The 57,671-nt window shown below is 66.3% G+C and carries 45 protein-coding genes, 2 tRNA genes and 4 pseudogenes (1 of these 51 running past the window's edge); 29 read left to right on the top strand and 22 right to left on the bottom strand.

All coding sequences use genetic code 11. The annotated features are described in order from the left end of the window. The 9 genes from O2L01_RS21995 to O2L01_RS25790 form a co-directional block, all read left to right on the top strand. A protein-coding gene (locus O2L01_RS21995) for a DEAD/DEAH box helicase (RefSeq protein ID WP_270124186.1) crosses the window boundary here: on the top strand, nt 1–914 show its 3' portion. The gene continues 3,925 nt to the left of window position 1, outside the view; the window shows 914 of its 4,839 coding nt (coding positions 3,926–4,839); the start codon falls outside the window, past its left edge; it ends in the stop codon at nt 912–914. Between the two features lie 182 nt (nt 915–1,096). After that, nucleotides 1,097–4,291 carry a HelD family protein gene (locus tag O2L01_RS21990; protein WP_270124185.1) on the top strand — a complete coding sequence of 1,065 codons (3,195 nt, stop codon included), beginning with the start codon at nt 1,097–1,099 and terminating at the stop codon, nt 4,289–4,291. Beyond that, nucleotides 4,288–6,162 (top strand): DUF262 domain-containing protein, encoded by a 1,875-nt coding sequence (locus O2L01_RS21985; RefSeq protein ID WP_270124184.1) that lies wholly within the window; start codon nt 4,288–4,290, stop codon nt 6,160–6,162. Before O2L01_RS21990 ends, O2L01_RS21985 begins: the two co-directional genes overlap by 4 nt. A gap of 772 nt (nt 6,163–6,934) precedes the next feature. Beyond that, complete coding sequence (locus O2L01_RS21980) at nt 6,935–9,019, top strand: AIPR family protein (RefSeq protein ID WP_270124183.1); 2,085 nt, start codon at nt 6,935–6,937, stop codon at nt 9,017–9,019. A 395-nt stretch (nt 9,020–9,414) separates the two neighbouring features. After that, nucleotides 9,415–11,844, top strand: a complete 2,430-nt coding sequence (locus O2L01_RS21975; RefSeq protein ID WP_270124182.1) for an N-6 DNA methylase — start codon at nt 9,415–9,417, stop codon at nt 11,842–11,844. Between the two features lie 100 nt (nt 11,845–11,944). After that, a complete protein-coding gene (locus O2L01_RS21970) occupies nt 11,945–13,387 on the top strand; it encodes a restriction endonuclease subunit S (RefSeq protein ID WP_270124181.1) in 1,443 nt (480 codons plus the stop codon). Between the two features lie 46 nt (nt 13,388–13,433). Further along, nucleotides 13,434–14,198, top strand: a complete 765-nt coding sequence (locus O2L01_RS21965; protein ID WP_270124180.1) for a transposase — start codon at nt 13,434–13,436, stop codon at nt 14,196–14,198. 698 nt (nt 14,199–14,896) lie between these two features. After that, nucleotides 14,897–16,009 (top strand): DUF262 domain-containing protein, encoded by a 1,113-nt coding sequence (locus O2L01_RS21960; protein ID WP_270124179.1) that lies wholly within the window; start codon nt 14,897–14,899, stop codon nt 16,007–16,009. Continuing rightward, a complete protein-coding gene (locus O2L01_RS25790) occupies nt 16,006–16,512 on the top strand; it encodes an MAE_28990/MAE_18760 family HEPN-like nuclease (protein WP_374727629.1) in 507 nt (168 codons plus the stop codon). The genes O2L01_RS21960 and O2L01_RS25790 overlap by 4 nt, the downstream gene beginning before the upstream one ends. A gap of 98 nt (nt 16,513–16,610) precedes the next feature. Here O2L01_RS25790 and O2L01_RS21955 read toward each other — a convergent pair whose 3' ends face one another. Next, on the bottom strand, nt 16,611–17,258 hold the full coding sequence (locus O2L01_RS21955; RefSeq protein WP_270124178.1) for a hypothetical protein: 648 nt from the start codon (nt 17,256–17,258) through the stop codon (nt 16,611–16,613). Nucleotides 17,259–17,357: 99 nt separating this feature from the next. Between O2L01_RS21955 and O2L01_RS21950 the strand changes: the two are divergent. After that, nucleotides 17,358–18,124: pseudogene (locus O2L01_RS21950) on the top strand (helix-turn-helix domain-containing protein). After that, entirely contained in the window at nt 18,121–18,591 is a 471-nt protein-coding gene (locus O2L01_RS21945; protein WP_270124176.1) for an NUDIX hydrolase, read from the top strand. The pseudogene O2L01_RS21950 and the gene O2L01_RS21945 overlap by 4 nt, the downstream one beginning before the upstream one ends. Here the strand turns inward: O2L01_RS21945 and O2L01_RS21940 are convergent. Together O2L01_RS21940 and O2L01_RS21935 are read right to left on the bottom strand one after the other, a co-directional pair. Further along, nucleotides 18,579–19,145, bottom strand: a complete 567-nt coding sequence (locus O2L01_RS21940; protein WP_270124175.1) for an HD domain-containing protein — start codon at nt 19,143–19,145, stop codon at nt 18,579–18,581. The genes O2L01_RS21945 and O2L01_RS21940 overlap by 13 nt on opposite strands. Before the next feature lie 246 nt (nt 19,146–19,391). After that, nucleotides 19,392–20,192 (bottom strand): replication-relaxation family protein, encoded by an 801-nt coding sequence (locus tag O2L01_RS21935; protein WP_270124174.1) that lies wholly within the window; start codon nt 20,190–20,192, stop codon nt 19,392–19,394. 633 nt (nt 20,193–20,825) lie between these two features. Between O2L01_RS21935 and O2L01_RS21930 the strand changes: the two genes are divergently transcribed. Together O2L01_RS21930 and O2L01_RS25785 are read left to right on the top strand one after the other, a co-directional pair. Beyond that, nucleotides 20,826–21,002: a hypothetical protein gene (locus tag O2L01_RS21930; RefSeq protein WP_270124173.1), complete on the top strand. Its 177-nt coding sequence runs from the start codon at nt 20,826–20,828 to the stop codon at nt 21,000–21,002. Beyond that, a pseudogene (locus tag O2L01_RS25785) lies at nt 20,999–22,003 on the top strand (recombinase family protein); the annotation flags it as partial. The gene O2L01_RS21930 and the pseudogene O2L01_RS25785, both read left to right, overlap by 4 nt. Nucleotides 22,004–22,616: 613 nt before the next feature. Here the strand turns inward: O2L01_RS25785 and O2L01_RS21920 are convergent. The 4 genes and pseudogenes from O2L01_RS21920 to O2L01_RS21905 form a co-directional block, all read right to left on the bottom strand. Then, a tRNA-Trp gene (locus O2L01_RS21920) sits at nt 22,617–22,689 on the bottom strand. Between the two features lie 90 nt (nt 22,690–22,779). Further along, on the bottom strand, nt 22,780–23,613 hold the full coding sequence (locus O2L01_RS21915) for a MetQ/NlpA family ABC transporter substrate-binding protein (protein WP_270124171.1): 834 nt from the start codon (nt 23,611–23,613) through the stop codon (nt 22,780–22,782). Between the two features lie 34 nt (nt 23,614–23,647). Then, nucleotides 23,648–24,301 (bottom strand): methionine ABC transporter permease, encoded by a 654-nt coding sequence (locus O2L01_RS21910; RefSeq protein ID WP_270124170.1) that lies wholly within the window; start codon nt 24,299–24,301, stop codon nt 23,648–23,650. Between the two features lie 53 nt (nt 24,302–24,354). Continuing rightward, a pseudogene (locus tag O2L01_RS21905) lies at nt 24,355–25,065 on the bottom strand (methionine ABC transporter ATP-binding protein); the annotation flags it as partial. Between the two features lie 238 nt (nt 25,066–25,303). On the opposite strand from O2L01_RS21905, the gene O2L01_RS21900 reads away from it, so the two are divergent. The 3 genes from O2L01_RS21900 to nudC are packed head-to-tail and all read left to right on the top strand — an operon-like array spanning nt 25,304 to nt 28,790. Further along, the gene (locus tag O2L01_RS21900) at nt 25,304–26,605 is read left to right on the top strand and encodes a M16 family metallopeptidase (RefSeq protein WP_270124168.1); all 1,302 of its coding nucleotides are present in this window, start codon (nt 25,304–25,306) and stop codon (nt 26,603–26,605) included. Then, nucleotides 26,602–27,912, top strand: coding sequence for a M16 family metallopeptidase (locus O2L01_RS21895; protein WP_270124167.1), 1,311 nt, complete (start codon nt 26,602–26,604; stop codon nt 27,910–27,912). The genes O2L01_RS21900 and O2L01_RS21895 overlap by 4 nt, the downstream gene beginning before the upstream one ends. Then, nucleotides 27,909–28,790: an NAD(+) diphosphatase gene (nudC, locus tag O2L01_RS21890; protein ID WP_270124166.1), complete on the top strand. Its 882-nt coding sequence runs from the start codon at nt 27,909–27,911 to the stop codon at nt 28,788–28,790. Before O2L01_RS21895 ends, nudC begins: the two co-directional genes overlap by 4 nt. 28 nt (nt 28,791–28,818) lie before the next feature. Here the strand turns inward: nudC and O2L01_RS21885 are convergent, their stop codons facing one another. Further along, complete coding sequence (locus tag O2L01_RS21885; protein WP_270124165.1) at nt 28,819–29,772, bottom strand: EamA family transporter; 954 nt, start codon at nt 29,770–29,772, stop codon at nt 28,819–28,821. Between the two features lie 221 nt (nt 29,773–29,993). Beyond that, on the bottom strand, nt 29,994–30,227 hold the full coding sequence (locus O2L01_RS21880) for a mycoredoxin (protein WP_270124164.1): 234 nt from the start codon (nt 30,225–30,227) through the stop codon (nt 29,994–29,996). A gap of 267 nt (nt 30,228–30,494) precedes the next feature. On the opposite strand from O2L01_RS21880, the gene O2L01_RS21875 reads away from it, so the two are divergent. The 4 genes from O2L01_RS21875 (at nt 30,495) to O2L01_RS21860 (ending at nt 33,948) form a co-directional block, all read left to right on the top strand. After that, a complete protein-coding gene (locus tag O2L01_RS21875) occupies nt 30,495–32,642 on the top strand; it encodes an ATP-dependent DNA helicase UvrD2 (RefSeq protein WP_270124163.1) in 2,148 nt (715 codons plus the stop codon). 213 nt (nt 32,643–32,855) lie between these two features. Then, nucleotides 32,856–33,161: a hypothetical protein gene (locus O2L01_RS21870; protein WP_270124162.1), complete on the top strand. Its 306-nt coding sequence runs from the start codon at nt 32,856–32,858 to the stop codon at nt 33,159–33,161. A gap of 227 nt (nt 33,162–33,388) precedes the next feature. Then, a complete protein-coding gene (locus O2L01_RS21865; protein ID WP_310286611.1) occupies nt 33,389–33,748 on the top strand; it encodes a WhiB family transcriptional regulator in 360 nt (119 codons plus the stop codon). Then, nucleotides 33,745–33,948 carry a hypothetical protein gene (locus O2L01_RS21860; protein ID WP_270124160.1) on the top strand — a complete coding sequence of 68 codons (204 nt, stop codon included), beginning with the start codon at nt 33,745–33,747 and terminating at the stop codon, nt 33,946–33,948. Before O2L01_RS21865 ends, O2L01_RS21860 begins: the two co-directional genes overlap by 4 nt. 242 nt (nt 33,949–34,190) lie before the next feature. Here the strand turns inward: O2L01_RS21860 and O2L01_RS21855 are convergent, their stop codons facing one another. After that, a complete protein-coding gene (locus O2L01_RS21855) occupies nt 34,191–35,489 on the bottom strand; it encodes an ABC1 kinase family protein (protein WP_344469387.1) in 1,299 nt (432 codons plus the stop codon). Between the two features lie 360 nt (nt 35,490–35,849). Here O2L01_RS21855 and O2L01_RS21850 point away from each other — a divergent pair, with 360 nt between their 5' ends. After that, the gene (locus O2L01_RS21850; RefSeq protein ID WP_270124158.1) at nt 35,850–36,014 is read left to right on the top strand and encodes a DUF5679 domain-containing protein; all 165 of its coding nucleotides are present in this window, start codon (nt 35,850–35,852) and stop codon (nt 36,012–36,014) included. 145 nt (nt 36,015–36,159) lie between these two features. After that, nucleotides 36,160–36,693: a M48 metallopeptidase family protein gene (locus O2L01_RS21845; protein ID WP_344469375.1), complete on the top strand. Its 534-nt coding sequence runs from the start codon at nt 36,160–36,162 to the stop codon at nt 36,691–36,693. Nucleotides 36,694–36,714: 21 nt separating this feature from the next. On the opposite strand, the gene O2L01_RS21840 is transcribed toward O2L01_RS21845, so the two are convergent. Beyond that, nucleotides 36,715–38,001, bottom strand: coding sequence for a zinc-dependent metalloprotease (locus O2L01_RS21840; RefSeq protein WP_270124157.1), 1,287 nt, complete (start codon nt 37,999–38,001; stop codon nt 36,715–36,717). Nucleotides 38,002–38,114: 113 nt separating this feature from the next. On the opposite strand from O2L01_RS21840, the gene O2L01_RS21835 reads away from it, so the two are divergent. Together O2L01_RS21835 and O2L01_RS21830 are read left to right on the top strand one after the other, a co-directional pair. Then, complete coding sequence (locus O2L01_RS21835) at nt 38,115–39,086, top strand: YlbL family protein (RefSeq protein ID WP_270124156.1); 972 nt, start codon at nt 38,115–38,117, stop codon at nt 39,084–39,086. Nucleotides 39,087–39,149: 63 nt separating this feature from the next. After that, nucleotides 39,150–42,122, top strand: a complete 2,973-nt coding sequence (locus O2L01_RS21830; protein WP_270124155.1) for a UPF0182 family membrane protein — start codon at nt 39,150–39,152, stop codon at nt 42,120–42,122. 71 nt (nt 42,123–42,193) lie between these two features. On the opposite strand, the gene O2L01_RS21825 is transcribed toward O2L01_RS21830, so the two are convergent. The 3 genes from O2L01_RS21825 to O2L01_RS21815 form a co-directional block, all read right to left on the bottom strand. After that, a complete protein-coding gene (locus O2L01_RS21825) occupies nt 42,194–43,030 on the bottom strand; it encodes an NAD(P)H-binding protein (protein ID WP_270124154.1) in 837 nt (278 codons plus the stop codon). A gap of 305 nt (nt 43,031–43,335) precedes the next feature. Beyond that, complete coding sequence (locus tag O2L01_RS21820) at nt 43,336–45,126, bottom strand: serine/threonine-protein kinase (protein ID WP_270124153.1); 1,791 nt, start codon at nt 45,124–45,126, stop codon at nt 43,336–43,338. A gap of 203 nt (nt 45,127–45,329) precedes the next feature. After that, a complete protein-coding gene (locus O2L01_RS21815; RefSeq protein ID WP_270124152.1) occupies nt 45,330–45,632 on the bottom strand; it encodes a hypothetical protein in 303 nt (100 codons plus the stop codon). 364 nt (nt 45,633–45,996) lie between these two features. Here O2L01_RS21815 and O2L01_RS21810 point away from each other — a divergent pair, with 364 nt between their 5' ends. Then, nucleotides 45,997–46,938 (top strand): helix-turn-helix domain-containing protein, encoded by a 942-nt coding sequence (locus O2L01_RS21810; protein ID WP_270124151.1) that lies wholly within the window; start codon nt 45,997–45,999, stop codon nt 46,936–46,938. Nucleotides 46,939–46,999: 61 nt separating this feature from the next. Here O2L01_RS21810 and O2L01_RS21805 read toward each other — a convergent pair whose 3' ends face one another. Both O2L01_RS21805 and O2L01_RS21800 read right to left on the bottom strand, forming a co-directional pair. Further along, on the bottom strand, nt 47,000–47,173 hold the full coding sequence (locus O2L01_RS21805) for a DUF397 domain-containing protein (RefSeq protein WP_270124150.1): 174 nt from the start codon (nt 47,171–47,173) through the stop codon (nt 47,000–47,002). Nucleotides 47,174–47,295: 122 nt separating this feature from the next. After that, nucleotides 47,296–48,207 carry a cation diffusion facilitator family transporter gene (locus O2L01_RS21800; RefSeq protein ID WP_270124149.1) on the bottom strand — a complete coding sequence of 304 codons (912 nt, stop codon included), beginning with the start codon at nt 48,205–48,207 and terminating at the stop codon, nt 47,296–47,298. Between the two features lie 328 nt (nt 48,208–48,535). Between O2L01_RS21800 and O2L01_RS21795 the strand changes: the two genes are divergently transcribed. Then, nucleotides 48,536–49,009, top strand: a complete 474-nt coding sequence (locus O2L01_RS21795) for a hypothetical protein (RefSeq protein ID WP_270124148.1) — start codon at nt 48,536–48,538, stop codon at nt 49,007–49,009. A gap of 55 nt (nt 49,010–49,064) precedes the next feature. Here the strand turns inward: O2L01_RS21795 and O2L01_RS21790 are convergent, their stop codons facing one another. Further along, nucleotides 49,065–49,451 carry a phage holin family protein gene (locus O2L01_RS21790; protein ID WP_270124147.1) on the bottom strand — a complete coding sequence of 129 codons (387 nt, stop codon included), beginning with the start codon at nt 49,449–49,451 and terminating at the stop codon, nt 49,065–49,067. A gap of 216 nt (nt 49,452–49,667) precedes the next feature. Between O2L01_RS21790 and pstB the strand changes: the two are divergent. Beyond that, nucleotides 49,668–50,546: pseudogene (gene pstB, locus O2L01_RS21785) on the top strand (phosphate ABC transporter ATP-binding protein PstB); the annotation flags it as partial. 116 nt (nt 50,547–50,662) lie between these two features. On the opposite strand, the gene pstA reads toward pstB, so the two are convergent. The 4 genes from pstA to phoU all read right to left on the bottom strand — a co-directional run bounded on the left by pstA (nt 50,663) and on the right by phoU (nt 54,546). Next, nucleotides 50,663–51,553, bottom strand: a complete 891-nt coding sequence (pstA, locus tag O2L01_RS21780; protein WP_270124146.1) for a phosphate ABC transporter permease PstA — start codon at nt 51,551–51,553, stop codon at nt 50,663–50,665. Next, a complete protein-coding gene (pstC, locus tag O2L01_RS21775; protein ID WP_270124145.1) occupies nt 51,550–52,536 on the bottom strand; it encodes a phosphate ABC transporter permease subunit PstC in 987 nt (328 codons plus the stop codon). Before pstC ends, pstA begins: the two co-directional genes overlap by 4 nt. Nucleotides 52,537–52,618: 82 nt before the next feature. Then, complete coding sequence (pstS, locus tag O2L01_RS21770) at nt 52,619–53,680, bottom strand: phosphate ABC transporter substrate-binding protein PstS (RefSeq protein WP_270124219.1); 1,062 nt, start codon at nt 53,678–53,680, stop codon at nt 52,619–52,621. A 218-nt stretch (nt 53,681–53,898) separates the two neighbouring features. Next, complete coding sequence (gene phoU, locus O2L01_RS21765; RefSeq protein ID WP_270124144.1) at nt 53,899–54,546, bottom strand: phosphate signaling complex protein PhoU; 648 nt, start codon at nt 54,544–54,546, stop codon at nt 53,899–53,901. Between the two features lie 159 nt (nt 54,547–54,705). On the opposite strand from phoU, the gene O2L01_RS21760 reads away from it, so the two are divergent. Then, nucleotides 54,706–55,455 carry a hypothetical protein gene (locus tag O2L01_RS21760; RefSeq protein WP_270124143.1) on the top strand — a complete coding sequence of 250 codons (750 nt, stop codon included), beginning with the start codon at nt 54,706–54,708 and terminating at the stop codon, nt 55,453–55,455. A 102-nt stretch (nt 55,456–55,557) separates the two neighbouring features. On the opposite strand, the gene O2L01_RS21755 is transcribed toward O2L01_RS21760, so the two are convergent. Next, nucleotides 55,558–55,633, bottom strand: a tRNA-Lys gene (locus O2L01_RS21755). Nucleotides 55,634–55,748: 115 nt separating this feature from the next. Here O2L01_RS21755 and obgE point away from each other — a divergent pair. Continuing rightward, nucleotides 55,749–57,212: a GTPase ObgE gene (obgE, locus tag O2L01_RS21750; protein WP_270124142.1), complete on the top strand. Its 1,464-nt coding sequence runs from the start codon at nt 55,749–55,751 to the stop codon at nt 57,210–57,212. Nucleotides 57,213–57,671 lie beyond the last annotated feature (459 nt).

Genomic DNA, 57,671 nt, shown 5'->3' with positions numbered 1-57,671 from the left:
CCGCGGGAGTCTACCGTCCATTCAACCGCCAGGCTGTCTATTTCGACCGCGACCTGAACCATCGAATCGGTCAGCTGGCACAGATGTTCACCGACGTCTCCCGGGAGAACTACGGCTTCTACATCACGGGCACCAGCTCCGAGGAGCCATTTTCGACGCTTGCTGTCGATGCGATCCCCGACCTTCATGCGGTGGGTACCAAAAGCATTGGCCCTTTTTTCGCCCGCTATACCTATCACCGTCTGGAGTCAGACACGCTGGCCGTCGGCGACACCTGTGAGGGGTACGTTCGGGCGGACAACATCACCGACGCCGCTCTGAGGGACTACCAGGAGACCTACCGCGACAGCTCGATCTCGAAGGACGACATCTTCCACTACGTTTACGGCATCCTGCACTCTTCGGAGTACCGCTCGGAGTTCGAAGCGGACCTGAAGAAGTCCCTGCCTCGGATCCCCAAGGTCGCGCAGTTCCACGAATTTGCCCGTTCGGGCAGCCGGCTCATGCAGCTGCACCTCGCATACGAGACGGTCGAGCCGTACCTCGGCATCCGAGAGATCATTGACGAAGCCGCCCCGACCGACCGGGCCGACCTCTACCGCGTCGACCGCAAGATGCGATTCGCGTCCAGGCAAGATCGCACGCGGATCGTCTACAACTCCCACGTCACGCTCGCTGGCATCCCGGAGGCCGTCGACCGCTACCAGATCGGCTCACGCTCGGCCGTCGAGTGGATCATGGACCGCTACTACGTCCGCACCGACAAGGCCAGCGGTATCGTCAACGATCCGAACGACTGGTCCGACGATCCGCGCTACATCATCGACCTGCTCAAACGCGTTGTGACGGTGAGTCTGGAGACCATGGCGATCGTGGACAGCCTGCCGCCGCTGGAGATCTTGACAGATCAATGACGCTGGGAATCGAAATCACACGTACTGCACTGCTTCGATTACACTCTCGGTGGACCCACTTGTAGCCCGTTGTTTCAAGTGGTCTGTTCGGAGGAGTCGGTGAACCCCTCCCGGAGCCGCCCCTTCTCCGAATCGCGACTTGGAAGGCCCCTCCTCGTATGCCAGCACGTCAGAACTCTCCGGTGGCACCGGATTCCAATCCTGTGATAGTCGCCGAGCAGGCGGGCGTCGAGCACGTCTACGCGTGCTGGGACGACATGCGCAGAACGACACCGTCGGCCGGCGAGTTCGCAGCGTCCGCGGGCGCGCCGAAAGCCAGCGCTGCGCTTTTCAGCGCCGGGGCCGCGAAGAACGCCATGTACGACTCGCCCGAGGACAGTCTGGTGCTCTTCCGCGTCGTCTCCGAAGCAGCCGAAGACGAGGATGCGGACGAGAACCAGGAGTTCTATGTCGGTCGTCAGGCTGTTCGCAATCCCGATCTCGATCTCCTGGTGGTCGGTTGGGATTCCGACCAGGGGATGAAGTGGTTCCGTGCGAGCGAACGCGAACGAAACGGCCTGCTGTTCAAGCGCGAGATCACCTGCCGAGACCGCAGGGTCACGCAGTTTCGCGATATGTTCGGCAGCGACCCGGGCGCCGCTGGATTCGACACTGCGGCGGAGAGTGGAACCGAGTGGATCGATCCGCTGCTGATCGAGCTGGCCCGTGGACGCGACAGTTCGATGCGCGACATCATCGCGACGATCCAGCGGGAGCAGCTCGAGATCGTCGATGATCCGCATGAGGGGGTGCTCGTCGTCCAAGGAGGACCGGGCAGCGGCAAGACAGCGGTCGGGATCCCCCGGATCGCGCGAATGCTCCGCAGAACCGGTTCGCCCCTGCGCCGTGACCGGATCCTGGTGCTCGGCCCCAGCCAGCGTTTCGTCCAGTACCTCGCCGGCGCGTTCGCGTCTTTGGGCGTCGATGACGTACGCCGGGACGACCTCCCCAACTTGTGGAACGCACGGGATGCCGACCATGACACCGGATTGGTCGGGAAGTTCAAGTCGGGGCCGCGCATGGCGGCAGTGCTGCGTCGTGCCCTCGAAGACTGCATCGCGAACCCCGAGGTGCGCGTTGCGCGCTTCTGTAGGAATTCCGACGTCTTCTCACTCGCGTTCAGGGGGACCTGGATCGAGGTGCCCGTTGCGAGCATCCTCAAGATCTTCACGGAGGAAATGGACGCTGACGCCCCTTACAACGACCGGGCGGCTCGGTGGCGCAGCCGCTTCGTGGCACTGCTGAACGATGTGTTCCGACGTGACCATCCGAAGATCGAGGAGGACTACTCGGAGAAGATCCGGGAGAAATGCGAACGGGACGAGCTGTTCGACGTGATGACGCCGAAGCTCAATCCAGGCGACGTGCTGCAGCGCCTGCTGCGCAGTGAAGTCGTGCTGAGACGAGTGTGCTCCGGTATCGCCACGGAGGAGGAACTGCATCAGCTCCGCGATCGCGTAGACCGCTATAAGCGGCGACGATGGACCTATGAGGACCGCGTCTGCTTGCAGGAACTTCGATACCTGCTGCAAGGGGCCGAGCCGAAGTCGGCCTGGGATCATCTTGTCATCGACGAGGCCCAGAACGTGACACCGATGGAGGCCCGGGAGCTGGCGCGGCGGTGCTCGAGTGGGTCGATGACCGTCATGGGCGACCTGGCGCAGCGTCTCGCCCCGTATCCGTACCTTGACTGGGAAGAACTCGCCCGGACCCTTGCCCCGCGATCGCGGTCAAAGGTTGTCGAACTTCAGGCCGGTTTCCGCCTGCCGCCTCAGATCATGGACCTCGCGGCCCTGTTGGGGAGGCGGCTGTCACCGGGGACCGCCATTCCGGTCGCCGTACTGCCGCGTGACGGTGATTCGGTGACGACCGTGAGAACGGAAGACCCGGTTGCCGCCGCAGCTGATCGTGCCGCGGTGCTGCTCCGAAACGAAGGCGCGGAGCGGAGCGTGGCGATCATCGTGCCCGGCAGGACCGAGAACCCACGGGCACGTGACTGGGAGACCGAGATCCGAGCAGCGTTGGAGGTGCGGTCATCGCCGGAACTGCCCGTCTCGCCGATCTTGGTACTGACCGGACGGGAGGCACGCGGGCTTGAGTTCGATCATGTGCTGATCGCTGAACCGCGGGCGTTCATCTCAGCATCGGACGCGGGCGAGCAGGAACTCTACATCGCCCTTACCCGTGCGACGCGGACACTGACCATCCTCCATCACGATGACCTGCCCGGTGTACTGCGGCCCGATGCCCCGGAGCCGCCCTCGTTCCGGTTGGAACGGGCCCGTTCGGAGGGCCGGTGCACTCGGTTCCGGAGGACCGGCGAGCAATGCGAGCATCCGAGCGCCGGCGCCGACGGCTGGTGTCGGCACGAGGACTGCGACGGATTTCCAGCTCCGACCCCGCCGCACACGGGGCGAAAACTCGGACGAATCGCGAAGGACGGTCCTTTCGCCGAATTCACGCTGCCCGAGCTCCTGTCCACTGAATGGGTGCGGGTCTCCGGCGACGCGTGTGAACAGTTCATCCAGCACCACGGCGGCTTGCGGGCCACAGCAGCGGCGGAACTTCGTGCGATGGTTCCGGTCTTCCTGAAACAGGGCAGCATCTTCAAGTTTCCCGGAATGCGCTGCGTTATCCGGCACCGAGGCGTCGGCCTCGTCCTGAGTGCCGACCGCTGGGAGGTCATCGGATACGACACCGGGCAGCCCGACCTCACCTACTCCCAGATCGAAGCCGGTGTTCGTCCGCGTCAGCAGGCAGCACCGATGCGACAGAACCCCGACCCCGTGACGGTAGAGGAAGCGAAGAATATGGCGATGGCTGATGCGGAGCAGATCGTCGAATGGTCGGCGATGACTGCCGATGACTTCGAGTCGATGCACATCACCGAGCGGATCCAAACGGAGCGTGAGGATCCCGACCACGAGATCCTGCGTTCGCAGATCTACTCGGATCTGCAACGTCGCCGGAAAGTCGACGGCGGGAAGGCCGGGCAGGAGGACGGTGTGGACGCCTGGTATGAGCTTGATGGTGTGACCACCGTGTTCGAGGTCCTCGAAGTGAGCGGCTTCGACTATGGGCGTTTCCGCCGGGGGGCAGTAGACCTGCTCGAAGTCTCGTACATGCGCTGCCGCGGAGGCAAGGCCGTCATGGTGCTCGTCTCCCAGCAACCTCCAGAGGAGCCCTGGACGATCAAAGCACTGAAGAACATATTTGATGTACTCGTCGCGTGGCCCGAGGGCGGTTCGTGGGCGGGCCCGGGAGCGCCGCACCTCCTGCCCCGGCAACGCCGATCAGAACCACACGAACCCGACCATCCGGAGAGGCGCCGAGCGTGAGCAGCATTTCCCCGCACTACCGCACCATCAAGGAGCTGCTGCAGACTCGGTCGTTCGCGATCGACGAGTACCAGCGTGAATACAAATGGGACCGCGAGAACATCGAGGAACTCGTCTCCGACCTGCATGCAAAGTTCACGACCTTCTATCGGGACGGCGACGCGCCGAAAGCGGCGAGCGAATACGGCGACTACTTCCTCGGCTCCATCATCGTCACCAAGCGCAGCAACAAGAGCTACCTGGTCGACGGCCAGCAGCGCGTCACCTCACTGACGCTGCTGCTGATCTATCTATACCGCGAGGCACAGCGGCGAGGACTCGACGTGACCTCCACTATCGAGCCCTTGATCTACTCGGACGACTACGGCGAGAAGAAGTTCAACCTCGACATCGCCGAACGCGTTCCGGTGCTCCGGGCCCTGTTCAACGGCGAGGACTACACCGCCGACGGCAAGGACGAGTCCATCCGGACCATCCTCGCCCGGTACCGCGACCTGGAAAGCCTCGATCTGGCCGAGGATCTCGGCGAAGGCCTTGCGACGTTCGTCTACTGGTTGATCGCCAACGTGGGATTGATCGAGATCGCCACCGAGACGGACGCCCACGCGTACTCGATCTTCGAGACCATGAACGACCGCGGCAAACCACTCAGTCCAGTCGACATGCTCAAGGCATACCTCTTGGCTCCCATCGAAGCCGACGAGGACCGCTCGAACGCGAACCGGGCCTGGAAACGGACGGTTCTCGACCTCATCTCCTGGGAACCCGACCCGAACTCCGACAGGGACGCCGCCTGTGTCAAGGCGTGGCTGCGCGCGAAGTACGCCGATTCGACCCGAGAGCGCAAGGCCGGCGCGGTCGACCGCGACTGGGAGCTGATCGGCTCGACCTTCCACCGATGGCTCCGCGACAACGCTGACCGCATTGGTGCCGGTGAGTCTGCGGGCAACCTACGGCTGATGACGGCGGAGTTCCCGTTCTTTGCCCGCGCCTACCGGCGAATCCTCGAGGCAAGCCGGATCTACACGCCCGGCCTTGAGGCTGTCTACTACAACGAGCACAACGAGTTCACCTGGCAGAGCACGGTGCTACTGGCATCGTTGTCCACTGAAGACGACGACGAGACAGTGCGCAGAAAGCTCGCAGCGACCGCGACCTTCCTCGACATCTGGTTGATGCGCCGCGTCGTCAACTACATCCGAGTCAGCTACTCGAACGTGAGCTACGCGATGTGGTTGCTGTGTCGCGAGATCCGCGGTCGATCACTGCCTGACTTGATCGACTTGCTGCGGGAGCGACTTGAACAGGACGAAACCGAAGTCTCGCTCACAGGCAGCTCGCGCCGGAATCGATCCGGCATCCGCGACCTCCGGCTGAACCAGTTCAGCAAGCGGTACATCTATCACCTGCTCGCAAGGTTGACTGCGCATACCGAGGTGCAGTCGGGGCTTCCCGACCTGTTCGACAGGTACGTCGACCGCAAATCTAAGAACGCTTGCGATATCGAGCATGTCTGGGCGAACGAGCATGAACGGTATGCCGAAGAGTGCCCGAGCCGTGAAGAGTTCGACCAGTGGCGCAACCACGTTGCCGGGCTGGTTTTGCTTCCAGCGGATGTGAATCGCAGCTTCCAGGACAAGCCCTTCGAGGAGAAAGCACCCCACTACGCGAAGCAGAACCTCTACGCGGCCAGCCTCACTACCGCAGCGTACGAGCACCAACCGCGATTCCGGGCCTTCGCGCAGAGCGGCGATCTCCCGTTCCGACCCTACGAGCAGTTCGGTACCGGCGAACAGCTTGAGCGGAGAGAGCTGGTGCTCGCCCTTGCCAAGCGCGTATGGGACCCGGCAAGACTGGAGCAGTTCCGCTAGCGAAGAAATTCGACAGGGCGGCGAAGAACTGAGTAACCACCGGAGCCGCTATCGACCGGGCTAAGCAGACTTGCGAGGCCGGCGTCTGGGACTACCTGCACCGAATATTGCTCTCGGACTCCACGCACTTGGAGAGACCGACTGGTCCGCGGTCTGCCTTGACAGCTCCCACATCAAGACAACTCGGCCCGCACCTTGTTCGAGTGTTCTTCCGCTCAGCCCAAGACCTGGGTGATCCTCCTCTGCTTCGCCGCTGCCCGACCCTCACCAGTTCCGCCGTCGGCGCGGTCCGCGCCCTCGAGATCAACGAGCGAAAGTATGCAGACCATCACTTCGAACAGTCTCGATCGATAACCGAGTTGAAAGGCTTCAGTCATTTGGGGCCCGAAACGCCGAACACCGGGCCGCGAATCGCGGCCCGGTGTTCGGATAATGCTGGTCTTGCAGGAGTGACAGGACTCGAACCTGCAACCCTCGGTTTTGGAGACCGAAGACCAAACAGCCTCTCAACAGCCAGAACATGGCTGCGACCTCAAACTTTGGCACGCATTTGGCACGGCCACATTAACGGCGCCTGTGCGTGGCCCGCACCTGTCCGGCTGTCGCCAACCACGTCCGCTCCCCGCGCACGAAGCGAACACGTCAAGCAGCTTCAAACTGACCGATCTCGTTGCACGTCATCAGATCGAATGAATCAGCACAGCGAGGCAGGGGCCGGTCACGATACGATGTCGAGTGTTCCCACCCTCTCCGCACCCCTGGAGGAACACAGGTGCAAGACCGCTTCGCGAAGAACCTCTCGGACGCGCTGCTCAACGAGTTCAAGGACAAGATCTACCTTAAGGATGTACCAAGCGCCGAGCGCGACCAGCAGTTCCACACCAGGGCCCTCTCCGCCATGGTCGTCCGGTATCTCACTGATTGCCCAGCGAAGCGTGCGGCTGATTTCGTCACCGATGGGGCCGACGACCACGACATCGACGCCGTTGCCTACGACGAGCGCCAGAACAAGATCTGGTTCATCCAGACGAAGTGGAGCAGGGACGGGAAGGCGAACCTCAGGGAGAAGGACGTCAAGACCTTCACTGTCGGGATCAAGTACATGCTCAAGAATGAGCTCCAGCGGTTCAACCACAGGTTCCAGCCCCACTACGTGGCGATCGAATCGATCCTGGACAACGATCCACAGGTGGGTTTCGTCTTTGCCGTCGCTCGGTCGAACGAGATCCACGCTGATCACCAGGCAATCCTCACCGAATGCGCTGCCGAGGTCGGTCGGTGGTACTCCGCGCCCGCGACCATCGAGATCCTCACCCTGGACAAGCTCGTGCGTATCGCCCGCGCTGGCATGGGCGAGCCCCCCATCAACCTTGACGTGCACTTCGCCAGCGTCGAAACCGACGACGTGCCGCACCGAATCTACTTCGGCACAGTCACCACCGATGAAGTCGCCCGCTGGTACCGCGAGCACGGCGAGCGACTGTTCCGCCGCAACATCCGAGGCGCGCTCGGCCGAACCAGCGTCAACGAGGCCATCCGAACCACCCTCATCGAACGGCCCGAACACTTCTGGGACTTCAACAACGGCATCACGATCGTCGCCCGATCAGGCTCGGTGGGTATGGGTGGCACCGGTAACCTCAACGATGTCGCCATCGTCAACGGCGCGCAAACCGTCTCCTCTATCGCTGACACCGTCAAGGAACACCCTGAGGCCGGCCGCGCCAAGGTCCTCGTCAAGATCTCCATCACCGGAGAGAACGGTGATGACCTCATCCGAGAGATCACAGGCGCGGCGAATACGCAGAACCGCGTGGAGATTCGCGACCTCGCCTCCCTCTATGAGCAGCAGGACGACCTCAAGTTGGAATTCCGGGCCCGCCTCGGCCTGGAATACACCACCCGCCACACCGAAGCCGCACCGGATGAGAACGATGGCTGCACGAGTGAGGAGGCGCTCATCGCACTTGCGTGTGGCCACGCCGATCACCGATACACCGTGCAGGCTAAGGCCCTTCCGGACGTTCTCTGGGACCGCAGCGCGAGCGGCGCATATAGGAACCTCTTCCGTGCAGGAATTACCGCTGAGGAGATCTGGCGACACGTGCAGTTGATGCGAGCCGTCATGAGCGGCATCGCTACAGCGCAGAAGAAGCTTCAGGGGCGGGCGGCCCAGATCGCCGACCACGGCGACTTGTTCACCGTGCACCTCGTCGCTCGTCAGTTCACTGACCGACTCTACGACGACAACTGGGAATCTTCCGTGCTCCCCGCCGCTGCGGCTTCTGCGGGAGGCACGCTTAAACGGCTCATCGCCGCAGTCGATGAGCATTTCCGGACGCACCCTTCATCTCTGTTCAAGGACGAACAGAAGAGCCGCGAGATCGAGGCCTTCGTAGCCGCCCAGATCGACGCTGCCGCCCCCGTACCACAGCTCCCCGACGACTACGTCAAGGGCCGGTCTGCCCGCCGCAACCGCACCCCGAACCTGGTGCCGCTCATCGCTAAGCACCGTGCGATCGAAGATGGCACGCTACTGGAGTTCCGACCCGTCACCAGAGAACAGCGACAGCTGTTCCAACGGTGGAATACCGAAGACCCCAGCCGATCGCGCGCCACGTGGGTCAACGACGGCGGCGGGCAACTGCTCTGGGAAGTCGACGGCAAGACTTACGCGGCAAGCCGCCTCGCTCTAGACATCATCAACAGCCTCGGCGACAAGCGGTACAAGTCTGTCCGAGGACCTGAGTGCTGGCACATCCCAGGGCGGGGCTCTCTCAAGGACATCGGCCTGCGCCTTCGAGAAGAACTCGAAGGCCCGGAAACGGATGAAGAGGCTGAGGATGGACTATTTTGAATGTAACGGGCAGATGCTCCGCAAATCCAGAAGGGTGGCACCCTGGCCGCGGCATGGAAGCGCACATCAAACTCCGTAACCGCCGAGGCAACGCCGACGCCACCGTTGGATCCAGCAGCTACTCGCGGTAGCCGACAGTGAGTGAGGTTGATTGCTGGCTGCTACTCGTTCGGCGTGTCGTCTGAGGCGATGGTCACCCGCTAACACATGATTCCTGGATGAGAAGTCTGTTTCGTTCGGTTAATAGTGTTTTGCACACTGACTCGTCTGTTGATCATGAAGGGCCGTCTACGCCGGATCCCGAGAGAGGTAAGGGATACGAGATCAGTGGCGTGCAGACTATCCCGGCCGAGCGGCACCAGACCGACGAGAGCGGCTCCCGTAGCATCTTGCTCATGTCCCAGCCTCCCACCGCCATCCCCTCATCGCCGTTCCCCGAAGAAGGAATTCACCGCCAAGGTGACTGGGTCTACGCGCCGCTTCGCGGTTGGATCGACATCAAGCACAAGCCTGAGGAGATAGTCCGGCAGCACTGGGTACGGCGCCTGCATCTCGAAGGCGGTTACTCGCTGGGGCAAATGGACCAGGAGCGCCGAACACACTCAGGTCGTCGCTCGCCACGAGCGGACATCATCGTGTGGCGCAGCGCCGACGACAAGGAGGAAGGCCGCGAGCCGATCCTGGTGGTCGAAACCAAACCCGACGAGGGTGCCGCCCGGTCTGCGGACTTCTGGCAGGGCGAGTCATACGCGCGTGCGGCCGGTGCCCGATTCCTCGTGATCGCCAATGCCAGCAGCCATCTCGTCTACGAGCTCACGAAGGGGCTCCCGGGCAAGGCTCGGCAGATCAACGACTGGCCCACCGCCGCGGACATCGCTGATGAGCGCCGACTCAATGCGCTGGTGAACCGGCTCGAAGTGTTCGACCGCGAGCAGTTCCAGAGGGTGCTTTCCGAATGCCATGACCTGCTTCGCGACAACCACGCGATGACACCGGACCGGGCGTTCGACACCATCTCGAAGGTGCTGTTCATCAAGCTGCACGTCGAGCGCAACGAAACCCACGAGACGTTCACGACCAAGTTCCTCGACGAGGCGAAGCGGTACCAGCTGCGGGGCGCCAAGCTCGCTCAGCACGAGCAAATGTTCAAGACTACGAAGGAAGCGTACGAGACCGACGATCTCTTCACAGAAGATGACCGCCTCGATATCTCGCCCCACACCTTCCGCGAACTCGTCGGCAAACTGGAGCGCTTCAACCTCTCCAAGACCAGCGACGACGTCAAAGGCATCGCGTTCGAAAGGTTCCTCGGGCGAACTTTCCGAGGTGAACTCGGACAGTTCTTCACACCGCGTCCTGTGGTCGAGTTCATGGTCGACATGCTCGACCCCAAAGAAGGCGAGCTCATCTGCGACCCGGCCGCCGGTTCGGGAGGCTTCCTGATCAGCGTGTTTGACCACATCCGCAATCAGATCACTGAAACCGTTCGCGCCGAACGCGACAGGATCATTGAAGCGATCTTCGCCGAGTATGCCGACGATGCTGCGGAGGCCGCCCTCGACGAGCGCGACCGCCGTATCGAAGCGGAGGTCGCGAAACTCAACGAGCAGCTTGCCCCGAGCGACCCCGACGGAGGTCCGATCGATACCCGAGTAGGACGCCTCGCCTGGCAGTGCATCTACGGCACCGACAAGGAACCCCGCGCGGCCCGCACCGCCAAGATGAACATGATCATGCACGGCGACGGGCACGGTGGCATCCACTGGCACGACGGGCTGGTCAACGTCAACGGAATCTTCGAGGACCGCTTCGACGTGGTCATTACCAACCCGCCCTTCGGAGCGACAGTCACCTCCTCCCAGCTCATCGGCGCCACTCCGGAGACGAACGTGTCCGACGATGCGGCTTCCCTGCGGCGGCAGAAGGGCCGGTACGGGGAGGCTGGCCTGGCTGGTCTGCAACAGGTAGCGGACACTCGCAACCAGAAGATCCTGGACCAGTTCGAGATCGGCTTGGGCAACAGCACCCGCAAGACCGAGCAGATGTTCCTCGAACGCTGCCTGCGGCTCCTCAAACCTGGCGGGCGACTTGCCATCGTCCTGCCCAACGGCAACCTCAACGCCGCCTCGCAAGCGTGGCTCCGGCGCTGGGCCGAAGGCAAAGCGTTCCTGAAAGCCGTGGTGGCCCTGCCCTCCGAGACGTTCAAGTTTTCCGGGGCGTCGGTGACGGCATCAATCGTGTTCATGCAGAAGTTCACCGAAGCCGAAGCCGCGCGTTGGGAGCAGTGCTGGAAGGACGCGCACTCGGCAACCGAGGAGAAATTCGACCCCAGACGCGCCGCACTCATCGAGGAGGCGCTGCCAGGCCTCCTGCACGGCGAGGACGAGGAACTCCGCAAACTGCTCGCCGACCTGGAAGCCATCGGTGTCACGCGGGTGCTGCCGGATCTGAGATGGGTTCGCAAGACCGGACTCGTCCGCGGCGCTCCTGTCACAACTGTCCGCGGACCGGTCTGGGCCGGCGACGGCGGAGTGGACGCGCGGAAGCTGAAGCAGGCGTACACGGCGCGAGCAGCGAGCGTCCCCGCGCTCAAGACAGCACTTGTCCAGCTCAGGGCGTCCCTTAAGGCGCTTGACGAGGAGCAGACCGCAGCCATGTGGAAGCACGTCCGCGAGGCCTTCGATTACCCCGTGTTCATGGCGAACCCGAGGGCCGTCGGCATCACCGCGACCGGCGAGACCGGGGACGATGTCCCCAACGACTTGCCCGAAGTTTTGACCTCATGGCGAGCCTTCGCGAACCAGGGCTTTGGAGCCACTGTCTGATGCTCCTGCCAAGTGTTGGGGGCGGCTCGATGTTCCTGGTCCCGCCCGCGCATCCCCATCGTCGCGAACAACAGAGACTTGCTCAAGAAGGTGGGACCGCATGACGGGGGCTATCACCACGGTCGTGCGCTTCGCCTCACTCGACCGGTGGGATGCGCAGACCATCCCGCAGGAAGTGACCTACGTATGGCCGGCTGCCCCACTTGGCGATGTTGCGGAGATTCGGCTCGGGGTTCAGGTACCGCGCAAGGGCTCGAAGCCTCATGGCGTCGCGCGCCCGTACCTTAGGTCGATCAACGTCCGCCGGGGGTTCGTCGACCTATCGGACCTGAAGGAAATGCACGTCTCGCAGTCACAGGCCGAAGCGCTCGCGCTCCAGGCCGGTGACCTCGTCTTCGTCGAAGGCTCAGGGTCGGTTACCGAGGTCGGGCGGACGGCGATCTGGAACGGGGATCTCCCTGAAGTCATCCATCAGAACAGCGTCATTCGCGCCCGGCTCAACAACCCCGCGCTCGACCCCGAGTTCGTGGTCACCTGGTTCAATTCACGTGCTGGGAACGCGTACGTCCGAGAGCACGCAACCACGACGAGCGGGCTGTACCATCTCGGTGCCGGGAAGCTTGCGGGAGCTCCTGTCCCGCAGCCCCCGCTCGACATCCAACGACAATTGGTGGCTGAATACAAGGCGACTCGAGATTCGGCGGCGCGCGCATCACACGATGCAGGGGCGCTGAAGGACTCCGCGTGGGAGGAGTTCTGCACGCGGTTGGTCGAAACGCCTGATGCCGCAACAGCCTCAGATATCGTAGTCATCGCGTCCTTCTCGATGTTGGATCGATGGGACACGAACCATGCACCGACGAGTTTGCAGAGCCCGTATCCGCTCGTGACACTCGCGGACGTGGCGGAGATTCGGCTGGGCACTCAGGTGCCGCGCAAGGGATCACGCGCCGAGGGGATAGAGGTCCCTTATCTTCGTGCCAAGAGCGTGCAGCTCGGTTACATCGATTTCGACGACTTGAAGTCGATGACCGTCCCGCCGATCACCGTCGAGCGACTGGCGCTTGAGACCTCCGATGTGCTGTTCGTAGAGGGCAACTCGCGCGAGGAAGTCGGTCGGGCCGCGGTCTGGGAGGACACGGGGACTACCACCATCATCCAGAACTCGGTCATCCGAGCGCGCTTGCATTGCGATGACCTCGATCCTGAATTCGTCGTCACATGGTTCAACAGCGACGCAGGGCGTGCCTACGCCCGGGGGCATGCCACCACTACGACGGGGTCCCTGTGGCACATCGGAGCAGGGAAACTTGCCCAAGCACCCATTCCGCTACCGCCAATCGAAGAACAGCGGCGCCTCGTCGCAAAGTTGAAGGAAGACCTTGCAGCGGCCAAAGCTCGCGAAGAGGAATTCGTTCGTCTCCGCGAGGAAGCGGAGCAGATGCTTGAATCGAGCCTGATTCATTTTGCGTTACCCGAACGTGGGGCAGGCCTAGCCGAGACATCTTCTGCCGCAATATCATCGACCACACGAAGATGCTAAAGGCTGTCCCGTTATTGGTTGTGGCCCAACGGCTTAGGATGTCGCGGTGGATGTGGTGACCGCTGCCGAGGAGCGCTGGATCGAGCCGTTCTCAGGGTTGCTCCCCAGGGTATTCGCCCGACTGGTGCGCCAGCTCGAACGCGAGGGCGCTGACCTGCCTCGCCGGGGTCGGCCCTGGAGCCTGCCGTTGGCCGATCGGGTGCTGTCGGTGGCCGCCTATTGGCGCACCAATCTCATCCTCCGCCAGCTCGCACCCCTGTTCGGGGTCTCAAAGTCCGCGTCCGACCGCATCATCGATGACCTGGGCCCCAAACTCGCCTTGCGGCCGCGCAAGCGGTTCGCACCCGGGACAGTGCTCATCGTCGACGGCGCGCTGGTGCCCACCCGTGACCGGTCAGTCAGCGCGCCGAGCAAGAATTACCGGTACTCAACCAACCACCAGGTCGTCATCGATGCCGACACTCACCTGGTCGTGGCGGTGGGCAGACCACTACCGGGCAACCGCAACGACTGCAAGGCGTTCGGCGAGTCCGACGCCGAGCACGCGTGCCGCAATCATGATGTGATCGGCGACGGCGGCTATATCGCCACCTGCGCGATCATCCGGCACCGCTGGCGCCCCGGCGAGGACCTGCTCAGCTGGAAAGTTGAGCACAATGCCTCGCACCGGCAGGTCAGGGCCCAGGTCGAGCACGCCTTCGCGCGGTTGAAGACCTGGAAGATACTGCGGGACTGCCGCCTGCGCGGCGACGGTGTCGCGGTCGCGATTAGCGGCATCGCCCGCCTCCACAACCTTGCCCGGACAGGATGAAGAGATCTCCAGGGTCCAGGGCAGCAACTGCTTCGAGCTCGAAGTGTGGTTCCTCTAGCCTGAGCGGAGACGGAAGGACCGCCGACAACGGGAGGATCGAGAGCGGTGGACGAAGGCCGAAACGACGATCTACTGACCCGACTCGTTGGAGGCGAAACTGTACTCGGTGCAGTTCGTTCGCGACTACGTGAAACTGTACTTCGAGGGCCCGACAGAGTCGCCGTACCTCACCTGCTACGTCATGCCAGAGGTCCGAGGCTTGCAGGGCAAACGCGCACAGGGGATCGCCGAGAGATCCCCTGGGTATGCCGACGCTCTCAGAGCCTTGATAGGCGAGGAAGTGCGAGCGACCCCCGGAGCGTCCGGTACCGGCCTTGTTCTTCACCTGCGGACCAGCACGATCATTGTGAACCCGACCCTCGCATAGCTCGTCGGCCCCGAAATCGCCATGCTTTCGGGATTCAGCGACCGCGCTTGGATGGTGTGGCGACCAGGCGAGGACGAGTTCGCCCATCTCGCATAGCTCAAGGAGTGTCGCAACAGCCACAATCAATAACGGGACAGCCTTTAGCTGAACTAATGTGCAACTTCTGTCGGTGCCTAGTTGACGCTAGAGCTGTTGCGGGGCTATTGCCACTTGCAAGAGGTCTATGAGATAGTATTGTCGGCAGGTTGTATTCGACATTGCAGGAGAATTCATGAACGCTAACTCCGAAAACAACGATCTCGATTTGGACTCGAAGGAACAGCAGGCCGAGAGCCTTGAAGATATCGAACCGATTTCGTATTTCGGGGCCGATTTTGACGTCTTTGGCCTGGTTAGGCGATTGAATAATGATGACATTGTTGTTCCTTCGTTCGACCCTGCAGTCGATACTGGTCCGGGTGCGGCACAATTCCAGCGTAAATTCGTCTGGAAACGACCGCAGATGGACAAATTTGTGGAATCGCTACTGCTCGGATTTCCAGTCCCCGGCATATTCTTGGTTCAGCAACAGTCACATCGACTTCTTGTGCTAGACGGTCAGCAGCGCTTGCGGACTCTGGAGCATTTCTATTCAGGGGTCTTGCCAGACGGAGAACCATATGAACTTGAATACGTCGAGGAGCGTTTCAGGGGGCGAACTTATGAGACCCTCGATGAGGATGAACGTCGCCAGCTTGACAATACGTTTATTCACGCCACTGTCATCAAACAAAGCTCCGATCCCGAGGCTCACGACAGTATTTATTACGTCTTTGAGAGGCTTAACACTGGAGGAACCAGTCTCTACCCACATGAGATTCGGGTGGCTCTATATCAAGGTTCGTTGGTTGAAGGAATTCGTGACCTGAACTCGCATAGGCAGTGGCGGACGATTTTCGGACCAGACTCGCATAGACTGAAAGATCAAGAACTCATTCTTAGATTCTTCGCATTTTGGAAGGATCATGCGCGCTACAAGAGGCCTCTTAAGGGCTTCCTGAATGAATTTCTAGCAAGAAATCAGAATATTTCCAAGATCGAATTTGAAGAGTTTGCGTTGGTATTCAGAGCTACGTGTGATCTTGCGGCCGAGGCTTTCGGCGAGGGTGCCCTGAAGGCTGAGTCCAGGCAAGTGAACGCAGCTTTGGCTGACGCCGTCTTGTTCGGTCTTTCTATGCGACTGGAACAAGGACCAATTAGTGATCTTGCGGCACTGCGCGAGGCGAGGGCTGAACTCCTTGCTGATGAGGATTTTCAGACCTCAATTACGAGAGCTACGGCAGATGAAGCTCGCGTGCAGATGCGTCTTGAACTTGCGAAGCGAGCATTTGGAGAGGTCGCGTGAGTCGGAAAGGTAAGCCGGCTCATTCAACTCATGCTGTCTGGGAGATCCAGGCGCTCCGAGGGCGGGTTGAAGAACTCGAAGCTAGATGTAACCCTAAGCTTATTGGTGACGATGAAGTTTATGCAGATCTAACAGCGTATTTGGTAATTCGTATCTCTGGGTATCTCGAGCAATCGGTTCGAATTATCTTGGTCGAATACTGTGACAAATACTCACATAAGATGGCAAATTCATTCGTGAACTCTCATCTAAGTAGAATGCCAAATCTCAACGCCTCTGCGCTTATCAATCTGATTCAGAAATTTGACGTTTCAATCTCTTCTGATCTAGAGCGCATGATTAGTGAGGATGAGAGAAGAGGTCGATTGAATGCCTTGGTTAGTATTAGGAATAATCTTGCTCACGGGTTGAGTAGTTCTGTCTCGCCTCGGCAGGCGGCTGAGTATCGGATACTTGTCGAAGAAATTATTGATTGGCTTCTCGTGAAATTTCATCCTAATTGATTAACGACACCCCTTTAAGTAATGTCTTCGACGTCAGATAATTTGCGAGTTTGAGAACGGAGCCGCACCCACCATGCGGCCCCGTTATTGGTGGAAAGTCAGAGGCGGCCTTCGGCCCTGGCTTGGGTCAGGATTGCTTCGGATTCGCGGCGCCAGTGGCGTTTGCGGTCCTCGGGCGTTGACTTCCAGCCGGGGCGGGGCGCGAGGCCGCAGATGCGGCCGTTTTCGTGGAGGAGGTCGGCCACGGGTGTGAGTCCTCCGGAAACGTTTAGGACGCTGAGCACTGCGTGCTCGGGTGCGAGCGTCGGTTCGACGGCGAACCGGAAGCCGTCGATGTTGAAGGTGCCGAGGACGCTCTCTGGCAGGTCGGCTTTGGGCGCTAGTGGCTGGCCGGCGTGGTGAGCAGCGATGAGTGCTGCGATGTGGCGGCGCTGATGTGCCTTCCACGCGTCGGTTTGTTCAGTCCAGAGCGCTTCCCATCGGACCTCGCGGACGACTCCTCCAGCGTGAAGCGCGTAGCCGATCTTCACCGGTTGGCCGTGGTGAGTCAGCCAGATCGAGGCGTAGCCGGTCCCAGGGCGGGCCATCAGCGTGAGTTGGTTTCCGTTGTCCGTCAGCCACTCTCCGAGCACCTCAGACTTGGTCGTCCGTAGGTGGGTCGCTGGTTGCGGCATCGTCGAGCTCCTTTCATCCGATCGGATGGTTTCCTTGCCGCCACCTCGCAATGACCAGGCGAAAATCGGCATACAAAGGATGGTGCTTGACAGACGGGGACGTTAGAACTACACAATGGGACGCGAAGAGACGTCCTCCGCAACCGAATTCGTCCCTGGGCCGGAGTCCTCATGCCGAACGAGAGATTGAAAGACGCCATACAGGCCGCCGGGGTTACACCCGAGGCTCTGGCCGATGACCTTGAAGTCGATGCCAAGACTGTGCGGCGCTGGATCAGCACTGGGCGTACTCCTTACCCGCGGCACCGCTCAGCCCTCGCTGCGATGCTCGACGAGACTGAGGAATATCTCTGGCCGAACATCGACACCGAGGAGCGCCAAGCTCGTGTCTCGCAGTCCGAGGTGATCTGCACGTATCCGCGTCGGTTCCAGGTGCCGAGCGACCTGTGGCGGCGGCTGTTCGACAACGCCACCGAACGGATCGGCATCCTTGTCTACGCAGGGCTTTTCCTGCCCGAGCATGATCCCGACCTGATCGACGCGCTGAAAGCGAAGGCGAAGGCAGGAACCAAGATCACGGTGCTGCTGGGGGACCCCGACTGTGACGCGGTCGCGACGCGAGGGCGCGAGGAAGGTATCGGAGACACGCTCGCCGCAAAGATTCGCAACGTGCTGACCTTCTACGAGAAGCTGCGAGGGACCGAGGGCGTCTTCGTGGGCTTTCACTCAGCGACCTTGTACAACAGCGTCTACCGGTACGACGACGAGATGCTGGTCAACACGCATCTCTACGGTTCCCGGCCGCACATGCGCCAGTGCTGCACTTGCGCCGACTCGCCGGCGGGACCCTGTTCAACTCGTACGCTGACAGCTTCGATCGAGTCTGGTCCGCTTCGCGCGACGCCTGGACCGGTGACCATGGGAAGGTGAGGCCATGAGCCGCGTCGACCACATCAACAACCCTGATGCCCCGGAACCCAACAGCGTCGTCCCTTCGACCGTCGTGTTCGTGACCAATGAAGAAGGTCGGGTTCTTCTCATCCAGCGCTCGGACAACGGTGACTGGGCGCTTCCAGGAGGCGGCCATGATTTTGGGGAACGGATCGCGGACACTGCGGTCCGCGAGACCAAGGAGGAGACCGGGATCGACATCGAAGTCACCGGAGTCATCGGCCTCTACACCGACCCAGGCCACCTCATCGAATACGGTGACGGCGAGGTCCGTCAGCAGTTCTCTATCGCCTTCCGGGCGAGGCCGACCGGAGGGCAAGTCGCCACGAGCGCCGAGTCGGTTCGTGTCGCCTGGATCGACCCGAGCGATCTTGACCGGCTTCCGATTAATCCCTCGATGCGAATGCGCATCGATCATGGCCTCGGGAAGCGGTCTGAGCCCTACATCGGCTGAGCTGACGGGAACTGGGCTTCAACGCGTTTCGCGACTTCGTGGAAGGTTCCAGCACTCCGGTCGATGAACTCGCGGACTACTGAACTGGGCTCGTAGCGTTCGCGGATCTCCTTGATGCGCTCATCGACCGTGAAGTCCTGACCGTCCGGGCCGGTAGTCAGGTCGCAGAACCAGAGCAGGTCGGTTACCGGGGAGTCTTCGCGCTCGAACTCCGCGAGGAGGTCGGCGGAAAGACCGCGCAGTTCCGCCTCAACGACTGCGTTCGTGTGGTGAGCGACGAACGCCGCAACTCGGCCGTCGAACTCAAGGGACCTCAGCCACCGGGCACCATCGAGAGGATGAAAGCCGGTCTCCGCAACCGAAGGTGCGTACCCGACATCATGGAGTACCGCTGCGGCTACGAGGGCGCGTCGGCCGCGTTCAGCGGGCAAGAGCGGGGCGAACCGTGAGGCCTTCGCCGCTACTGCCGTGACATGTCTCCATCGGCGCGGAAGCGGACCGCTCAGCTCCCGCTCCGCGAGTGAGCGTGCTTCGTCGACCAGACCCTTCTGCACCCGCCGATCCTAACCAGGAGCGTCACGAAAAAGTAGTTGTGGAAGGAGATTTGAAGCAGCCCAGGGGGAACCACCGCTGCGTCAGACAGAGGTCAGGCCCCTTTCCCGTAGTTTTCGCCCCCAGGGATATGTATATATGTCAGGCTGCCCGGTAACCGCGCACCTGCCATTGACCTGCAAGAATGCTGGATGACCGGAGTTCATGAACGGCTGGGGCAGTCCGCGGTCCTGCCCGAGGGTCGACCCTTAGGGGTCGACCTCCGGGTCCCAATCCCACACGATCGGCCGGTTCGCGATCTCCTCGGCGATCGCGGGGAGTTCATTGAAGCTGACCGGTAGCTCGCGGCCGAGTACGTGCCAGCGCTGATCGTCCAGGAGGTCGGGGAACGTCTCGGGTCTTGTGAAGGTCCGTTCGGCTTCGGTCGCGGCGCTGGCGGCGACGGTGAGTTTGCTGAGGCGGGTGTTGCGCAGGTGGCTCTCGTCGCAGATCTCGGTGGCCAGCGGCAGGAAGTTGACCAGGCGGCCTGGGGTGGGGACCTCGATGAGCAGCACGGCCTTCTCGTAGTGGTGGTACTCAACGTGGGTTTTGTAGCTCTTCACCTTGTCGGCGAGGCGTTGCAGGGTCTCGGTGCCCCGGTCGTGCTCGAACCAGAAATGGAGGCGGCGTCCGTCGGTCCAGGTGAGGGTGACGTTCGCGTCGGAGCGCATTCCGCTGTAGGCGCTGTAGGGCTCGAATACCCAGTCGATTTCGACATCACCTCGGGTGCGGGCGGCTCGCATGAGGCGGCAGTAGAAGGCGTTGATGCCCTCGGTATGGGGCCGATGGGCCGAAAGGAACTGCTGCTGGGCCTTGAAAGCCGCGTTGGCCTTCGTCGGGGGTTTCTCGTCGGTGCGCATCGCGTGGAGGTACTGGCCGCGCCAGTCCAGGACGTAGCGGTAGGCGCGGCTGGTGGGGTTGCGCCACCGCGCCAGGATCCCCATCTCGTACAAGGTGAGCAGGCGCGCTGCCGCCGCATGGGCCGAGGGGAAGAACAGCGCCTCCAACATGCCCGGCGGTCATGATCTTGTGCCGCGACAGCGTGTCGATGATCGCGAAGTCGCGCTCCATCAACCGGCTGGCGATCTCGTCGAAGTCACCGGTGTTCTTGCCGGGGACACGTCTGGCAGCCACTCTTGACCTCCCCTCGGGTGCGGCGGTGGGCAACCATTATCGAGCGGGTCTCTTCTGCGAATCAGGAGAACTTACAGGTTAAGAACACTGAGTAGCCGGTTTCTGCTCCATGAGTGCGCGCACCCAGCGGTTACCCTCGCTGTCTACCTTCGAAAGGGAGACTCATCAGCGGTTACTGCCTTGCGATGCTGAGACGGTTACCTTGCTCCTTCGGGTTGGCCCTGGGCAGGGTAACCGAATTTGTGAGAAAGTATTGACTTTTAGTAACTATCGGTGTATCGTTCTTGGCTCGCCTGGACTGGATTCGCGGTGCTCGGTGGGACACACGTCGTGCAACACCGAACCACACCACTCTCCTGGAGGCTGCCCTCTTCGCGGTGCCTCCTTAGCCTGGTTCAAGGTCGATTCCTCGGTTCGAAGCCACGCACTTCGGGGCGCTTGATAGCGCCACGAAGTGGGCCTACGTTGGCATCAACCCGCCGCTATCCCGGTGCCCGGCGGTGACTGCCATGGGTGCCGGAGACATCAACATTCGCGTGGTCGGAGAACTGCGCGAAGAGATCGACGTTCGAACACTCGCAGCGACGCTGGTTGACGCTGCCTTTGCGGTGGCTGAGCGTGACGACGAGTCCGAACTCTTGGCGGGCCATACCGATGACGACGATCGGAAGGCCGACGGCTCATGAGCGAATCGAACAAGAAGAAGCGAGCAGTGCTGTACCTGCGGGTCTCCTCGCGAGGGCAGGTCGACACCGATTACGACCCCGAGGGGAATTCGATTCCCGCCCAGCGCAAAGCATGTTTGCGAAAGGCCGAGGAGCTGGGGATGGAGGTCGTGGGCGAGTACGTCGAGCCCGGCCGTTCAGCGATGACGGTTGATGGGCGGCCGAAGTTCCAGGAGATGATGGCGCGGGTCCGCAACAGCAAAGACGTGGACGCGATCGTGGTCTACGCGCGCTCGCGGATGCACCGCGATACGACCGATGCGGCGATCACCCGCAGGGAGCTTCGGAAACTCGGCGTCCAACTCGTTTCGATCATGGATTACACCGAGGACAGCTACATCGGTGACCTGGTAGCGGCGATTCTCGACGGCGTCAACGAGTATCAATCTCGCGCCTCAGGGGCGGACGTGGCTTACAAGATGGCAGCCAAGGCGTCGAGGGGTGGCACACCTGGACTCGCGCCACTTGGTTACCTGAACGTGGGCGAGAAGATCGATGGCCGTGAGGTGCGAACCATCGCAGTCGATGAGGAGCGTGCGCCGTTCGTAGTGATGGTGTTCAAGCTCTACGCGACCGGCCGCTACGGGTTCAAGGATCTCCAGCGGGCGGTGACCGAGGCCGGTCTGCGGACTCGGCCGCGGAAGGACGTGCCCAACGGTCGGCCGGTCACCATCGAGGCGCTTGGGCGGGTGCTTCGTGACCGCCGCTATCTCGGTCGAGTCGTCTTCAAGGGCAAGGAATATGAGGGGCGTCATCAGCCGCTTATTAGTCAAGAGTTGTTCGATCGAGTGCAGGATGTGCTGGTCAACCAGCGCGGCGCGGGCACTCGCGAACGCGTTCACGACCATCCGCTCAAGGGGCTCTTGTGGTGCGCGAACTGCCGCACGCGCTTCTACCTCGACACGGTCAAGAACCGGCGCGGCATCGTCTACTCCTACTTCTTGTGCAGCGGGAAGGCTGGGAAGCATTGCCAGACGCCCCGTCTGCCCGTCGCGAAGATGGAAGCCGCAGTCGCGGCTCATTACACGACGTTGAACGTGCCGCCATCGATCGCCACTGAGCTGAAGGCGGCTATCGACAAGGCCTTGCGGGAGAAGGGCTTGCTGTCGGCCTCGCTTCGTCGGAACCTGGAATCTGAGCGGGGGCGATTGATCGATCAGCAGGGCCACCTGCTCGATCTTGTCGGGAACCCCGAGTGGCCGCAGGACCGGCTCGAAGTCAAGATGCGCCGGCTTCGCGGCGAGCTCGCCGTCATCGATCAACGCCTGACTGAGGTCGGCGACGCGAAGGTGGAGCGTGCCGGCGAGGCGATCGCCTTGCTGCTCAGCCTGCTGGACGATCCTCGGCGGTTGTTGAAGACGGTGCCGGAGAATTTCCACAAGACCTTCCACAGGTCCTTCTTCAAGCGGCTGCATGTTTACGTCGACGAAGCGACCGGCGAGCCGAAGGTCAGCGCCGACCAGATCTCGTCGCCGTTCACGCCGCTGCTGCCCGAAAACCGCAGTCATTTGGAGCCCGAAACGCCGAACACCGGGCCGCGAATCGCGGCCCGGTGTTCGGATAATGCTGGTCTTGCAGGAGTGACAGGACTCGAACCTGCAACCCTCGGTTTTGGAGACCGATGCGCTACCAATTGCGCCACACTCCTTCGCCCGTCCGGTTGCCCGGCCTGGCCGCAACTATCTTACGTGTTGCGGTTCGGCCGGTGCAACCGGGTTGGACTGGGTGTAATGGCTGGTTAGGAGGCCGGGATGACCGAGCCGTCGGACCAGGTGTCGAGGATGAACTGCTTGACCTCGTCGGACTGGAGGAGCTCGGCGAGCTTCTGGACGTCCGGGTTGTCGGCGTTGGCGGCCGTGGTCACGAGGTAGTTGGCATACGGGTTGCCCTCGGGGGACTCGCTGAAGAGGGCGTCCTCAGCCGGGCTGAGATCGGCTTCGAGGGCGTAGTTGCCGTTGATGACGGCGGCGTCGACGTCCTCGAGGGAGAGCGCGAGCTGCGCGGCCTCGAGCGGGACGAACTCGAGGTTCTTCGGGTTGTCGGCGATGTCGTCCTCGGTGGCGAGCGTGACGTCGACGCCGTCGGCGAGGGTGATCAGGCCCGCGTCGGCCAGGAGGGCGAGCGCGCGCCCGCCGTTGGAGCCGTCGCCGGGGATCGCGATCTGCGCCCCGTTCGGGATCTCGTCGACCGAGGCCACCGAGTTCGAGTACAGGCCCAGCGGTTCGATGTGCACCGGCGCCACGGTCGTCAGGTCCGTGCCGTTCGCGGCGTTGTACTCGTCCAGGTAGGGCTCGGTCTGGAAGAAGTTCGCGTCCACGGAGCCGTCGGCGGTCGCCACGTTCGGCTGCACGTAGTCGGTGAACTCCTGGACCTCGATGGTGAGCCCGGCGTCCTCGGCCAGGTTCTCCGAGATGAAGTTCAGGATGTCGGCGTGGGGCACCGGGGTGGCGGCGACGACGACCGTGCCGTTGGTCTCAGTGGCCTCCGAGCCGCCGTCATTGCCGCAAGCCGACAAGGTCAGAGCGGCCGCGGTGGCAATGGAGGCGCCCACGAGGGTACGACGATTGAACATGGTGTTCTCCTAAAGGGAAGGTAGGGAAATAACTTCAGCGGCGGTCGAGGGTGCGGGCGCACCGGTCGCCGAGGATCTGGAAGAGCTGCACGAGCACGACGAGGATGACCAGCGGCCAGATCATGTACTCGGTCTCGAAGCGCTGGTAGCCGTAGCGGTAGGCGAGGTCGCCCAGACCGCCGCCGCCCACGATTCCGGCCATCGCCGAGTACGAGACGACCGCCACGAGCGTCACGGTGAAGCCGCGGATCAGGCCCGGGGTCGCTTCGGGAAGCACGACGCGCCAGACGAGGGCAGGCGTGCTGGCGCCCATCGAGCGGGCCGCTTCCACCAGGCCCGGCTGGACTTCGAGGAGCGCGCCTTCGACAAGGCGCGCGAAGAACGGGATCGACGCCACCGTGAGCGGCACGATCGCCGCCTCGGTGCCGATGCTCGTCCCCGTGATGAGACGGGTGAACGGCACCACCGCGACCATGAGCAGCACGAACGGCGCGCTCCGGCCGACGTTGACGATGAGCCCGAGCGGTGCGTTCACCAGCGCGATCGGCTTCGGGCCGGTCTTGGAGGTGATGTACAGGACCGTGCCGAGCAGCAGCCCGCCCAGCAGCGTCCACGCGCCCGAGACCGCCACGATGTGCAGCGTCTCCCAGAACGCCTCGGTCAGCAGTTCGCCGAGTCGGTCGTTCACAGCGCCACCTCGTCCCCGAGCAGGCGCGCGGCGAGACGCCGGGCCTGGCCGCCCAGGCGCGAGTCCGGGTCCGCGAGGAGTTCGGGCACGGCGCCGATCTCGACGAACCGGCCCTCCTCCATCACCGCGGCGCGGTGGCAGATGCGGGTGATCACTTCGAGTTCGTGCGTGATGAGCAGGATCGTCAGGCCCAGTTCGCGGTTGAGCCGCGCGAGCAGGTCCAGGATCTCGTCGGTGGTGTCGGTGTCGAGCGCGCTGGTCGCCTCGTCGGAGAGGAGCACGGCTGGCGAGGCGGAGAGCGCGCGGGCGATCGCGAGGCGCTGGCGCTGGCCGCCGGAGAGCTGCCCGGGGTAGGCCTTCGCCTTGTCCGAGAGGCCCACGAGGTCGAGCAGTTCGAGCGCGCGTTCGCGCCGGGCGGCGCGCGGCACGCCCCGGAACCGCAAGGGCAGAGCCACATTGGACGCCGCGTTGCGGTTGGAGAGCAGGTTGAAGTGCTGGAAGATCATCGCGGTCTTGGCCCGCGAGGCCCGCAGCTCACGTCCGCGCAGTGTCGTGAGCTCGACGCCGTCGACCTCGACCGTGCCCTCATCGGGCCTGGTGAGGAGGTTGACGGTGCGCAGGAGCGTGGACTTGCCGGCGCCGGAGCGGCCGAGGATGCCGAAGATCTCGCCGGGGGCGATGTCGAGGTCCACGCCGTCGAGGGCGACCAGGTCGCCGAAGCGCTTGGTCACACCGGACAGGCGGATGCTGGGTCTCGGTTCCATGAGGAAGAAAGGTCGCTTTCGCTGTGGGTGATCGCCGCTTCGGGGCGCGGCGGTGCAGGAGCCCTCAGCAGGCGCACATTCGGCAGCACGAAGCCGCGGCGCGGTGGGCGTCGCTGAGGCGTTCGATTCGCTGCGAGTTCATAGCCTAGAAGTCAAGCAGGAATTCATGCCGATTCCAAGTGCCTGTGACGAACGCCGCGCACTCGGAAGATCACCGAGCTGAGATAGGGTTCCGACCATGACTGTTGCGACGATTCCCGCCCCGGCGTTCGCGATCGAGCGGTTCAAGCTCGCCAACGGGCTGCGGGTGGTCCTCGCGCCGGACCCCGGGGCTCCGGTGGTCGGCGTCGCCGTGGTGTACGACGTGGGCATGCGATCCGAGCCCGAGGGGCGGACCGGCTTCGCCCACCTGTTCGAGCACATGATGTTCCAGGGCTCCCACAACGTCGGCAAGGCCGAGCACATGCGGCACGTGCAGTCCGCGGGCGGCACCTTCAACGGCTCGACCCACATCGACTACACCGACTACTTCAACCTCCTGCCCTCGAATGGCCTGGAGCTCGCGCTGTTCCTCGAGGCCGACCGCATGCGCGGCCCGGCGATCACCGAGGAGAACCTGGCGAACCAGGTGTCCGTGGTGAAGGAGGAGATCCGGGTCAACGTCCTCAACCGCCCCTACGGCGGCTTCCCGTGGATCAAGCTCCCGCCGGTCATGTTCGACACCTTCGCGAACTCGCACGACGGCTACGGCTCCTTCGTCGACCTCGACGCCGCCACGGTCGACGACGCGAAGTCGTTCTTCAACGCCTATTACCCGGCCTCGAACGCGGTCCTCTCGGTCGCGGGCGACTTCGACCTCGCGCAGGCCCGTGAACTGGTGGAACGGCACTTCGGCAGCGTCGAGGCGCGCCCCGCGCCCGTGCACCCGTCGTTCAATGAACCCGACCTCAGCGCTGAACGCCGCGTCTCGTACACAGACGAGCGCGCGACGCTCCCGGCCGTCGCGGTCGCCTGGCGCGTCCCCGACCCGGTCACCGAGCTCGACGACTTCCTGCCGTACGTGGTCCTCGGCGAACTCCTCACCGACGGCGACGCCTCGCGCCTGGTCGAGCGGCTCATCCACACCGACCAGACCGCCACGGCGGTCGCCGCGCACACGACCTTCATGGCCGAGCCCTTCGCCTCGCGCGGCCCGACGGTGATGCTCATCCAGGCGTTCCTGCCGCCGGGCAACGCCGTCGACACCGTGCTCGGCACGGTCCAGGAGGAGCTCGCCCGCATCGCCGAAGGCGTCGACGAGGCCGAGCTCGACCGCGTCAAGGCCCGTGTCGCGGCGCAACTGCTGCGCGGGGACGACTCGGTGATGGGGCGCTCGCGCCGCTTCGCGACCGCCGAGATCTTCCACGGCGACGCGTCGATGTCCGCCCGCTTCCCGGCCCTGCTCGGCGAGGTCACCGCCGAGGCCGTCGCCCAGGCGGCCGCCGCCCTGACGCCGAACCGCCGCGCCGTTCTCGAAGTCATTCCCGGAGGAGCCCAGTGAGCAACGTCATTCCCGGCCTGGCGCCGGAAGTCCCGCTGTCCCTTCCGGTCCCGGTCGAGCGCACGCTCCCGAACGGGCTCCGGGTGCTGCTCACGCGCCGCCCGGGCGTCCCGCTCGCCGAGGTGCGGCTCTCGATCCCGGCCGCGCACGCCGACCTCGCCGCGGCCGACCTGCTCTCCGCGGCGCTGTTCTCCGGCACCGAGACCGCCTCGATGACCGAGATCGCCCAGCGCCTCCAGGGCGTGGGCGGCGCGCTCGGCGCCGGGGCCGACCCGGACCGGATCGCCGTGTCCGGCAACAGCCTCGCGACCGGCCTGCCCGAACTCCTTGAAGTCCTCGGCGACCTGCTCAAGGCCGCCGAGTACCCGGAGGGCCCGCTCGCGGTCGAGCGCTCGCGCATCATCGACGGCCTCTCGGTCGCCGAGCAGCAGCCGGACTTCCAGGTCAACCGCGTCCTCGACGCGCGCCTGTGGGACGGCCACCCGTACGGCCACCAGCAGCCGACCGCCGCCGAGGTCGCCGCCGTCGAACGCGACGCGGTCCTCGCCCTGCACGCCTCGCGCGTGCACCCGGCCGGCGCGCGCCTGATCATCGTGGGGGACATCGACACCGACGCGGCCTTCGCCGCCGTCGAGAAGGCCCTCGGCGACTGGAACGGCGCGGGCGAACCGCGCCACATGGAGCCGCTGCCCGAGCTCGTCGCGGGCCCGCTGGTCCTGGTCGACCGGCCCGGCTCGGTCCAGTCCGCGATCCGCGTCGCCTACCCGGCCGTCGAGCGCACGCACCCGGACAACGCCGCGCAGCACCTCGCGAACCTCGTCTTCGGCGGCTACTTCTCCTCGCGCCTGGTCATGAACCTGCGCGAGACCAAGGGCTACGGCTACTCGCCGCGCTCCCGCGTGGACCACTCGCCGGCCGGCTCGATCCAACTCGCCGCCGTCGACGTCGCCACCGAGGTCACCGGCCCCGCGCTCGCCGAGGTCCGCGCCGAACTGCGCGGCATGGCCGAGCGCCCGCCCGCCGCCGACGAACTCGACCTGGCCCGCCGCTACGCGCTCGGCTCGGTCAAGCTCGCCACCGCGACCCAGGCCGGCGTCGCCAACTACATTTCCGTGCTCGCCGCCTCGGGCCTCCCGCTGGCCTGGCTCGCCGAGCACTCCGAGCGGATCCGCGAGGTCACGCCCGCCGACGTCCAGCGCGTCGCGGCCGAACGGCTCGACCCCGACCGCGCGGTCACCGTGGTCCTCGGCGACGGCGCGGAGGTCCGCGAACCGCTCGCCGCGTTCGGGGAGATCGAGGCCGCATGAGCCACCCGCCCTTGGCGATCGACGTGCTCGACCGGCTCGGCGAGCACCGCGGCGACGACGACTGGCTCACGGCCGCTTGGGAACAGGCGCAGATCGTGGTCTGTGACCCCGAGAACGAGCGCATCGCGGCCGACGAGGACGGCCTGCACTACTTCGACGCGGCGACCGCGCCCGAAGGCCCGCGCATCTACCTCGGCGGCGAGCAGCCGCCCGTGTTCACGGTCCTCGCCGACCTGCCCGACGGCCTCCCGGGCCGCTGGATCAAACCGGACTGGGACCGCCGCGACCTCGCGATCGCCGTGCAGGCCATCGCGATCGGCCACTGGCACGCGACGTACCGGTTCCACCCGACCACCGGCGAGCCGCTGAGCCCCCGCCAGGCGGGCTGGGAACTCGAGGCCGCCACGGGCCGCCCGGTGTTCCCGCGCACCGACCCGGCCGTGATCGTCCTCATCGACGACGGCGCCGACCGCGTGCTGCTCGCCCAGCACCGCCGCTACTCCGGCGCCCCGAAGACCGGGCCCGCTGCCGTCAGGAGCGGCCGGTACGCGTGCATCGCCGGCTTCGTCGAACCGGGCGAGTCCGCGGAGGCCGCCGTGCACCGCGAGGTGGGCGAGGAGATCGGCATCAAGATCGACCGGCTCGAGTACGTCTCGAGCCAGCCGTGGCCCTACCCGCGCTCGCTCATGCTCGGCTACCGCGCGACCGCCGACCCGGCGCAGCAGCTCGTGCTGCAGGACGCCGAGATCGCGGACGCGCGCTGGTTCACCCGCGACGAAGTACGGCAGATGTGGGTCGAGACCGAGGACTCGACGCCGAGCGCCGTGCGGATCTCCATCGCGCGCTTCCTCATCGACGGCTGGCTGGCCGAAGGATAAGACCGGCTTCGGGGAAGCTTGCGGGCCGTCAATTCAGTTGAGCGACGGCCGCTTCGGTCACGTCCGGCACCGCGGTCTTGGCGGCGACGGCGCGCTGCGCGGTGAACACGCCGGCGATCACGACGACGCCGCCGATGATCTGCGGCACCGTCAGCGCCTCGCCGAGCAGCGCCCACGCGGAGAGCGAGGCGACCACGACCTCGGCGTACCCGATGCCGCCGGCGACCGGCGCCGTGATGAACCGCAGCCCGCTGAGGCCCAGGCCGTACGCGAGCGCGGTGCAGCCGATGAGGAGCAGGACGCTCACGAGGCCGGTGATCTCGACGCCGCCGAGCCGCACGTCGGCGGAGAGCGCCGCCCAGTCGAGCGCCCACGGAGCCGCGAAGGGCGCCAAGGCGATCGCGCCGACGACGAAGCCGACCGCGAGCAGCACCCGCACGTCCACCTTCGCGGTGAGCCGCTCGCCCGAGAGGAAGTACGTGGCCTGGCAGGCGGCCGCGGCCGAGCCCGCGACCAGGCCGACCGCGTCGAGCCGCAGGCCCGACCACACTTCGACCACGATGCACAGGCCCGCGATGCTCAGCAGCGTGCCGACCACCGCGGCGCGCGGCAGCACGGTGCGGCGCACGAACCGCACCCAGGCGACGACCACGATGGGCCCCATGAACTCCAGCAGGAGCGCGATGCCGACGGGCAGGCGCTCGACCGCGATGAAGTAGAAGGCCTGCACCGCGGCGATCGCGGTGAGGCCGAACAGGACCAGACCGCCCCAGGGCAGGCGTTCCTTGCCCCGCAGCCGCAGGAGCGGCACGACGGCCGCCGCGATCGCGATGAGGCCGACGCCGCAGATGCGCAGCCACGTGACCTGGATCGGGGTGAGCCCGGCCTGGATGACGACTTTGCCGAAGGGGCCGCACACGCCGAAGAACAGCGAGGCGGCCAGGACGAGGGTGACGCCGAGGGCGGCGCGGGGTGACGACATGTATGGGCTCCATCGCTCATGAAGTGCACGAACACGGTGCGGATGACCTTGCGCGCGAAGGCGGTCCGCGCAAAGAAAAAGGCCCGGGACGGATCCATCCCGGGCCTGAATGCTTAGCGACCACCCCTCGAAGTCGCTAAGCAAGCTTGACGAGTCAACTATAGGGCATCGTACCGGCTTTGTGTCCTAAACGTGACCATAGTCTCGATATGTGGCACAGGTCAAGCGGCGAGTTTTGCCTTCACCTGCGCGAGAGAGGGATTCGTGAGGGCGGAGCCGTCCTCGAACTGCACGGTCGGGACGGTCATGTTGCCGCCGTTGACCCCCATGACGAACTCCGCGGCCGCGGGGTCCTCCTCGATGTTGACCTCTTTGAAGAGCACGCCCTCGCGGTCGAGCGCCGACTTGAGCCGCTTGCAGTAGCCGCACCAAGTGGTGCTGTACATGGTGATCATCGATCCTCCTTCTCCAACGAGCGTAACGCGATACCGCCCAGGGGCATTCCTCCGGAACAGAGGTCACCGTGGCGGTGCTCACATCGCGCCGCGAGGCCGGATTGTCGTACCCCTCAGGCATTCTCGAAACCGGGGGCCCGATCCCCAGGGCCGTGCGGCTCGAGCGCTGCCCGCCGGACCGCCCCGGTCGGTGGCGGTGCTCACGCCGACCACTTTCGGGTGAACGTCCGAAGGGTTCTTGTCGGAGGCCTCTGGGACACTGGTCGGATGACCGCACGCGATCAGGCCATCGAACAGCTCCTCTCCGGACTCGACCCTGAACAGCGCGAGGCCGTGACCGCCCCGCCCGGGCCGGTCTGCATCCTCGCCGGCGCGGGCACCGGCAAGACCCGCGCCGTGACCCACCGCATCGCCTGGCGGGTCCTCCGCGGCGACATGCGCGGCCAGCACGTCACGGCCGTCACCTTCACCGCCCGCGCGGCGGGGGAGATGCGCGACCGCCTCCGCGGCCTCGGCGTCTCCGGCGTGAACGCCCGCACCTTCCACTCCGCCGCGCTGCGCCAGCTCCGCTACTTCGGCACCCGCCGCTTCGGCGGCCAGCTCCCCGAACTCGTCGACTCGACCCTCAAGTTCACGGCCATCGCCGCCGCGCGCGCCGGACTCCAGACCTCCCGCGCCAAGAACTTCGACCTCACCACCGAGATCGAATGGGCCGCTTCGTCGCTCATCGGCCCGGACGACTACGTGAGCGCCATCGCCGCCCTCGGCCGCGACGCGCCCGCCGCCCCCGAGGACGTCGCGAAGGTCTACGCCGCCTACATCGAGGCCAAGCGCCGCGCCGGCGTCATGGACTTCGCCGACGTGCTCGCGTACACCGCCGACCTCATCACCGACCACGCCGCGACCGCCGACCAGATCCGCAGCCAGTACCGGTTCTTCGTGGTCGACGAGTACCAGGACGTCACCCCGCTCCAGCAGCGCCTGCTCGACGCCTGGCTCGGCGACCGCGACGACATCACCGTCGTGGGCGACGCCAGCCAGACCATCTACTCCTTCACCGGCGCCACCTCGCGGAACCTGCTCGACTTCACCCGCCGCCACCGGGACGCCTCGCTCGTGCGCCTCGTGCGCGACTACCGCTCGACCCCGCAGGTCGTGGGCCTCGCCAACCAGATCATCGGCGAATCCAAAGGGCGCGAAGCGAAGATGCGGCTCGAACTCATCGGCCAGCGGCCCGACGGCCCGGCCGTCACCGCCGAGGTCTTCGCCGACGAGGCGGAGGAGGCGGACATGATCGCCCGCCGCTGCTCCAAGCTCATCGCCGACGGCACGAGCGCTTCGGAGATCGCGGTGCTCTACCGCACCAACGCGCAGTCGCAGGCCTATGAAGAGGCGCTGGCCTCCTACGGCGTGCCCACGGTGGTGACCGGCGCCGCTCGCTTCTTCGACCGGCCCGAGGTACGCCAGGCCGTGGTCGCCCTGCGCTCGGCCGCGAAGGCCGACATTGCCCGGATGCCGCTCCTGGAGGCGGTGCCGGCCGCGCTCGAAGCCGTCGGCTGGCGGCCCGACGCCGCGCCTTCCGGTGGGGCGCAACGCGAAGCGTACGAAGCGGTGGCCGCGATCGCGGGCCTCGCCGAGCAGTTCCTCGAGCACCACCGGGCCGATCCCGAGAAGGACGGCCCCGACCCGGACCTCGAAGCGTTCTGCGCCGAGCTCAGCCGGCGTGCCGCCGAGCAGCACGCCCCGGCCGTCGAGGGCGTGACGCTCGCGAGCCTCCACGCCGCCAAGGGCCTCGAATGGGACGCGGTGTTCCTGGTCGGCCTGGCCGACGGCACGCTCCCGACCACGTTCGCCCGCACCGAGACCGCGCTGGAAGAAGAGCGCCGCCTGCTGTATGTGGGCATCACGCGCGCCCGCGAGCGCCTGCAGCTCTCCTACGGGCTCGCGCGCAACGCGGGCGGGCGCGAGCGGCGGCTCTGCCGCTTCCTCGCGCCGCTCGGCCTCGGCGGTTTCCCGCGGCCCACCGATCCCGGTGCGGCGGCGCCGAAACCGCGCGAGCGGAAGAAGGCGAAGGTCCTCGACTGCTCCGGCTGCGGCAAGCCGCTCACGGACGCGCGCGACCGCAAGCTGGGACATTGCGAGGATTGTCCCGCCACTATGGATGAAGGACTGTTCGAGCGGCTGCGCGAGTGGCGCGTCAGCGTCGCCAAGCAGGACGGCAAACCCGCCTTCACCGTCTTCACGGATGTGACCTTGATCGCTATCGCCGAGCGCTGTCCGGGATCCGACAGTGAACTCGCCTCGCTCCACGGGATCGGGAAGTCCAAACTGGACAAGTACGGCCCGGCGGTGTTGCACCTGGTCAACGGCGGAGACGTGACGGAGGCCATCGATATGTGCAAGCAGGACTCCTGACCGGAACTTGACCGGTAAATCTCGCGGCAAAAACTTTCTCGCGAGACTCGCAGAAAAAGACGTTGCGCTCCCAAGCGAGAGCGGCGTAGCGTAGCTCAAGGCCGGGTGAGGTGTGCGCCTCAAGGCAGACTTGACTGGATAGTCAGGCATGTACCCGGCACAAGGAGATGAAGACCAATGTTGACCACGGAACCCGAAGGGAGGGGACAGACGATGAAGCTGCTCAGTGAAACCCAGAGCACGACGCCGCTCGGCGTGGCATTCGAAGCAGTCGCCGTCTATCGGCACATCGCGCCCGTCTCCGCTCCGGTCCGTGGCACCACTCTGCCCGGCGCTGTCCAGATCACGACGCTGAGCACCGTGAAGACCATTGACAACACCGATATGGGCGCCAATGCCGTTCTTGGTCGTGGCCGCGAGACGTTCGCAGGCCTCGGTTGGCAGCCGGTTACCGGCTCCGAGAAGCGTCACGGCGCCACCCGCGGGAGACCGCCTCGAGAACATCGAAAGGGCTTATAGCAAAGCCCGCTCGGAACTCTCGAGGCCGCGAATCCCGCCCCAGGGATCGCGGCCTTTTTGTATGGCTGAAACGCAGGCTCCACGAGTTTGCGAGTCGTAAATCGACAAGGTCGCGGCCCACCAGTTGAAGACAGACGAGACAGATTGCTGAGCAATTGAGTCCTCACACAGCACTGATGCGACCGAACGTCGAGAAGACCATCGAGATGAGAGAGGAGACCGAGTTCATGACCGACACCCTCATCGGGCCCGAGCTTCGTGACCAAGCCCGCGAGACCGGCGGCGACCTGGCCTGCCGCGAGTACGACGCGGACCTGTGGTTCTCGGAGCAGCCCACCGAACTGGAGTTCGCCAAGTCCCTGTGCACCGACTGCCCGGTGCGCCTCGCCTGCCTGGCCGGCGCGCTCGAGCGCCACGAGCCCTGGGGCGTCTGGGGCGGCGAGATCTTCGAGAAGGGGAACGTCGTGGCCCGCAAGCGGCCCCGTGGCCGGCCCCGCAAGGACGCCGCGCTCATCGAGCAGGCCGCCCAGCAGGAGCTGGCCGAGCGGACCCGGGAACTCGCGCTCGCGGGGGTGACGGTGTCATGACAGTCGACCATCTGAGCCGTCATCTCAAGAAGGATGTCGGCGTCAAGGATCTCGGACCCTCGCTGGTCGGGGAGGCCGAGGCGATCCGCCCGATGGAGCCCGTGAACCCGCTGCTCGGCGGTGTCGGAAGGCTGCGGATGCGGAGCCTGTGGAAGGAAGCCGGATACACGGGGCGTCACCGCCGCCGGGGCCGACTTTGACGACGCACTAACCGCGTTGGCTGAAGGGGTCCATCCCTGAGAGGGGATGGGCCCCTTTTGTTGTGCGGCTCGAGTGTTGTGCCTGGGAGTGTCTCGGAGGGTCTGCGCATTTCGGGCATCCGCAACCGCCCCCGGATCAATGGTCTCGCGGGGGTGCGACAAGCACGCGGATGTGAGCGTTGCTCGTTGCAGGGGTCGGCGATCGTGGCCGGAGCAGGCCCCTCCGGGTCGGCGGGAGCCGGTCAGCGGTTGGGGTCGGTGCCTTCCGGGTCGTCGAAGCCCGGGAGCCATTCCTCGAGGATCGAGCGCCATTTCGCGGTCGCGCCGAGTTGGCAGAGGACGCCGATCGAGCCCATCGTCACGCGGTGGATCAGCAGATACGAGGGCGGGAAGCTCAACTGCTTGTTCAGCTTCGCCGCCTCGGAGCCCTGGCCGGTCAGGCGGGTGCTCTCCTTGCGCAGCCATTCGCGCGAGAACTGGAACTCCTCGCCCGCGATCGGTTCGAGCATCGGCTGGAGCAGGTCGAGCATGGCCTTCGCGTCGATCTGGAGCCCCGGCGGGACGAAGCCCTCGCCGCGCAGGCCCGCGACCACGTCGTCGGCCTTTCCGTCGAGGGTGAGCCGCGTCAACCGGCCCACCTGCACCGGCATCCCGCCGGGCATGCGCGCGGCCGCGCCGAAGTCGTAGACCACGAGCCGGCCGTCCTCGCCGATCGCGAAGTTGCCCGGGTGCGGGTCGGCGTGCAGCAGTCCGGCACGCTTGGGCGCCGAGAAGTGCAGGGTCGCCAGCCGCAGTCCGGCGGCGTCGCGCTCGTCCTGCGTGCCCTCGGTGATGACCTCCGAGAGGGGCCGGCCCGCGATCCACTCGGTCACGAGCACTTCGCCGCTGGCGTGCACCACCTCGGGCACCACGATGAGCGGGTCGTCCCGGAAGGCCTCGGCGAACTGCTGCTGCGTCGCGGCCTCCAGCTCGTAGTCGAGCTCTTCGAGCAGCCGCTCGCGCAGCTCGACGGTGATCTTCTTGACATCGAAGTTCGGTTGCAGCACTTTGAACATCGGGGCCATGCGCGAGAGGTGCCGCAGGTCGGAGCGGAGCGCGTCGCCCGCGCCCGGATACTGGATCTTGACGGCGACCTGCCGCCCGTCCTTCCACACCGCCCGGTGGACCTGTCCGATGCTCGCTGCCGCTGACGGCGCGTCGTCGAACTCGACGAACCGCTCGCGCCAGTCGGCGCCCATCTGCCGCTCGAGCACCCCGTGGACGCTGGCCACCGGCAGCGGGGGAGCGGCGTTCTGGAGTTTCGTCAGGGCCTGGCGGTACGGCGCGGCCAGGTGCTCCGGCAGGGCCGCCTCGAAGATCGAGAGGGCCTGGCCGAGCTTCATGGCGCCGCCCTTGAGCTGGCCCAGCACGCTGAACACGTGCTCGGCGGTGCGCCGCTGCGCCTGCTCGCTGAGGATCTCGTCGGCGAGCCCGGTCACGCGCTTGCCCAGCCCCACGGTCGCTCGGCCCGCCAGCCCCAGGGGAAGGGAGGCGAGTTTCATGCCCCGGGAGAACGCCCGGCGCGGGAGGTCGTCACCCGAATGGGCGGGTCCATGCCTGTCGCTCACGTTCCCAATGCTCTCACGGCGAAGCGCCACTCGGCGACGCCACGGGCACGCCATGTCGATCTGTCTCGGCACTTCCCGGCGTCCCCGTTGCGACCGCGAGTCCGCTACGCCTCCGCCCCGCGCGGACCCCGCCTGGTCCCACTCGAGTGCCGTGCTCATGTCACCCTCCCGGGTGAAGCGGCGCGGCGGGGCTTACAGGCGTGAAATCTGTGGCATTCTGAGGCCGGACGGTCGCACAGAGTGACCGTCGCAACAGGGTCCGCACGACGGCCCGCGCACAACAGGGGGAAACCAGTGGTTCAAGCGACGAAGACCTACACCGGTTACTGCGTCAAGTGCCGCGAGAAGCGCGACTTCGAGGGCACCGTGGTCGTTTCGGACTCGGGCCGCCGGATGGCGAAGGGGACGTGCCCGGTCTGCGGCACCAAGATGAACCGGATTCTCGGCAAGGAATCGTGACCTCGGGGCCGGACGGCCCCAACCCCTCGTCTGATCCCACTCTGCGGGAAATCGGCGGGGGGATTTTCTTGGCATTTCATTGCTCTCACCGCAATCGCGACATCCGCGTTATGCGATTGTCACCCCCCGGGTTTAGTGTGCGTTCATGGCGCGCAAAGTGCATCCCCCCGTTGAAGTGCGGCGCTCTCCCCGACGCCGGGCAACCGTAGCGGCCTACGAAGAACGAGGCCGCGTGGTCGTCATGATCCCTGACGCCTTCTCGGAGACCGAGGAGCAGGAGTGGATCGACCACATGCTCGCGAGACTGCGGAAGCGCGAGGCCCGAGACGGCCGCGCGTCCGACGCGGCCCTGCGAGAGCGGGCCGTCAGGCTCGCCAGCCGGTACTACCCCGAGCACCCCGAATGCGCCGCCCCCAGGAGCGTTCGCTGGGTCGACAACCAGCAGCGCCGGTGGGGTTCGTGCACCCCGTCGGACGGCACGATCCGGATCTCCCGCCGGATCATGATGATGCCCTCATGGGTGATCGACTACGTCCTGCTCCACGAACTCGCGCACCTGGTCCATCCCGACCACTCGCGCCCGTTCTGGGAGATGGTCGGCCGCTACTCCAAGGCCGAGCGGGCCCGCGGCTACCTCGAAGGCATCGCCGACGCCGAGGCCAGCGAGCGCTCCGCTTAGCGGGACGGCGCGGACCGGGGGCTACTTTTCCCCAGGCTCCTCGTCTCCGTCGCCAGGTTCGTCGTCATGGTCCTTCGGGTCGTTGACTGCGAGCTGGTCGAACATCGACATGTCGAGGTCTTCGAGCGCCTCGGAGACGGTGGCGAAGCCCTCGGGGTGCTCCAGGTCGCCCGCGCTCGGCATGAGGTCAGGGTGCGCCCAGACCGCCTCGCGCCCCTCGATGCCCCGCGCCTCGGTGAGCGACTGCCACAGCTGCGTCGCCGCCCGCACCTTCGCCGGGTCGAGCTCGAGCCCGACCAGCGCCTCGAAAGTCTGCTCGGCCGGTCCGCCGGTCGCCCGGCGGCGCCGCGCGGCCTCCATGAGCCGGTCGATCGTGGGCAGCCGCTCGCCCACGGCCTCGGCCACGACCGTGTTCACCCAGCCGGCGATGAGCGCCAGCGTCGTGCCCAGGCGCGACAGGGCCGCCTTCTGCTGCTCGGTGTCCTCGGTCTTGAAGACCTCGCTCAGGTCCAGGGTCGCCGCGGCCTCGGGGTCCATCGGGTCCATGCCCGACATGGCCTCCTCGATCGCGGACTCGTCGATGCTGATCTCCCGCGCGTACGCCTCCAGCGCGCCCAGCAGGTGCGAGCGCAGCCACGTCGCGTGCGTGAAGAGCCGGTGCGTCGCGGCCTCGCGGAGCGCGACGTAGAGCCGCACCTCCTCGACCGGCAGCTCCAGGCCCGCGGCGTACTCGGTGATGTTCCCCGGCAGCAGCGCGGCCACGCCCGTCTTGCCAAGCGGCAGACCGACTTCGGACGAGGAGAGCACCTCCCCGGCGAGCTTCGCGAGCGCCTGGCCCATCTGCGCCCCGAACAGGGCCGAGCCGACGCCCTTCATGACGTCAGCCATCGGGCCGAGCATCCCGGCCATCTCCTCGGGCACGAGCGTCTGCATCGCCTCGCCCATCTGGGCGGCGAGCGGCTCGGCGAGCTGCTTCCAGGAGTTCTCGGTCTGCGCGATCCACTGCTTGCGGGTCCACGCGTCAGTGGCCGTGACGCCCGAAGGCCAGTTCACGGCGGAGTCGAGCCACAGGTCGGCGAGGCGCACCGCCTCGGCGACGTGCGCCTGCTCGGCGGGGCCGACCGTGTTCTCGGCCTTCAGCTCGGACTCGGCGAGCTGCTTGGCGAGCTGCCAGTTGACCGGTCCGGACGAGAGCGACTGCGCCATCATCTGCTGCAGTTGCTGCATCATCTGCTGCACGCGCGGGTCGTTCGGATCGGGCAGGTCGCCGCCCAGGTTGCCGAAGCCGAAAGGAATGTCGGAGCCCATGGGCCAACCGTACGTCAGAGTGGGGGTCGCGGGCCACGGCCCGCCGATCTGAAGGCGCCCTGTTCGCTGCGGGCCGAACACGCCTGTGGGCTACGGCATGTAGGCTTCCGCGCATGCGAAGGCGAGGAATCACCGTCCTGTTGGGTGCGGTCCTGGTGGCGCTGCTGACCTGGCAGGCGCTCTCGATGGACGTCGCCTACGTGGTCTTCAGCCCCGGCCCGACCGAGAACGTCCTCGGGGCCGAGGAGGTCGACGGGGTCGAGCACCAGATGATCAGCGCCGACCCCGAATACGCCTCGGAAGGGGAGCTGCGCCTCACCACCGTGCGCGTCAAGCAGTCGGTGACCCTCGTTCAGGCCCTGCGCTACTGGCTGTCCAATGAGTACGCCATCGTGCCCCGAGACCTGGTCTACCCGCCCGGCGAATCCGAGGAGGACATCGCCGAGGAGCAGGAGGCCGACTGGGCCGAGTCCCAGTCGAACGCCGAGCAGGCCGCCCTCGGCTACCTCGGCGAGCCCGCCGTCATCGAGGTCGTGGCCGACTCCGGCGGCCTCGTCGCCGGCGACGTCCTCACCGCCGTGGACGGGACCGCCGTCACCTCGCTCCAAGACCTCGCCGATTACGCCGACAGCGAAACCACGGTCACCGTCACCCGCGCCGGCGCCCCCGTCGAAGTCCCCGGCGTGACCCTCGGCGACGCCGATCTCCAATCCACCCACGACGACCCGTACAACATCGAGATCGACACCGAAGCGCTCGACATCGGCGGCCCCTCGGCCGGCCTGATCTTCGCGCTCGGCATCGTCGACCGGGTCACCGAGGGCGATCTCACCGACGGGAAGGTCATCGCCGGCACCGGCGAGATCGACCCCGAAGGCAACGTCGGCCCCATCGGCGGCATCCAGCAGAAGGTGACCGCGTCCGTCGAACTGGGCGCCGAAGTCTTCCTCGCGCCCGCCGCCAACTGTTCGGACGCCGTCACCGTTCCGCACGAAGATATGACTATTGTCAGAGTCGAGACGCTCGAGGACGCGGTCTCGGCGCTTGAGTCCCTAGCGGCCGGCGGGGAAGTCACGACCTGCTGACCCCGGGCCGCGAGACGTGAAGGAGTTGCTGCAGTGGCGAACCGGACGCCCACCCCCCCACGGATGAGCAGACGAGGACGCTACGTCCTGATACTCCTGGTGGGCGCGATAGTCCTCCTCTCGGTGCTCGGCTGGCTCGTCGGCCTGCGCACCGACTACCTCTGGTACGACTCCGTCGGCTACACCTCGGTGTTCTCCACCATGATGTGGACCCGCCTGGGGCTCTTCGGGGTCTTCGCCCTGGCGATGGCCGCCTGGACCGGCCTCAACCTCTACCTCGCCTACCGCTTCCGGCCCGACACCTGGCCCGCCACGAGCGAGCAGGAGGGCCTCGAGCGCTACCGCGAACTCATCTCGCCGCGCGCCGGCTGGTGGATCGGCGGCGTCGCCGCCATCATCGGCATCTTCGCCGGCATGTCCGCCCAGAGCCGCTGGGAGACCTGGCTGCTGTTCCGCCAAGGCGGCAGCTTCGACCACCCCGACCCCGTCCTGCACATGGACGCCGGGTTCTACGTCTTCCGCCTCCCCTTCTGGCAGTTCCTCATCGGCTTCGGCTTCGCCGCGGTCGTGGTCGGCATCCTCGCGTCCCTCAGCGCCTACTACCTCTACGGCGCGCTGCGCTTCTCCGGCCAGGGCGACCGCATGACCAACGTCGCGCGCATCCACCTCTCGGTGCTCGTCGCGCTCTTCCTGGGGCTCAAGGCCGTCGCCTACTACTTCGACCGCTTCGACTTCACCACCCAGGACAACCAGGTCACCGGCATCGTCGGCGGCGGCTACACCGAGATGACCGCCCTCATGAACGCCAAGAACGCGCTCATCTGGGTCTCCCTCATCGCCGCCGTCGTCATCCTCGTCTTCTCCTGGGGCTTCACCCGCTCGCTGGCGCTGCCCGCCGCGGCCCTCGGCCTCGTCGTGGTCACCGCGATCGCCGCCGGCGGCATCTACCCCGCCGTCGTCCGCAACTTCCAGGTCGAGCCCAACCGCCCCCAGCGCGAAGGCCCCTACGCCCAGCACACCATCGACGGCACCCGCTACGCCTACGGCATGGAGGACCTGGAGACCACCACCTACCCGGTCGCCTCCCAGCCCAACGCCGAGGCCATGGCCGCCGACCAGTCCACGGTCCCGTTCGTGCGACTCATCGACCCGTTCGTCGTCTCGGACGCCTTCACCCAGGCCCAGCAGCCGCGCAGCTTCTACGACTTCAACGAGAAGCTCGACATCGACCGCTACACCTACACCGACGAGAACGGCAAAGAGGTCACCCAGGACTTCGTCGTCGGCCTGCGCGAACTCAACCCGGGCCAGCTCACCGACGAGCAGCAGGACTGGACCGTCGCCCACACCGTGTACACGCACGGCTGGGGCTTCGTCTCCGCCTCGACCACCGAGAGCGACAGCGGCGCCCCCTGCTTCACCTCCGGCGTCCTCTCCGACGACCCCGGCAACTGCCAGATCGGCAACGACATCATCGACGTCGAGAAGCCCCAGATCTACTACGGGCTCTTGAACAACGAGTACGCGATCGTCGGCGTCCCCGAGGGCGACACGCCCCGCGAGTACGACCGGCCCACCGACGTCGCCGTCAGCGACGAGGACTCCAGCGAAGCGGACGCCGAGGAGATCGGCGACGACCGCTACACCACCTACGAAGGCGACGGCGGCATCGACATCGGCTCCGTCGGCCGCCGACTCCTCTACGCCTGGGAGTTCCAGGAGCCCCGCTTCCTGCTCTCCGACCAGATCAACGACGAGTCACAGCTCCTCTACAACCGGAACGTGCGCGAGCGCGTCCAGAAGGTCGCCCCGTTCCTCACCGTCGAGGCCGACCCCTACCCGGCCGTGGTCGACGGCGAGATCGTCTGGATCGTCGACGGCTACACCACGACCAACGACTTCCCCTACTCCGACCGGGTCAACCTCGCCGAGGCGACGAACGACACCTACTCGGGCCAGGGCGTCGCGAATCAGGCCAACGAGGAGATCAACTACATCCGCTCCTCCGTCAAGGCTGTCGTCAACGCCTACGACGGCTCCGTCAAGCTCTACGAGTTCGACGACCAGGACCCGATCCTGAAGGCCTGGAACGAGATCTACGGCGGGGACCTCATCACGCCGAAGGAGGACATCCCCGCCTCCCTCGAAGCGCACTTCCGCTACCCGCAGGACATGTTCAAGATCCAGCGCAACCTGCTCCAGCGCTTCCACGTCGACGAGGCCCGCACCTTCATCGAGGGCAGCGAGGCCTGGGCGACCCCCGAGGACCCGTCGCAGCAGTCGCCGGTCATCCAGCCGGCCTACTACGTCTACGCGACCTACCCGGAGCAGACCCAGCCGTACTTCCAGCTCACCAGCACCTTCACGCCGAGAAACCGCGAGAACGCGCTGGCCAGCCTCATGTCCGGCTACTACGACGAGAACGGCGATCCACGCCTCCAGATCTACGACGTGGTGGGCGGCGACGACCAGTCGGTGCGGCAGATACACCAGATCATCACGTCCACATCGGAGGTGGTGACGACGCTCCGGGACGCCACGCAGGCCGGCACCACGGTCGAGTGGGGCAACCTGCTCGCGCTGCCGGTCGGCGACGGCATCCTGTACCTCGAACCGATGTACCTGCGACGGCAGGCGGGCGGCCAGGGCGAGGACCTGCCGCGGCTCACGAACGTCGCGATCAGCTACGGCGGTTATGTGGGCTTCGCGCCGACGTTCGAGGAGGCCGTCAACATGGTGGTCGACAAGTACGTCTCGGGAGCGCCCAGCGAGGCCGAGCAGAACGAGGGCGAGTCGGACGGCGAGACGCCGAGCGAGACGCCGTCGGAGACGCCGAGCGAAGCGCCTTCGAGCGAGGCGCCGCCGACCGCCGAGCCGCCGGAAGTCGAGGCCGCGATCGCGCAGGTCCTCGAGGCCCAGGCGGCGTACGAGGAGGCGCAGGCCTCCGGCTCGAACGAGCAGGAGGGCGCGGCCCTGGACGCCCTGCTCGCGGCGCTCGACCAGCTCGAGGCCGCGAGGAACGCGGCGGGCCAGTAACGGCCTTGCCCCGCAAGTGAAGCAGCGCCCGGCGACCGGAAGGCCGCTGGGCGCTTTCGCGTCCGCGCCGCTCAGCCGCCGAACGCGGCGGCGTGCTCGACGGCCCACTGCCCGAACGTCGACGCGGGCCGCCCGAGCACGCGCTCGACCGCGTCGGTGCTCGGCCCGGCCTCGCGGGCGAAGTCGGCGAGCGAGCCGAGCAGCCGGGCGGGGATCTCCTCGGGCAGGCCCTGGGCGAGCATCGCGGCCCGCACCTGCTCGGGCGCGAGCTCGACGAACTCGAGGTGCCGGCCGATCGCCTCGCCGATCAGCCGCACCTTCTGCGTCTGGGTCAGTGATTCGGGTCCGGTGATCACGTAGGAGCGGTGCTCGTGCCCGCTCTCGGTGAGGGCCTTGACGGCGACGGCGGCGATGTCGCGCTCGTGGATCGTGGACGAGGCGGCCTTCGCGTAGGCGCCGCGCACTGCGCCGCTGGGGATCTGCGGGGCCCAGGCGAGGGTGTTGGTGGCGAAGTCCGTGCAGCGCAGGTGCGTCCACGCCAGGCCGGAGTCCTCCGCCGCGCGCTCGGCGGCGACGAAGCCGGCGGCGAACCGCGGCTCTCCCGCCGGGTGGACGACCGTGGCCGAGGAGATCACGGCCACACGCTGCACGCCTTGGGCTGCAGCGGTTTTCAGCAGGTTCGCGGCCTCGGGCCCGGCTGCGCGGGGGCTGAGCAGGACGCCTTCGACGCCCTCCCAGTGCTCGTCGAGCGAGCCCGGCTGCGACGGGTCGGCGTTGATGACGCGCACGCCTTCCGGCAGGAGCGCGGCCGGGTTGCGGGTGACGGCGGTGACAGCGTGTCCGGCCTCGCGCAGCAGTTCCATGGCGGAGCGGCCGACCGGTCCGGTGGCGCCGATGATGACGATCATGGGGGAGTTCCCTTCGAGTCGAACGGTGTTGACTCCTAGATCGATCAGCGCCCTGCTTCGTGACAATTCGAGGTTGTGAACCCGGTCGCAGGACCCCGAGCCGGGCCGAAGCGGATCATCATCCCGTTGGCCGTTGGCCGTTGGCCGTTGGCCGTTGGCCGTTGGCCGTTGGCCGTTGGCCGTTGGCCGTTGGCCGTTGGCCGTTGGCCGTTGGCCGTTGGCCGTTGGCCGCGACACCTTGCTCAGCGAGCTCGACGCGGTGAATCTCAGGTCAGCGCCGACTCATCGTCCAATCAGACCGAGCGCTACTGCTCCTCGTTCGGGGCTTCCGTCTGGTCCGACTCGGGCTTGCATCCTTCGGCGTCCGCCGCGCGCTTCACCGTCAGCTGGACCGTGGTGCCCTCTTCGACTTCGCTTCCGCCGCTGGGGGACTGGCGCACCACACCGCAGCGGGTCTCGCCTTCGCCCTCGTAGTCGACCGCCGCGACCAGGCCCGATTCCTCGATGCGGGAGCGCGCGTCGGCCTCGGACTGCGTGACCACGTTCGGCACCGACGTCTTCGCGGGCGGCGGCGGGGACGGGCTCTCCGAAGTGCTCGGCGCGCCGCTCGGCGTGAGCGAGGGTCCGGCCGAAGCCGTGCCCTCGGCGGGCTGCGACGCGCCCGCGTCCGTCGCGGTCTCGCTCGGGTCGGCCGAGGGCTCCTCGTCCTCGCCGTCGTCGCCGCCGCCCTCCCAGAAACCGCCGTCGCCGTCCTGGCCTTGGACTTCGGCGCCGTCGAGGCCGGTCTCGCCGGTCGGCAGCGTGCCGGTCGGGTCGTCCTCGCCCCACGGCAGCGTGATCGCGATGGCGGTGATGGCCGCCACCGCAGTGAGCGTTCCGGCCAGTGCCCTCCACAGGCCGCGGCGGCGTCGAGGCGCCTCGTCTGCGGGCACCGGCGCCGCGCCGGTGGGCCCGGTCGGCGGGGCCACCGCGTGCGCCCCGGTGTGCGCGCCGGTGAACGGCGGCAGCGTGTGCCCGTCCGTGTGCGGCGGCGTGGACGGGTGCGGCTCGTGCGGCGTCGAGGTCGCGCGCGGCAGTGGTTGCGGTCCGGTCTGATGCGCCGGCTGCGGGCCGACGCGCGCGCCCATGTCGCCCTCGTGCCGCCGGTGCGTGCCCGAAGGCGGGCCCACGGCGCTCACCGCGCCGCTGCCGATCGCGGCCGGTCGCGCGGGCTGGACCCTGGTGCGCGCCATGGCGGGAGCGCGGTTGGCGAGCATCGCCGCGCGCGTCTCGGCGCAGGCCTCGGCGAGTTCGGCGGCATCGGTCCAGCGGGCCGACGGGTCCTTCTGGAGCGAGCGGCGCACGATCTCGGTGACCTCGTACGGGATCTCGGCGGGCAGCAGCGGCGGTGCGTTGCGCAGGTGCGCGGAGAGCACCCCGAGCGGGGTGTCGGCCTTGAACGGCGGCGAGCCCGCCAGGCACTGGTGGGCGACGACTCCGAGCGAGTACAGGTCCGAAGCGGGTGTGAGGTTCTCGCCGGCGGCCTGCTCGGGGGACATGTAGGTGACCGTGCCGAGCACGACTCCGGTGGTCGTGAGGGTCAGGTTGTGGCTCACGCGCGCGATCCCGAAGTCCACCAGGACGACCGAGCCGTCCGCGCGCACGAGGATGTTGCCGGGCTTGATGTCCCGGTGCACGATTCCGGCGCTGTGGGCCACGTGCAGCGCCTCGGCGACGCCGCCGACGACGCGGAGCGAGTCGGCCGGGCTGAGCTTGCCCCACAGGCCGAGCAGGCGCGAGAGCGGCTTGCCGTCGACGTACTCCATGATCAGGTACGCGAGCTGGGCGTCCTCGTCCTCGATCTCGCCGTAGTCGTAGACCTCGACGACGCCGGGTCCCTGCATGACGGCGATCGCGCGGGCCTCGCGGCGGAAGCGCTCGCGGAAACCGCGGTCGTCCACGAGGTCGGCGAGGAGGACCTTGATCGCGACCGTGCGCCAGAGGATCGTGTCGACGCCCTCCCAGACGTCGCCCATGCCACCGCCGCCGATGCGGCGTTCGAGCCGGTACCGCCCGTCCAGGACCACGCCAGGCTTGAGGTTGCGAGTGCTCAGCATCCGGCGGCTTTCCCCTCCTCGGCGAAGCTCGCGGGCCGTGATTTCGCAGCTCTTGGCGAAGTCGGCGAGCGTCGTTTCGTCCAGTGTCGGACCAGTTCTGAGGGACTAACGAACGGCGGCGGCTGAGGCTACGCGCTGGATCGGGCGAACTTCGGCCCGATCGAGGATTTTTCGGCGCCGCGATCCGCCCGCGGCGCCGGCCGCTAGGACTTGGCGGCGGCGACGACGGCGCCGATGGCGTGCACGGAGGTCGCGGGTTCGGGGAGGGGGCAGGGGAGGGTCTGACCGGCGACGGCCTGGCCGAGCTGGCCGTCCCAGCACGCCCACGAGTGGCAGGGCCAGGACTGGCTGCAGTGCCCGCAGACGGGGTGCTTGGTGCTGCGCTGGTCGAGGGCGGGGGTGTGCCGCTTCCACCAGCGGGCCTGCACGCGCCAGAGGCTCGGCACCAGCACTTCGCTGGGCGGCTCGTCCGGCGGGGGGTTGTCGAGTGTGTACGGACTTCGCAAGGCGGGCTGCCTTTCAGAACTTTCGATGGGTTGGGATCGCTTGTGGCCCTTGGTATCCGGGCGTCAAGGTCCGGTGTGACCTGGTCGATGCCGAGTCGCGGTGTCGAATCGGTACAGTCGAGGGGAGGCGGATAGCCCCTCCGTACAGTAGAATTGCACATGCAGAATTTGGATGCAAGAGGTATAACCGGATCGGGTGGCGATTCCTCCCGCCCCGCGGCCGCGCAGGCGAGACTCGGACGATCGGTCTCGGCGACGCCGGCGGCCGCAGTTGAGAACAGCTGACGTTACCGGGTGAGCGGTCCAGAAGTCCTCCACCTCTCTCGGTGCGTCCTCACCGAATCCGGAGAGATCAGGGTGTCAAATGGGAACATCGAACGACAACGCTGAGAGCGATCTGCCGAAGAAGTTGGGAGGCAAGGCGATGCCTTCGACCGGCAGTCCCACTGTCCGCCGCCGCCGAGCCGGGAAGATCCTCCGGGACCTGCGCGAGAAGTCCGGAAAGGACGCCAACGACGCCGCCGCGGCCCTCGAGGTCACCAGCTCCACGATCTACCGGATGGAACTCGGCCGGGTCGGGATCAAGCCCCGCGACGTCCAGGCCCTCGTCGAGGTCTACGGCGTCGAGGACTCCGACCTCGTGGACGAGCTGGTGCGCCTGGCCCGGGACGGCCGCAAGCGCGGCTGGTGGGCCCGGTACTCCGACACCATCTCCCCGCCGTACGCCACCTACATCGGGCTGGAGCAGGACGCCTCCAGCCTGAACGTCTACGACGGCCTGATCATCAACGGCCTCTTGCAGACCCGCGAGTACGCCACGGCCACTTTCGGGATGGTCCCGGAGCAGTCGCAGCGGTTCATGACCGAGCGGATCGACCTGCGCATGGAGCGCCAGCAGCGGCTGCGCGGGGACCTGAAGATCTGGAACGTCATCGACGAGGCCGCCATCCGCCGCGTGCTCGGCGGCCCGAAGGTCATGATCGACCAGTTGCAGAACCTGCTCGAGCTCGGCTCGCTCCCGAACGTGCACCTCCAGGTGCTGCCGTTCGAGGGCGGCGCCTACCCCGGCATGCTCTCCTCGTTCACGATCCTCGGCTTCGGCCCGCTTGAAGGCGAGGTCGACCCCGGCTACCGCCACCCGGACGTGGTCTACATCGAAGGCCACAACGGCGACGTGTACGAGGAGGGCGCTGACGTGCAGCCCTTCCACGAGATCTTCGGGTACCTGCGCTCGGCCGCGCTCGACCCGGGCCGCAGTCTCGAGTTCATCGAGCAGCAGGCCCAGAACCTCAAGTCCTCGCTTTAACGGGCACAGCAAGGGGGCGGACGCGGAACCGATTCCGCATCCGCCCCCTCGCCCGTCCTTCTTACCTGCCGGTTGTCCGCAGCAGCGAACGCCAGTCGGCTCGGCTGGCGCGCAGGATCGGGCTCACCGTCAGCTTGGTGTCCCTGATCTCCACGGCCGCTTCCGCGAGCCTGGCCTCCACGCAGGCCCCATTGGGGCCTGACCTGCTGCTCTTCCTCCATGTGTGGGTCAACATGGATCTCCTCCTTCCAAGGAGCATTCGAGTCCCCAGGACGGTGTCGAGCTTAACCATTGCGCAACAAGGCGATCGTCGACTATCCGTCAATATCAGGTACCGGACAGAACGACTGCCGCGCTTCACCAATGCGGTGTGCCGCAGGCGGCCTCCGCGCTCCCGGGCTCGATTTGGACCGTCGCGTGCGCGATGTCGAATTGTTCTGCCAGCGTCCGCTGCGCGTCGCCGAGGACACTTCCGGGGTCGGCACCCGCGTCGACCGCGAGATGCACCGTCGCGACGTCCATACCCGAAGTCAAAGTCCACAAATGGAGATCGTGGACTTCTTTCACCCCTTCGAGTGCATTCAATGCGTTTTCGACGGCCTTCGGGTCGACGCCGACCGGTGCGTGCTGGAGGAGGATGCGCAGCGCGTCGCGGCCCAGCCGGTAGGCGCGCGGCAGGATGAACAGGCCCACGCCGACGGCGACCACGGAGTCCGCCGCGTACCAGCCGGTGAAGGCGATGAACACCGCGGCGGCGATCACGCCGAGCGAGGCGATCGCGTCGCCCAGGACCTCGACATACGCGCCGCGCACGTTGATCGACTCGGTGGCGGCAGAACGCAATAGGAGCAGGGACGTGACGTTCGCCGCCAGGCCGAACACGGCCACCGCGAGCATCGGCCCGGACTCGACCTCGGGCTGCTCGCCGAGGCGGCGCACGGCCTGCATGATGACGAAACCGGCCACGCCGAAGAGCAGCACCGTGTTCGCCAGCGCCGCCAGCACTTCGAGCCGGTACATCCCGTAGGTGCGGCGCGGGCGCCCGCCCGAGCGGCGCACCGCGATGATCGCCGCGAGCGCCATCGCGATCCCGAGGGCGTCGCCGGCGACGTGCCCGGCGTCCGAGAGCAGGGCCAGCGAATGGGTGTACCAGGCGGCGACCGCCTCCGCGGCCATCACGGCGAGCGCCAGGCCGAGGGCGAGCCACAGCCGGCCTTGGTGGCGTGAGCCGAGCGAGGCGGCTCCGGCGTGTGAGTGGTCGTGGCCCATGCGGGCGGCCCCCTTCATCTCGGTGCGGGTAGCACGAATCTATGGCTCGCAGGCGTCGCCAAGCGGCGAACCGGGCCTCGGCGGTGGAGTCCCCGCCGTCATCGAATGCTAACATGCGCACTATTGCATATGTTGGGACGGGGCGGTTCGACATCGGCATTTCCGGGTACTTGGAACCCCAAAACCGCCCGCCGTGGGACGCCCGATCCGCGGCATTTCTGTGCGGCGCAGATGAAATCGCCCGAACCAGGGGGACTTTCACAAATGCGGGGCGGGAATGGAATAATATTCGTACCAACATCATCAGCACTGGTCACGGGGGGTGACGATGAAAGACGCCATTGAAACCTCTGCCATCGCGTTCATCGCAATCGTCGCGATCGTCCTCATCTTCGCAGCCGTTCTCGGCCTGCGATCCATCATCGAGACCAAGCGCCGACGAAAAGTCAGGGCCAAGGCCGACGCCGAAGCCTGGACCGAACTCCTCGGCAACCAGCTCAAGATCGCCCCGGTCTCCGTGGGCGACCTCGAAGCCGCAGCGGCCCTCGACCGCGCGCGGAAACTCCACTACAACGCGGTCGAGAAACTCAAGACCGCCAAGAAGGCCAAGCAGTTCGCCCGGATCCGCACCTACGCGCTCGCCGGACTGCACAACCTGAACATCATGCGCCGCCGACTCGGCAAGGCACCCGGACCGCAGGGCCCCATGCCCTTCAACGCCGCGAGCCCCGCCAAGAACGCCAAGCGCGACAAGAACGTCCGCGACGTCCCCACAGGACCGTCCACAGGACTGCCCTTCTAGGGCCGAGAACGCAGAACGGGGGCGGCCGCACGGCCGCCCCCGTTTCGCACGCCCGCTACTCCTCGGCCGCCGGCTTGCGCGGCGCCAGCAGGTCCATCAGCCACATCGCCAGCGACACGATGATCGCGCCCCAGAACGCCGGCCAGAACCCGTCCACGTAGAAGCCCAGCGAGAGCTGCTCCGAGACCCAGCCGGTCAACCAGAACATCAGCGCGTTCACCACCAGCCCGAACAGGCCCAGCGTCAACACGTACAGCGCGCACCCGATCAGCATGATCAGCGGCTTCACGAACGTGTTCACCACCGTGAACACCAAGGCCACCAGCACGAGCGAGAAGAACCGCTCCAGCACCGAGTCGCCGTACAAGTGGATGCCGCCCACGATCGCCGTGGCCAGCCACAGCGCCAGCGCCGTCAAGACCAACCGCACCACAAATCTCATCCGGCCAGTATCGCCGCCCGAAGGACCCCGCGTCCAGTTTCGGCCCACATGCGGCGAGCGAGGGACGCCGCGGAACCGCCCGGCACCGGCGAGACCGACCCGGGCCCGCGGATTCACTCCCGGTTCACCCCGGATCGAACCCGAGGCCACCCGCCGCGCCTACAGTCGCGGCAGCCCGCTTCGCTTCCACACCTGCCTCGCGCAGAAGGAGAAACCATGAGCGACCCGTCGCTTTCGGCGCTCGGCCGCACCGTCGATCCCCGCAGGATCGGTGCGAACACCGCGCCCGCACCCCAGCACGGACCGGCCGGCCACGGCGCCCCCACCGTCTTCGACATCCGCGGCGTCAACGTCTACTACGGCGCCTACAACGCCGTCAAGGACGTCACCTTCACCGTCGCCAAGAACGAGATCACCGCGCTCATCGGCCCCTCGGGCTGCGGCAAGTCCACCCTCCTGCGCTCGCTCAACCGCATGAACGACCTCATCCCCGGCGCCCGCGTCGAAGGCACGGTCTCCTACCACGGCAAGGACGTCTACGGCGCCGGCGTCGACCCCGTCGAGGTCCGCCGCCGCATCGGCATGGTCTTCCAGAAGGCCAACCCCTTCCCCAAGTCCATCTTCGACAACGTCGCCTACGGCCCCAGGATCCACGGCGTGCCGCGCGCCGAGCGCGAGGCCATCGTCGAGGACTCCCTCAAGAAGGCCGCGCTCTGGGACGAGGTCAAGGACAAGCTCAAGCAGAGCGCCCTCGCCCTCTCCGGCGGCCAGCAGCAGCGCCTCTGCATCGCCCGCACGATCGCGCTGGCGCCCGAGGTGGTCCTCATGGACGAGCCGTGCTCGGCGCTCGACCCGATCGCCACGGCCCGCATCGAGGAGCTCATGGTCGACCTGGCCAAGCAGTTCACGATCGTGATCGTCACGCACAACATGCAGCAGGCCGCCCGCGTCTCGGACAAGACCGCGTTCTTCTCGACCGAGGTGAACGAGCAGAGCGACACCCGCACCGGCGTCCTCGTCGAGTTCGACGACACGCAGCGCATCTTCACGACGCCTTCGGACGAGCGCACCGAGAACTACGTGACCGGCCGTTTCGCCTCGGCGCGCCCCGCGACCCGAAACGGCCCCCGCGGTTTGGGGGGGGCCCTTTCGCGTGCAGAGCAGCGGCCCCCGCACCGGTGCGGGGGCCGCGGCGTAGAGACCGAGCAGTACTAGCGCTTGTCGATGGCGAACCGCGCCGCGATCACGCGCGCGACGATCGTGAACAGGAAGACGATCGCGATCAGCGTGAGGGCCGCGCCCCAGGCCCGCTCCTGCGACGCCGCGAACGGCTGCGTGGCGTTGCGGTAGATCTGCGCCGCCAGGGTCGTGTTCTCGCCGTAGAAGAGGTCGGGCTTGTAGATGTACGTCAAGCCCACCGTGACGATGATCGGCGCCGTCTCGCCCGCCGCGCGCGCCACCGCGAGCAGCGCGCCCGAGGTGATGCCCGAAGAGGCCGAAGGCAGGACGACGCTCATCGTGGTGCGCCACTTGCGCGCGCCGAGGCCCGCGGAGGCCTGGCGCAGCTCGTCGGGAACCAGCCGCAGCATCTCCTCGGCCGAGCGGATCACGATCGGCAGCATGAGGCAGGCCAGGGCGAGCGAGCCGCCGAAGCCGACCTTCTCGCCGATGACGACCACGTACGCGACGTAGATGAACAGGCCCATCACGATCGACGGCACGCCGGTCATGACGTCCGCCATGGTGCGGATGAACCGCGCGAGCGGCTTGTTCTTGCCGTACTCGTTCAGGTAGACCGCGCCCAGGACGCCCACCGGGATCGCGATCAGCGCCGCCATGCCGGTGATGGCGAGCGTGCCGAGGATCGCCGGGCCCATGCCCGGGCCCGCGGTGCGGTAGTTCCGCGGGATCTCCTCGGTGAGGAAGCCGAGGCTCAGCGCCGAGCCGCCGCGGGTGACGACCTCCCATGCGACGAGCACCAGCGGCAGGGCCGCGATGAGCACGCACAGGCCGATGAGGAGCGTCGCGGTGCGGTTGGCGAACGCGCGCCGTTTCGACAGGTTGCGCCCCGTCAGGTCCGGGGCGGTGTTGAGGCTCGTCATGAGTGGGCCCCCTTCATCTTGATCTCGGCGCGGCGGACGACCACGCGGGCGAGGAAGTTGATGAGCACGGTGATCGCGAACAGCTCCACGCCGATCGCGATGAGCGCGTCCTGGTGCAGGCCGCTCGACTCGCCCCACTGCTGCGCGATAATCGCGGCCATCGTGTTGCCGGGCTCGAAGAGGTTGGCGGACATGGAGGTCGCGCCGCCGATGACCAGCGCCACCGCGATGGTCTCGCCCATCGCGCGGCCCAGACCCAGCATCGAGGCGCCCACGAGGCCCCCGAAGGAGTGCGGCAGGATCGCGCCCTTGACCATCTCCCAGCGGGTGGCGCCGAGCGCGTACGCGGCCTGCTTGTCGGTCTCGGGCACGGTCGCGAAGACCTCGCGCGCGATCGAGGTGATGATCGGGACCGCCATGATCGCCAGCACCAGGCTCGCGGTGATGTAGTTGCGGCCGGTGTTGGACTCGTCGAAGATCGCGTTCAGGCCGGGCACGGGCGCGACGAGGTCGGCGAACCACTGGTACGCCGGGGTGATCGCCGGGACGACCACGAGGACCGCGACCAGGCCGAACACCACCGAGGGCACGGTGGCGAGGAGGTCGATCACGGTCACGATGTACTTGCGGGTGCGCCGGTGGGCGACCTCGGTGATGAACAGGGCGATGCCGATCGAGACGGGCACCGCGATGACCATCGCGATGAGCGAGGTGATCAGCGTCCCGTAGAGCATCGGGAAGGTGCCGAGCACGTCGTCGTTGGGCGCCCAGCGGGTGCCGGTGATGAAGCCGATCAGGCCCTCGTCCTGGAACGCGGGGGCGCTGCGCAGCGAGGTCGTGACCAGGATCAGGCCCAGTACGGCGAGGACGGTCAGCCCGGCCGCGGTCACCAGGGCCCGGAAGCCCCAGTCGGCCCTGCGGGAGCGGGCCTCGCCGCCGAGGTCGACCTCGGCGGGGGCTTCGGGGGTTGCCGTTGCGGTCAAGGTTCTCTCTCCGGTTTCGTCGGTGGAACGGCCGAAAACCCCAGCGGCGCGCTGGCCGTTGGGGTGATCGGATCCGGGGTTCCTAGTCGGCAATCGTCGAGTTCAGCGCTTCGACGGCCTGCTCCTGCAGGCTCTCGGGCAGCGCCGCGTAGCCGTTGTCGGCGGCCAGGTCCTGGCCGTCGGTGATGAGGTAGTTGACGAACTCCTTGACACCGGCGGCGACGTTCGCGTCCTCGTACTCGGTGCGGATGAGGATGTACGTCGGCGCGGTGATCGGGTAGGCCTCGGCGCCGGCCGCGTTCAGCGGGTTGTACGAGAGGTCGGCTTCGACCGTGGCGCCGGCGAGGGCGGCGGTCGCGCCTTCGAGGGTCGGCGCGATGAAGGCGCCGTCCGCGTTCTCGATGGAGGCGGTCACGAGGCCGACCTCGGTGGCGTCGGCGAGGTCGACGTAGCCGATCGCGCCTTCGGTGCTCTGGATGACCTGCGCGACACCGGTGTTCTTCTCACCGGCGACGGCGTTGCCCGGCCACTCGATGGTGTCGCCGGAGCCGAGGGTCCAGACGTCGGGCGAGGCCGCCTCGAGGAACTTCGAGAAGTTCGTGGTGGTGCCCGAGCCGTCCGAGCGGACCGCGAGCGTGATCGCGGTGTCCGGCAGGGTCACACCCGGGTTCGCCTCAGCGATCTCGGAGGCGTTCCAAGTGGTGATGGAGCCGACGAAGATCCCGGCCAGGACGTCCTGGGGGAGCTGCAGCGCGTCGACACCGGGCAGGTTGTAGGACACCGTGATCGGGGCGGCCACGGTCGGGATGTACTGGAAGCTGCCGGCCTCGACGCCGTCATCGTCCTTCACCAGCGAGTCGGTGCCCGCGAAGTCGTTCAGGCCCTCGCCGAACTCGGACTTGCCCGTGCCGGAGCCGGTCGCGTTGTAGGTCACCATGAGGTCGGGGTTCACTTCGGCGTAGGCCTCGATGGCCGCCGCGTAGAAGGCGTCCGGGAAGCTCGCGCCCGAGGCGTTGATCTCGCCGGAGGCGAGGTCGCCGGACCCGCCCTCTTCGTCGCCGTTTCCGCCGCCGCAGGCCGCCAGGCCGAAAGCGAGGGTGCCGGCGGTGATGCCGCCGATGATGGCTCTGCGGTTCAGTTTCATGTTCACAGCTGGTCTCTACTCCGTCTCCCGGCGCTCGGCCGGGCTACTGCTTCACTGTCCGCAACCATCAAAGCCAGACCCGGTGTTCACCCGCTGACTTGGAGTTGAACTCAAGGTGAACGACTGAGCGCGATTCGCAACAGTGAACTGAGACCTGCCGGAGGTACCCCTCTGAACAGGCGGTTTTACCGGGTATCGGCCCGGCTGTGATCGGACCGTTATGAACGATCCAGGTGAACATCCCCTGTCACGAGGTACACGACCTGGTGCGAGATGCGCACGGCGTGGTCGCCGAAGCGCTCGAAGAACCGCGCCAGGAGCGCCACGTCCACGGCCGTCTGCGGCCCGTAGCCGAGGCTCGGCACCTGCGCGTGGATGCGCTGCTGGATCGCGTCGAGCTCGTCGTCGTCGAGCCCCATCTGCGAGGCCTGCAGGTGGTCGCGCTCCTCGAGCACGGTCACCAGCTTCTGCGAGAGGTGCACCGCGGCCGCGCCCATCGCCGCGAAGTCCGCCCGCAGCGAATCGGGGATCACCGGCACGGGCGCGCGCAGGAGCACCGACTTCGCCACGTGCTTCGCCAGGTCGCCCATCCGCTCCAGGTCAACCGAGATCCGCACGGCCCCCAGCACGAACCGCAGGTCCGTCGCGACCGGGTCGTACTGCGTCATCAGCTCCACGATCCGGTCGTCCACCCGGAACTGCAACGCGTTCACCTGGTCGTCCGCGGCGACCACGGCCTCGGCCGCGGCCGTGTCGGTCTCGAGCAGCGCCGCACCCGCCTGCTCGACCGCGTCGCTGACGCGGCGGGCCATCTCGACCAGGAGCTCGTTGAGCTCGTTGAGATGCGCATGGAATACGTTCGCCATAGTGGACCAATCGAGGTAGGAAGGGTCGGATATGCGCCCAGTCTAGGCATCGCGGGCGCCTTCCACGTTTCCCCGGCTGGCAAACTCCGGGCGAACAGGCTTGGACGCACGGCGTTAGAGTGAGTGCGAAGCACGAACGATCCCCATGGAGCGGACCAGATGACCTACCCCTCGCAGCCGGGCTACCCGACGCCGCAGTACGGCGGCCCGTCCCCGCAGCCGCCGCAGCAGAACAACCTGTGGCTCATCGGCGGGGCGGTCGTGACGGTCCTCGTCATCATCATGACCGTGATCCTGCTGGTGGTGCAGCGCACCCAGAGCTCGGACACCAACGAGGGCGGCGGGGGCGACGGCTCGAGCGAGAGTGCCGACGGGGGCAACGACGGCGGCAATGACGGTGGCCAGGACAACGGCGGCGACGACGGCGGCGGCTCCGGCACGGTCGAGCTGAACTCCGACGCCTGCGACGCCTTCGACTTCAGCGCCTTCGAGGACGCCTACGGCCCCGTCGACCCGGACCAGACCACCCGCAGCGAGTCCAGCTCCAACGGGCTCGGCTCGCTCACCTGCTCGTACTACAACGCGGAGATCACCGGGGTCAACCTGACCATCTCCGACTACGAGACCGTGGAGGACACGGTCTACTGGGTCGAGTCGGACGCCGACTACTACAACTCGGAGAACGGCTACGAGTTCAGCGAGTACACCGAACTGGGCGACGCCGGCAGCTTCTACACGCAGGCCAGCGACGGCTACAAGAGCCTCACGCTCCACGTCGCGCTCGGCAGTCTCGACGTCAAGGTCTACACGACACTGTGGGACGGCGAAGGCGTCGAAGAGGCCGCCGCCACCGCCGTGCTCGAGGACTTCGTCACCCAATCGAGCGAGATGTTCGGCGACCTCTCCTAGTTCTGAGATCGCGAAGGGCCCGGCGGCCGAACGGCTGCCGGGCCCTTTTCCACACCCTGTCCGGGAAACCAAAAAGAGGCCCTGTGACCAGGACCTCTTGTGTGGTGCGCCGCCAGGGACTCGAACCCCGAACCCGCTGATTAAGAGTCAGCTGCTCTGCCAGTTGAGCTAGCGGCGCATGATGTTTGAGCTTCTACCGCACTTTCGCGCCGGTGTCTCTCGCACGAGGAGAAACTTTAGCATGTGCTGCGGCCACCGTCTCCGGGGGTCCCCGAGGTGGCTACGCTTGGACGGTGACAAGTTTCGTAGACCGCGTGAATCTCCAGGTCATTGCCGGTAAAGGTGGCAACGGCTGTGTGTCGGTCCACCGTGAGAAGTTCAAGCCGCTCGGCGGACCCGACGGCGGCAACGGCGGCCACGGGGGTGATGTGGTCTTCGTCGTAGACCCGAATGTGCACACCCTGCTCGACTTCCACTTCCAGACCCGCCTCCAGGGCGGCAACGGCAAGCAGGGCCAAGGGTCCAACCGGGACGGCGCCAACGGCGAGTCCATCCGGGTGTCCGTGCCCAACGGCACCGTCATCTATGCCGACGGTGAGATCCTCGCCGACCTCACCGGCAACGGCACCGAGGTGACGGTCGCGCACGGCGGCCGCGGCGGCCGCGGCAACCGCGCGCTCGTCAGCTCCAAGCGCAAGGTCCCCGGCTTCGCCGAACTCGGCGAGGCCGGCGATGAGCTCTCCGTCGTCCTCGAACTCAAGAGCGTGGCCGACGTCGGCCTCGTCGGCTTCCCCTCCGCGGGCAAGTCCTCCCTCATCGCCGCGATGTCGGCCGCCCGGCCGAAGATCGCCGACTACCCGTTCACGACCCTGGCCCCGAACCTCGGCGTCGTGTCCGCCGGAGAGACGACCTACACCATCGCGGACGTCCCGGGCCTCATCCCGGGCGCGGCCGCCGGCAAGGGCCTCGGACTCCAGTTCCTCCGGCACATCGAGCGCTGCGCGGTCCTCGCGCACGTCGTCGACTGCGCCAGCCTCGAGTCCGACCGCGACCCGGTCTCCGACATCGACGCCCTCGAGCACGAGCTCGCCGAGTACGGCGGCCTCGCCGACCGGCCGCGCATCATCGTCCTCAACAAGATCGACCTCCCGGACGGCCGCGAACTCGCCGAGTACGTCCGCGGCGATCTCGAGAAGTACGGGTGGCCGATCTACGCCGTCAGCGCCGTCAGCCGTGAAGGACTGAAGGAGCTCAACTTCGCCTTCGCCAAGGAGGTCGTGGAGTTCCGCGAAGCGCAGCCGCCGGTCGAGGCGACCCGCGCGGTGATCCGCCCGATCGCCGTCGACGACTCCGGCTTCAAGGTGAAGAGGGTGAAGCCCGCGTTCGAGGGTGACGTCGAATTCATCGTCTCCGGCGCCAAGCCCGAGCGCTGGATCAGCCAGACCAACTTCGAGAACGAAGAGGCGGTCGGCTACCTCGCCGACCGACTCGCGAACCTCGGTGTCGAAGACGCACTCGTGAAGGAAGGCGCGGTGCCCGGCTCGTACGTCCGCATCGGGGACCACGAGTTCGAGTGGCAGCCGACCGACCCGAACATCGTCGCGACCGTCGGCCCCCGTGGCACCGACGCCCGATTCGAAGTCAGCGACCGCAAGGGCGCCGACGAACGCCTCGCCGAGCGCAAGGAACGCCGCGCTGAGGTGCTCGAAAGGGTCGCGAAAGAAGAGGAAGCCAGGGGCAAACGTCGCAAGCGATAGCCCCAATTGCGGACTGACCTGCAAAAACGTGTGGTTCGCAAGGGTGTGGCGCCGAGCACGCACCCCCCTTGCGAACCCCGTTTCCAGGTCGCGTAAATTTGTCTTTGCCCGAGGGGGAAACGGACAGGAAAGCCGAAAGGCCCTGGCCCAGAACCAAAAGGGTAAAACTCCGAACGAATCGATCGGGGGGCCAAAACGGCCCGAAAACCGGTCTGGTAAGTTACTGGAGCCGCTCCGGTCGGAGAGGAACTTCCAAGAAGTTTCAGATCTGATTAGTGCGTGTTGTTTGAGAACTCAACAGGGTGTTTGGATGGTCAGCGTGCGGGCTGATTGAGGTCGCTGGACAAGGTTTCGGCGGTTCTTGGTTGGTACTGTTTTTGACTGTCTTTTCCTTGGGACACTTGCTTGGTGTCCCGTTGAAAATCGGTCAGGACATGCTTCGACACATACCAAAGTCGC

The organism is Glycomyces lechevalierae, from assembly GCF_027622945.1.
GTDB classification, from domain to species: domain Bacteria; phylum Actinomycetota; class Actinomycetes; order Mycobacteriales; family Micromonosporaceae; genus Glycomyces; species Glycomyces rutgersensis.
This window is presented reverse-complemented; position numbering and strand designations above follow the sequence as displayed.

Coding starts and splice junctions, on each gene's coding strand:
- nudC (WP_270124166.1), top strand. CDS start 27,909: ATGAGCCACCCGCCCTTGGCGATCGACGTGCTCGACCGGCTCGGCGAG.
- O2L01_RS21810 (WP_270124151.1), top strand. CDS start 45,997: ATGGGAACATCGAACGACAACGCTGAGAGCGATCTGCCGAAGAAGTTG.
- O2L01_RS21845 (WP_344469375.1), top strand. CDS start 36,160: ATGGCGCGCAAAGTGCATCCCCCCGTTGAAGTGCGGCGCTCTCCCCGA.
- O2L01_RS21865 (WP_310286611.1), top strand. CDS start 33,389: ATGACCGACACCCTCATCGGGCCCGAGCTTCGTGACCAAGCCCGCGAG.
- pstA (WP_270124146.1), bottom strand. CDS start 51,553: ATGACGAGCCTCAACACCGCCCCGGACCTGACGGGGCGCAACCTGTCG.
- O2L01_RS21975 (WP_270124182.1), top strand. CDS start 9,415: ATGTCCCAGCCTCCCACCGCCATCCCCTCATCGCCGTTCCCCGAAGAA.
- O2L01_RS21860 (WP_270124160.1), top strand. CDS start 33,745: ATGACAGTCGACCATCTGAGCCGTCATCTCAAGAAGGATGTCGGCGTC.
- O2L01_RS21930 (WP_270124173.1), top strand. CDS start 20,826: ATGGGTGCCGGAGACATCAACATTCGCGTGGTCGGAGAACTGCGCGAA.
- O2L01_RS21945 (WP_270124176.1), top strand. CDS start 18,121: ATGAGCCGCGTCGACCACATCAACAACCCTGATGCCCCGGAACCCAAC.
- O2L01_RS21875 (WP_270124163.1), top strand. CDS start 30,495: ATGACCGCACGCGATCAGGCCATCGAACAGCTCCTCTCCGGACTCGAC.
- O2L01_RS21870 (WP_270124162.1), top strand. CDS start 32,856: ATGAAGCTGCTCAGTGAAACCCAGAGCACGACGCCGCTCGGCGTGGCA.
- O2L01_RS21900 (WP_270124168.1), top strand. CDS start 25,304: ATGACTGTTGCGACGATTCCCGCCCCGGCGTTCGCGATCGAGCGGTTC.
- O2L01_RS21805 (WP_270124150.1), bottom strand. CDS start 47,173: ATGTTGACCCACACATGGAGGAAGAGCAGCAGGTCAGGCCCCAATGGG.
- O2L01_RS21885 (WP_270124165.1), bottom strand. CDS start 29,772: ATGTCGTCACCCCGCGCCGCCCTCGGCGTCACCCTCGTCCTGGCCGCC.
- O2L01_RS21915 (WP_270124171.1), bottom strand. CDS start 23,613: ATGTTCAATCGTCGTACCCTCGTGGGCGCCTCCATTGCCACCGCGGCC.
- O2L01_RS21760 (WP_270124143.1), top strand. CDS start 54,706: ATGACCTACCCCTCGCAGCCGGGCTACCCGACGCCGCAGTACGGCGGC.
- O2L01_RS21830 (WP_270124155.1), top strand. CDS start 39,150: ATGAGCAGACGAGGACGCTACGTCCTGATACTCCTGGTGGGCGCGATA.
- O2L01_RS21795 (WP_270124148.1), top strand. CDS start 48,536: ATGAAAGACGCCATTGAAACCTCTGCCATCGCGTTCATCGCAATCGTC.
- O2L01_RS21855 (WP_344469387.1), bottom strand. CDS start 35,489: ATGAAACTCGCCTCCCTTCCCCTGGGGCTGGCGGGCCGAGCGACCGTG.
- O2L01_RS21935 (WP_270124174.1), bottom strand. CDS start 20,192: ATGTTGGAGGCGCTGTTCTTCCCCTCGGCCCATGCGGCGGCAGCGCGC.
- O2L01_RS21955 (WP_270124178.1), bottom strand. CDS start 17,258: ATGCCGATTTTCGCCTGGTCATTGCGAGGTGGCGGCAAGGAAACCATC.
- phoU (WP_270124144.1), bottom strand. CDS start 54,546: ATGGCGAACGTATTCCATGCGCATCTCAACGAGCTCAACGAGCTCCTG.
- O2L01_RS21790 (WP_270124147.1), bottom strand. CDS start 49,451: ATGAGATTTGTGGTGCGGTTGGTCTTGACGGCGCTGGCGCTGTGGCTG.
- O2L01_RS21800 (WP_270124149.1), bottom strand. CDS start 48,207: ATGGGCCACGACCACTCACACGCCGGAGCCGCCTCGCTCGGCTCACGC.
- O2L01_RS21835 (WP_270124156.1), top strand. CDS start 38,115: ATGCGAAGGCGAGGAATCACCGTCCTGTTGGGTGCGGTCCTGGTGGCG.
- pstS (WP_270124219.1), bottom strand. CDS start 53,680: ATGAAACTGAACCGCAGAGCCATCATCGGCGGCATCACCGCCGGCACC.
- O2L01_RS21825 (WP_270124154.1), bottom strand. CDS start 43,030: ATGATCGTCATCATCGGCGCCACCGGACCGGTCGGCCGCTCCGCCATG.
- O2L01_RS21840 (WP_270124157.1), bottom strand. CDS start 38,001: ATGGGCTCCGACATTCCTTTCGGCTTCGGCAACCTGGGCGGCGACCTG.
- O2L01_RS21970 (WP_270124181.1), top strand. CDS start 11,945: ATGACGGGGGCTATCACCACGGTCGTGCGCTTCGCCTCACTCGACCGG.
- O2L01_RS21880 (WP_270124164.1), bottom strand. CDS start 30,227: ATGATCACCATGTACAGCACCACTTGGTGCGGCTACTGCAAGCGGCTC.
- O2L01_RS21960 (WP_270124179.1), top strand. CDS start 14,897: ATGAACGCTAACTCCGAAAACAACGATCTCGATTTGGACTCGAAGGAA.
- O2L01_RS21820 (WP_270124153.1), bottom strand. CDS start 45,126: ATGCTGAGCACTCGCAACCTCAAGCCTGGCGTGGTCCTGGACGGGCGG.